Origin of the sequence: Nonlabens sp., assembly GCF_965660805.1 — a bacterium.
Taxonomy (GTDB): Bacteria; Bacteroidota; Bacteroidia; order Flavobacteriales; family Flavobacteriaceae; genus Nonlabens.
In genome coordinates, this window is record NZ_CBFIBE010000018.1 from 1 (window position 1) to 48212 (window position 48212).

Here is a 48212-nt window from a genome sequence, read left to right on the forward strand (position 1 = left end):
TTTTCCTAGTCGGAAAGAATGGCGAAAAACTAACACGCGAAGCAGATTTAATTGATGTATGGTTTGACAGTGGATCGATGCCGTATTCACAATGGCACTACCCTTTTGAAAATAAAGAACTAGTAGAAAATCAATTGCGTAAAGCAGATTTCATTGCCGAAGGTGTAGACCAAACTCGTGGATGGTTCTATACATTGCATGCGATCGCAACCATGATCAGTGATGATGTGGCGTATAAAAATGTGGTTTCTAATGGACTGGTACTGGACAAAAACGGACAAAAAATGTCCAAACGTCTAGGAAACGCCGTTGATCCATTTGACACCTTAGGAAAATACGGTGCAGATGCTACGCGCTGGTATATGGTGAGTAACGCAAATCCTTGGGACAACCTACGATTTGATACCGATGGAATTCAGGAAGTACAGCGCAAATTTTTTGGCACCTTGTACAATACGTACTCGTTCTTTAGTTTGTATGCAAATGTTGATGGATTCTGCTTTCGCGAAAGCGAAATACCATTAACCGATCGCCCAGAAATAGACCGCTGGATTTTATCAGAATTGAATACTCTGATAAAAGACACCACTGCTTTTTATGAAGATTATGAACCTACTAAAGCAGCTCGTGCCATCACCACTTTTGTGACTGAAAATTTAAGTAACTGGTACGTGCGATTATGTAGAAGACGTTTCTGGAAAGGAACTTATGAGCATGATAAAATAGCCGCTTATCAAACCTTATATACTTGTTTAAAAACAGTCGCTCAATTAGGTGCGCCTATCGCTCCATTCTTTATGGATCAATTGTACCGAGACTTAACCAGTGTATGTGAAAGTGATGCCAGCGAAAGTGTTCACCTAGCTTTATTCCCTACGGCAGATGAAACTATAATAGACAGCGCGCTAGAAGAGAAAATGCATAAAGCTCAGGTTATATCGAGCCTTACGCTATCCTTACGTAAAAAAGAAAGCATAAAAGTACGCCAACCGTTACAGCGCATAATGATCCCAGTACTCGATGCTGGAGATAAAGCACAGATCGAAGCGATTGCTGACCTAGTTAAAAGTGAAGTAAACGTAAAAGAGATTGAAATTATAGATGATGCGAGTGGTATTCTAGTAAAAGGAATCAAGCCTAATTTTAAAGTTTTGGGACCTAGATTCGGTAAGGATATGGGGCAAATCGCTGGTAAGATTAAAAGTTTTCAACAGGACGACATCGCATTGTTAGAAAAAAATGGTGAAATTAACATAAACATTAACGGTTCTGATATTATCTTAACCGCTGAAGATGTGGAAATAACATCATCAGACATAGAAGGATGGCTGGTAGCAAATCAATCTGGAATAACCGTTGCACTCGATGTAACGATATCACCTGAGCTTAAAAAGGAAGGGATTTCAAGAGAGCTTGTAAATCGTATTCAAAACATAAGAAAAGACTCAGGACTCGAGGTAACAGATCGTATCCATATTACGATACAATCGCATGAGGAGATTGACGAAGCCGTTGCATCAAATGAGCAATACATTAAAGATGAAACGCTGGCCGATGATTTAACAGTAACACAAACTGTAGATAATGGTACGATTGTTGAATTTGACGATATTGTAACCAGTATACAGATTAAAAAATTATAGAACATGAGTAACACCTCAGAAAAAGAAAGATATAGCGATGCTGACCTCGCTTATTTTAAGAATATAGTACAAGAAAAGCTAGACGAAGCAACCAAGCAGCTGGAACTTATTAAAAGTGCTTACATGAATGATGCAAATAATGGAACAGATGATACCGCTCCACAATTTAAAGCATTTGATGAAGGTAGTGAAGTAATGAGTAAGGAGACCAGTTCACAGCTGGCTATAAGACAAGAAAAATTCATAAGAGATTTGAAAAATGCTCAAATACGTATTGAAAACAAGACTTATGGAATATGCCGTGTCACTGGTAAAAAAATTAAAAAAGCACGCCTGGAATTAGTTCCTCACGCAACATTGAGCATAGAAGCAAAAAATATGCAGTCTTAAACTAAGGCGGCATTTCTTTATAAAACTCCTTTTTATTATGGCTACATTACGACAGTATTCCATAATGAACAGGAGTTTTTTTATGGCAATTATTATGGTGATATTCGCTTTTGCGAAAGCGTATTCTCAACGCAATTCCAGCGATATTATCTTTGAAAACTCTAAGATTACGACTGTAAATATCAACTTAGAATCTACCATAGAACTTGAAATAGTTACTACAGATTCACAATCCATAAGAATTACCGATAGTCAAGGTGGAGAATACAAAAACGCCTTAACCTTAAATTCAAGTATTATAAATGACACGCTACAGATAAGCGATCCATTTCATGCTAGCTTTAAATTCCCTCAAGATAAGCTAAGTGCTCATAAAATTATAGATGATCAAGCTAAGCTCTATCTTCCTGAAGGTCTAGATGTTCAACTTACAGCGAGATCTTGTTTTTTAAAAGTAACCGGTAATTATAAAAACCTGTTTATCAATATAGAATCTGGAGATTGCGAGCTGAGTACTGTTAGATCTCCATTTCATATCATAACGGTTTATGCAGATGTCAATATTATTAATCCAGAAACAACGGTACAAATAAACTCTAAGAACGGAACGATTAAACCTGCCCAACTGAAGAATATGAAGAGTAACTCACATAAGATAGAAACCATACACGGTTCTATTACTATTAAGGATTAAGTAGTATTTTTGTCTCAACACAAAAGCAACTAATGAAGTTATCAAAAGCTATTCTAATTATACTCATAGTGCTATTCATAGATCAAATTAGTAAGATCTATATAAAGCTCAATTACACTCTTACTACAGATTCTAATAACCCTATTTATGACCTCAATAAGTTCAAGCTCATGTTTTATGAGAATGCTGGAGCGGCATGGGGCGCAGAGATCCCAGGTGAATATGGCAAATTAATCCTAGTCGTTTTTAGAATTTTTGCAGTTTTTGGTATCGGGTATTGGCTTTGGAACAGTATTAAAAAGAATGGCCATAAAATATTAATCATATCTATAGCCCTTATTTTTGCTGGAGCTTTGGGAAATATAATCGATTCCATTTTCTACGGTGTGATTTTTTCAGGAAGCTACCACGGCTCTGTAGCAACAGCCTTTCCAGAAACTGGTGGTTATGCTGCTCTAGGATATGGCCATGTAGTGGACATGCTTTATTTTCCACTATTTGACGGGACCTGGCCAGAATGGATGCCATGGGTAGGTGGAAAAACTTTTTCTTTTTTCAATGCCATTTTTAATATAGCTGACTCTGCAATTACTGTAGGTGTTGCTTTACTAATCTTATTTAGTAAAAAGGCGTTTCCTGATACTCAATCAAAAGTATCTGAATAGCATCTTTACAGTTTTAGTGTTGATACTTAGTTGTTCCAGATACGCCATTTTTTAACTTTAACAAACTAATATTCAAACCTTTATACCTTTTCAAAAAAACCGATGGAATACCACACTTTAATACGTGTAACACCGATTTGCTTTTAAAGGACCAAAAATCTAATACCTATTTGTGTTTATAATGTCGTTCAAATAAATTGAATCTGATATTAATTGTTATTATTGGTATCAACAGCACTATCAAAAAAGAAAACCTGATCAGGACAGACCATTATGTTCAGTGGAACATCATCTTTATGTGGTGTGATAGTGGTGGTAAGTGGATGATAAAATGACAAACCTATTTTTAAAGTGTTAGGTCTACATTTTTTTAAAAACCGGTCGTAAAAGCCTTTTCCGTATCCTATTCTATTTCCATTAGTATCACCAGCTAGCAATGGAATAAAAACCACATCCAGTAGATCTTCTGAAATTAATATACCATTATCACTAGGCTCAGGTATTCCCCATTTATTAGTTTTAAGAACGGTATTATCAGTAAGCAAATAATGTTTCATGCTATAGTCTTCAAAGTTACTTCTAGATACTATAACATTTTTATCCTTTCCTTGAAGGATGTGTAAGATAAAATCTGTTTGAACCTCTTTTTGTTGTTCTATAGATAAAAACAGGTGATACATATTATGATCCCAAATATCTAATGATAGCAATTGATTTGCTATGTCTAAACTGTAATCTTCTACTTGTTTAGGAGATAGTTGAGAACGCAACTTCTTGAATTTATTTCTTAGTTCGTTTTTTAACATCTTGAGAAGTGATATGGAAAATCGCATCACCTTGATAAACCATAGGGCTTTGGTTTACATTAATGATGTATCCCGTTTGATTAGATTTCACCTTGTGTCTAAAAGATCCATAAGGATCAGTAATAGTAGCGATATATTCTCCTTTATCTACATATTTCCCATAAGGTACTTTAGGATGAAAGAGTCCAGAGTAAGAGGCTCTTAACCATTTAGTTTGCTTAACAACAATACTATCAGGCACCTCTGGAGAAGTCTCAAAAGAATCTTCTAACATTCCTAAATGATGTAACACTCGTTTTGCACCTTGCACACCTACTTTTACAATCTCTTTATCACTTTCAAAAGATTTGCCTCCTTCATATAATAAATAAGCCTTACCTAATTCCATACAGGTATTTCTTAAAGTTCCCTTTAATTTACCGCTGTGTATTAAGAAAGGAGCTTTAAAAACTTTGGCTAACTCTAGAGATTTTTCAAAGTTAGGATCTACTCTCATTTGTGGCGCATTAAAACGCTGTGCACCACCAGTGTGAAAGTCCATGATAATTTCTACATGTGGTAAAATCTCATGCACAAACTGATAAGCAAACCTACCAGCAAGTGAACCCGATTTATAACCAGGAAAACTCCTGTTCAAATCACGCCCATCAGGAAACTCGCGTTTCATGTTAAGGAATCCAAAAATATTAAGAACAGGCATACAAATAATGGTACCAGTAAGTGGTTTATTATAGCCTTTGGCTATCATTTGACGCACGACTTCAATACCGTTAATTTCATCACCATGCAAACCACCAGTGAGTAAAACTACAGGACCAGCTTTTTTTGCTCGTCTTATAATCACAGGAACCTCTATGGTCGTAGATGTATAAAGCTTTGCAATATTAAAATTGAGCTTATAACTATGACCAGGCTTGATCTCAGTGTCTAAAATATTTATGGACTTCAAGGACATTAAACGCTTTCCTCTATAAATTTAATAATTTCCCGAGCTACGTTATATTGAGTAGCTCCTTCTATTCCTTCTAGTCCAGGAGAAGAATTTACTTCTAGCACTAAAGGACCTCGTGCACTTTGTAACAAATCTACTCCACAAACTCCTAGCCCTAGCGACTTAGCAGCAGCTATAGCTGTTAACTCTTCTTCTCTGGATAGTTTAATCTTTTGAGCCGTTCCACCACGATGTAAGTTAGATCTAAACTCTCCTTCCATAGCCTGTCGCTTCATGGCTCCTACCACTTTATCACCTACTACAAAGACTCTTAAATCTGCTCCACCAGCTTCTTTAATAAACTCTTGCACAATCACACGAGACTCCATGGTATTATAAGCCTCCAGAATAGTTTGTGCACTTTCAAAATCTTCGGCAAGGTTTACTCCTATTCCCTGAGTTCCTTCCAGCACTTTAATAACCACCGGAGGACCATCTACCATTTGAATAATGGAATCTGTATGCTTACCAAAGTTTGTAAAAACGGTTTTAGGCATACCTACACCAGCGCTAGAAAGTCGTTGTAAACTCTGTAATTTATCTCTACTGCGCACTAGCGCTTGAGAACTTACCGTAGTAAAAGAATTCATAGCCTCAAACTGGCGTACAATCGCAGTGCCATAAAAGGTTATAGAAGCTCCTATGCGTGGTATAATGGCATCAGGCTTTTCTAATCGTTCTCCTTTGTAATAAACCGTAGGCTTTTGCTTTTCTAGTTTGATATCACATTTTAAGGGATCGATTACTTTTACTTGATGACCAGCGGCTTGCGCCTCTTCCACCATTCTTTTTGTGCTGTATAGCGTTTTACCGCGTGATAGTATATTAATTTTCATGTAGGCCTTGAAGATAAGAAACATCCTGTAATTCAGGATCAACAATAAATTTAGATGATAAAAACTTGCGTCCTATAAGAACAGGATATCGCATTTCTTCACGATTACTAAGTGTTAAAGAGATTTTCCACAGCTTATTAAATAGCCTAATATTTGCTTGCACTTCATAACGCAACTCAGACTTCCCATTACTACTGCGCACACTGGTAATTTCATATTCCTCAAATCGCATTTGTTTCCCATGATACTGTTCATGGGCCTCATCGAGTAAGGTGGCAAGAAGAACACCATTATCTTCTTGGATATCTTTACAGTGAATACTAGAAGTATAAGCACCTGTATCTATTTTAATATCAAGCCCTTCGATCTCCAGCTTTGGGAAATCGGCACGATCAGTGCGGCCTATTGTGAGTTTCTTTTTAGACACAATTTTAATATATTAAGCGGGCAAATATGCATGTAATTTATGAGAATGTAACTTTAAGTAATTGTTAAATGAATTGTTTTTAATTGCGCTTTCGCGAAAGCGTACATTTTACAACATCTAGTCCATAATTAACTATAAGTTTATACAGACTATGTAATTTTTTTAGATCTTTAAAAAATTAAAAATCCACTATGAAAAAGATACTTCTTCTTTTACTTTTTATCTCAAGTCTTTCCATCGCACAAGAATCTTTACTACAGGCTGGACCTATGGTGGGCTACTCTGGTTTTAGAGAAGCGCTTATATGGGTACAAACTAAAGCTCCTGCACAGGTAAAAATAGGATACTTTACTGGTGATGAAGACATGCGATTTACTGAAACGGTAACTACTCAAGCCAGCGAAGACTTTATCGCAAAACTATATCCGCGAGAGGTTATTTATGGCGCAACTTACACTTATAAAGTTTACATTAATGATATATACGTTCCTAAAGATTATAAATTAGAATTCCAGACACAGACTTTATGGCAATACCGTACCAATCCACCCGATTTTAAAATAGCCATAGGTTCTTGCACCTTTATTAATGATCAAAAAGACGATAGACCATCTCCATATGGTGGACATTATGAAATTTTCAACAGTATTCTATCTAAAGATCCTGACCTGATGTTATGGTCTGGTGATAACATTTATTTAAGAACACCAGATTTTTTAACAGAGACAGGTATTAGATACCGACATAAAAACACACGTTCCTTACCAGAATTACAGGCACTGCTAGGTAGTGTGCACCATTATGCCACATGGGATGATCATGATTATGGACCTAATGATTCTGACCGCAGTTATATACATAAAAAAATTACTGAAAACGCTTTTAATAACTACTGGGGTAATTTAAACACTAACGCTGCTGGTAATGGCGGTGTGACTCAACATTTCCCTTTTAACGATGTTGAGTTTTTCTTTCTTGATAATCGCTACCATCGAGCACCTAATAAAGGTATAGATAAGGATAAGGACTATTTCGGTAAAGAACAGCTAGACTGGTTGATCGACGCATTAACAGCTAGTAAGGCTTCTTTTAAAGTGGTCGTTACTGGTGGCCAGATCATAAGCGATGCTGCAGTGTATGAAAATTATGCTACCTATCCAGGTGAAAGGGAACGCCTTTTAAATCGATTACATGAAGAACGTATAGAGCGCGTTCTATTTATAAGCGGTGATAGACATCATACTGAAATATCTAGATTAGAACGCAAAGATGCTTACCCTTTAATAGATATCACGTGTTCACCATTAACCGCAGGAACTCATCAAGCGAGAGATGAAGGTAACACTTTACAAGTAAAAGGTTTAACGTTTTATGAGCATAACTTTGGTATCATAGAGGTTACTGGGCCTTATGGAAGTAGATCTTTAAAACTGACTATATATGATGCTCAAGGAAGTCCTGCATTTAATTATTTGATCCAGCAAAAAGAATTGCAGTATCCTAAAAATTAAGCACATAAAAAAACCGTTTCTTTTAAGAAAACGGCCTTGTTTTTAATAGTTGTTTTAATGTGGAGTGTCACCGTAGGGCACTGTAAGAAACAATTACTTCTTAGGAGCTTGTTTCTTAGCCTTAGGCGTTGCCGCTGCTGGCTTTGAAGAAGGCTTATCGAAGTTTTCCGGAGCCTTTGCTGGTTTATTTGCCATGGTATATGACTTTAAAGTTACAAGGTAAATGTATTCTAGTTTTCAATATTGCGATGCGCAGCTACACAGTTTTTAAAAACAGGTCACAGACGTTTTCCTGTTACCGATAATGGGAAATTAATAGGTCAAATCTCAAGGATGGATGTGATTATTGCTGCTAAAAAACTCAAAAGTGACGACTGGAAAAAGTAACCTTATTTTACTTGATACTTCTTTAAAAGCTCTAGTGTGGTGTACTTAAGTGCAGCACTATCTGTGGATGAAAGATTTATAAGTGGTGCCACTCCAGCTTTCTCAGCCTCGAGCCATCTTAAAATACATAAACACCATTTATCGCCAGGTTGTAGTCCAGGAAAACGGTATGCAGGATTAGGTGTAGAAAGATCATTTCCTCGTGACTTTGTATAATCTAGAAATTCCTGAGTCATTACTGCACAAACCACATGTGTACCACGATCTTCACTAGCTGTGCGGCAGTAACCATCGCGCCAGTAACCCGTCATAGGATCATTACAGCAAGATTCTAGCGCAGTTCCTAGAACATTAAGCGGTTGAGTAGAAATGGTACTTTGAGCCATGGTAGTAAAGGATATAAGAAAAAATAACACAAAATAATGCATACTTAATTAGTCAGTATTACCAGACTTTAATTACAATCATTAGTGTCCGATTAATGTTTTATCGATACTATAAAACTGATAAAGCACTAAAATTCAAACTCCTTAATAAAGTCTTTAGTCTATCAGTGACAGCGGTCTTTTATCTTAGTCGGACAGGATTAAATTACAATTATGCTTTAACAACTTGTTCCTTCAAGACATGCAGCGGCTGTACTCCACTACCTTTCCAGATTTGTTTCCCATTTTTATAAATCATAAAAGCAGGAACGCCGCGCACATTCATTTGTGTGGCAAGCGCTTGGTTTTTATCTACGTCTATCTTTAATATTTTCACACGATCACCTAGCTCGTCTTTTAGTTTTTCCAGCACTGGCATCATAGTTTGACATGGTCCACACCAGGTAGCAAAAAAGTCTATAAGTACTGGGGTATCTGTTGCAATAATTTCTTTAAAACTAGCCATTTTTTTATTTTCAAAATTAAAGTAATTCAGACTTTAGAACCGTTATAGAAATGATAAGAAATTAGATTGATTTTAATACGCTTTCGCAAAAGCGTGGACTAGAAAATTCCTAACTTTACATCGCTATGGAATTATCTCCTCTTGAGGTTCAAATAAGAATACTACCTTCTACACCTGGTGTTTATCAATACTATGATAAAGACCATAAATTACTCTATGTAGGTAAGGCAAAGAACTTGAAAAAACGAGTTTCTTCTTATTTTACAAAAAACCATGACAGCTACCGCATTACTTCTATGGTTAAGAAGATTGTGACTATTGAACACATCGTCGTAGAAACAGAGATGGATGCGCTGCTACTGGAGAACTCACTTATTAAGAATAGGAATCCGCGATATAATATTATGTTACGGGATGATAAGACATATCCATGGCTGTGTATTAAAAAAGAGCGGTTCCCAAGGGTGTTTTTAACACGTAGAATGATTAAAGACGGCAGCGAATATTACGGTCCTTTTTCTAGTATAAAAACGGTGCGCACTTTACTGGATTTAATTAAAGGATTATATCCGTTGCGTACCTGTAAATATGATCTCAGCGCACATAAGATTAATGCCGGCAAATATAAAGTATGCCTGGAGTACCACATAGGTAATTGTGCAGGTCCTTGTGATAATTTAATGAGTGAAACGGCTTATGCCCGTAATATAGATAACGTGCGCAACATCGTTAAAGGAGATTATAAAAATGCCGCTAAGCATTTTGAATCCCAAATGATGGAACATGCTGCAAACATGGAGTTTGAAGACGCGCAACGCATTAAAGAGAAACTAGAAATTTTAGAAAAATATCAATCTAAATCCACCGTAGTAAATTCTAAAATTACTGATGTAGATGTCTTTACCTTAATCAGTGACGAGACACATGCTTATGTAAATTATCTACAACTATCTCATGGTGCGATTGTGCGCTCACATACCCTAGAAATCAAAAAGAAACTCGAAGAAACAGATCAAGAATTACTCGAGATAGCGATTATAGAATTGCGGCAGCGATTTAACTCGCAGTGTAAAGAAATTTATGTACCGTTCCAAGTAGATCTAGGTAATGAAATTAAAGTAACTATACCACAACTGGGCGATAAGAAAAAGATCGTAGACCTTTCTTTGCGCAATGCAAAATTCTACCGCCAGGAGCAGTTTAAAACCATAAAAATTGTGGATCCAGACCGTCATGTCAAACGATTAATGGCTCAAATGAAGGCAGATTTAAGACTTGATAAAGAACCTATTCATATAGAATGTTTTGATAACTCAAATATTCAGGGAACTAATCCAGTAGCAGCATGTGTGGTTTTTAAGAATGGAAAACCAAGTAAAAAAGATTATCGTAATTTTAATATCAAGACTGTAGAAGGTCCTGATGATTTTGCGAGTATGGAAGAAGTGGTTTATAGAAGGTACCGCAGGCTGGTAGAAGAAGATCAACCTTTACCTCAACTCGTAGTTGTGGATGGAGGAAAAGGTCAACTGTCTAGCGGTTTAAAAGCACTGGACCGACTAGGACTGAGAGGAAAGATTACGATTATAGGAATTGCAAAACGACTGGAAGAGCTTTTTTACCCTAATGATCCTGTACCCTTATACCTCGATAAACGTTCTGAAACCTTAAAAGTGATCCAGCAAATGAGGAATGAGGCGCACCGTTTTGGGATAACCCATCACCGTAACAAACGCAGTAAGCAAGCTATAGAAACAGAACTGGATAATATTCCAGGAATAGGAGAAAAAACAGCAGTAGAATTATTGAGACATTTTAGATCTATTAAAAGAATTAAAGCGGCATCAAAAAAAGAGATTATAGAGATCATAGGTGTTTCACGAGCACAAAAAATTATAGACTTTTACAGTAATGAAGAAGAGTAGTATTATATGGATCATTTTTATACTAATTAATGCGCAAGCGTTCTACTCTACTGCACAAAAAAGTGAACCTGTTACAGAACAAAAAATAGGGCTAGTACTATCTGGTGGTGGTGCCAAAGGACTTGCTCATATAGGAACCTTAAAAGTGATCGATTCTCTAGGAATTAAGGTAGATTATGTAGCAGGAACCAGTATGGGCGCAATTGTAGGTTCTTTATATGCCTCTGGTTACACAGGAAAGCAGCTAGATTCTATTTTTGAAACCATCAACTTTGATGAGATTATAAGTGATGATATCCCACGAAAATCTAAAACCTATTTTGAACGTAAAGATAATGAACGCTATGCGGTAACGTTACCTTTTAAAGACTTTAAAGTACAGGTTCCTAGCTCTCTAAGTAAAGGACAAAACATTTACAACTTACTATCTAGACTACTATCTCACGTTAAGGATATCGATGATTTCAGCAAGTTACCCATTCCCTTTTTCTGTATTGCTACAGACGTAGAAACCGGAGAAGATGTGATACTGGATAGCGGTTATTTACCACGTGCTGTAAATGCCAGTGGAGCCTTGCCATCAATATTTGCTCCAGTAGAAATAGAGAACAGACTTTTTATAGATGGCGGCGTTACAGATAATTATCCAGTTGAAAAGCTACGTGCTCTAGGTATGGAGGTTATTATAGGAGTAGATGTTCAAGATGGTTTAAAAAAAAGAGAAAACCTCGATGGAGCCTTTGACATTCTTACTCAAATAAATAACTACCGCACTATAACGGCTATGAAAGATAAAGCGCCTTTAACAGACGTTTACATCCATCCCGATATCGAGAAATACACCGTAATTTCTTTTGATTCTGGTAGAAAAATTATAGATGAAGGAGAAATAGCCGCGCTCAAAAAAATAGATCAACTTAAAAAAGTGGCAATAAAAAATTATAAAAAACCACCATTATCAGCCATTACGTCAGATAGTATTTATGTAGCACAAGTTTACATAAAAGGGAATAAGAATTATTCTCGAGCTTTTATTAATGGAAGGTTTAAAATAAAAACTCCAGGAAAGGTAGCTTATACTGACATAAGAAACGGTATTAATAATCTACAAGCCACTAGCAACTTCTCAAAAATCAACTATGAAATCATTAACTCTGCAAATGGTCCTGTACTTGAAATAGAGGTTATAGAAAGTAAAGTGCGTAATTACTTGAGATTAGGTGCTCATTATGATGAATTACTGCGCAGTGCTGCACTGGTAAACCTTACTAGAAAAAATGTCCTCTTTAGTAACGATGTAGTGTCTGCAGACGTGATTCTAGGTGATAATGTGAGGTATAATTTTAATTACTACATAGATAAAGGGAAATACTGGTCCATAGGACTTCATAGTGAATTTATTCAATTTGAAAAACAAATACCTGGGCGGTTTGCAGAACAGGTTGCCGGTATAAATACAAATGTAAATTCCATAGAATTAGATTATAACGACTGGACACAACAGCTGTATTTACAAACTAAAATAGGAAACGGCTTTAACTTTACTGTAGGCGCTGAGTATAAATCCTTAAGACTCTTTACAGAAACGCTGAATACTGGTTTAGAGAATGAGCAGCGCACTATTTTTGAAAACAGCAACTACACGAGTCTTTACTCAAGCATTCTCTATGATACTTATGATAACCTCTTTTTCCCATCCAGTGGATGGAAAATAAATGGTGATTTACACCTTTATTTATATGGTGCTGGCAGTGATAATTTTCAAGAATTCTCGATGGCTCAGGTCTCTATAGGACATGCGCACCGTTTTGGTAAATGGAGTTTGCGCGGTAATGTATTACTAGGGCTACCCATAGGAGATCCTGGTAATAGCTCTTTTGACTTTTTCTTAGGCGGTTATGGGGCGCGACGCATTAATAATATCTTACCTTTTTATGGATATGACTTTATTAGCTTAAGTGGTAATACCGTAATGAGTAGCCTGATTGAATTAGACTATAAAATCTTCAAAAAGAACCACATTATTTTGAGTATGAATTCTGTTAAAATAGAAGACTATCTATTTGAAAAATCAGACTGGTATAGCACAGAAGGCTTTACAGGCTATGCTTTAGGTTATGGACTCGAGACATTTTTAGGACCTATAGAGTTAAAGTACAGTTTTAGCCCACAGCAAAAACAAGGAGAATTCTATGTAAACCTAGGATTTCAGTTTTAGTACGCTTTCGCGAAAGCGTATTTTAAACAACTGTACAGAAATAATTACCTCATTCTATGGAATCATCTCAAGAATTTTCCGAAATTGCTAGACACAAAATAAAAGTCTATGCCTTTTTATCACAAACTAGGGAAAATCCCACCTAAAAGACACACTATTTTTAGAAAACCTGATGGTGAACTGTATTCAGAGCAGCTCTTTGGCACCATAGGTTTTGACGGCATGTCCACAAACTCTTACCATGTTCACAGACCTACTATGGTTAAAGAAATAAAAGGACAATACTCTGTAAAACCAGAAATCGCACTAGAAAACCATATCAAGTCATACCGGTTTAGAGGTTTTCAAGTAAAACCAAAGGCTGACTATCTAGAAAGCCGCACCGTGGTTCTTACTAATAGTGATGTTAACACCATACTGGCAGCACCACAGCACTCCATGAAGGATTACTTCTATAAAAACGCAGATGCTGATGAGTTGCTATTTATTCATAAAGGATCTGGAACATTACGTACCCATTTAGGAAATCTAGATTTTAAATATGGAGACTATTTATTAATTCCACGAGGTATTATTTACCAGTTAAGATTTAATGATGAGGACAACCGGCTTTTCATAACAGAATCCAGAAGACCTATCTACACTCCTAAACGCTATCGCAACTGGTTCGGTCAGTTATTAGAACATTCTCCTTTTTGTGAACGTGATTTAAGAAGACCTGAGACCTTAGAAACACATGACGAGTTAGGTGACTTTTTAATAAAAGTAAAAAAACAGGATGAAATTTTTGACATGGTTTATGCCTCACATCCATTTGATGTAGTAGGATATGATGGTTACAATTTCCCTTATGCACTATCCATTCATGATTTTGAACCCATCACAGGACGCATACACCAGCCGCCACCAGTACATCAAACTTTTGAGACCGATGCTTTTGTAGTATGTAGTTTTGTGCCTAGACTCTATGACTACCATCCAGACAGTATTCCAGCACCTTATAATCATAGTAATATAGACAGCGATGAAGTCCTTTACTATGTAGATGGTGATTTTATGAGCCGTAATGATATAGATGCTGGACATATAAGTTTACATCCTGCTGGGATTCCTCATGGACCACATCCAGGTGCTGCAGAGCGTAGTATAGGAAAAACAGAAACAGAAGAACTCGCCGTGATGGTAGACACTTTTAAACCTTTAAAAGTCACAAAAGCTGCACTAGAAATAGCAGACGAAGATTACCATAAAAGCTGGTTAGAATAACCTACTATATTTGTAAAATAAAACTATAGAAACCACAAACTCCATTGGAAAATAATTCAAACGACAATACGTCTAACCAAAATAGATCCTGGGAAGATAACAGCTATTCAAATCAATCAGAATACGATAGCACTAGCAGGCCGCAACAAAACCCAGAATCACAAAACTGGAATAATGAACCTTATCGTTCTAAATTACCAGCAGACCCAAGTGCTCTCGTGCTCGCAATTATCGCGACTGTATTATGTGTACTATGCTGTTGTTTTTTAGGATATTACCCAGCACTTGTATTAAGTATCATAGGGTTTGTACTTGCTCAAAATAGTATTTCAAAATTTGAGCAAAACCCACAACAGTATGATCCTAGTAGTCTTAAAAGAGTAAATAGCTCAAAAATATTCAACCTAGTGGTAGGAATCGTAAGTTTATTATTTGTCATTTTAAGCTTCTTTAGTTTCTTCTCTGATTCCACCTATTATTATAACGATTTTGATGACATTTTCAATCCCGATAATGATGAGTACTATGAAGACGAAAATATCTATGACGATACTGAAGATAACTGGTACGAATATGAAGAAGAAATAGACAGTATGAATCTGGAAACAGATTCTTTAGAGTTAGAAATAGAAGAAGTCATAGAAGAGTAGCTTTTTTACACAAACCTTTATATAGTTAATAACACCACAGTGGAAGAAACTTTCTATAACAATCCTGACAACCAGCCACAGTTTCAAAACGACCGCAGGCACGATTACTATAAAGAGATGTTACCTAACGCCTCTACCGTACTTACTTTAGGTATCATAGGCATTGTACTATTCATGATGCTATGCTGGTGTTATGGTCTTATAGCCATAGTAACACTCATTATAGGAATCATAGGACTAGTTATGGCAAACAGGAGTATTTCTACCTATAGAAAAAATCCTGAAAATTATAGCCGTAGTTCTTATAAGAATGTAAGCATAGGTCGTGTGCTTAGTATTATAAATGTGATTTTATCGGGTATAGTTTGCTTTGCTTTCTTAATTCTTCTCATCATTTTTGGCAGCTTGATTTTTGAAAACATGGATGAAGTCATAGAAGAAGTAAAAAACAATAAGACTTATAATGAATCTCACGAGGACCATGACTATTATGAAAATGAGCAGTATGAATATCTAGAAGAAGTGGACAGTCTATATCAAGAACAGGACGCGATTCCAGTAGAAAAACACGTAGAGACCGTCATTGAAGAAGCTCCTGAAGGATAAATCTAAAAAGTAAAAGAAAATGAGTTTTGGAACGGGTTTTGTAATCTCTAGTTTAAACCGCATGAAAGTGCTGTTAAATAAGAGCATTATGAAAAAGACCATCCTTATATTATCCACCATATTCATTTTTACAACATCATTTACCTCTACAACTACTCCACCAGAAATAGCTTTTAAAAAAGGTGAATGGTTCCGTTTTAGAATCCATTATGGGGTTTTTAACGCCAGTTATGCCACCTTACATGTAAAAGAAGGCAGACTGGATGGTAAAGAAGTATACCACATTAAAGGAAGAGGAAAATCTACAGGGTTACTACATCTATTCTTTAAAGTAGATGACCGCTATGAAACCTACATAGATCGCACTACGGTAAAACCCTATAGATTTATACGTGATATAGATGAAGGCGGACACACTAAAGATATTCAAATAGATTTTAACCACGTCGCAGGAACAGCCGTGATTAATGATAAAAAGCGCAACAAGGTAGAAACTATGAATATAGAGCCTTCTACCCAAGACATGATGAGTGCCTTTTATCACCTGAGATCTATTGTGGACATCACTACATTAAAAGAAGGAGATGAGTTTAAATTACCTATGTTCTTTGATAAAGAAAATTTTGATTTTAAATTAAAATTTTTAGGTCGCGATACGATCAGAACTAAATTTGGTAAAATACCAGCACTAGAGTTTAGGCCTTATGTGCAATCAGGTCGCGTCTTTAAAGAAGAAGAAAGTCTTACCGTATGGATCAGTGATGATGAGAATAAAATACCACTTAAAATTAAAGCAAAACTAGCCGTAGGATCACTTACAGCAGACCTAGATGCTTTTAAAGGATTAAAATATCAATTTAAGACTATCGCTAAGTAATACCTTTTTGTATTTGCAATGTCGCTGTAATAAATGGAGTTATTTTTCACTTCATAGAAGCTTAAAATTCTTTGCATAACCATATCTAAATAATCAGCAAAAAATATTTTTCATTCATACAGTATAAATTCTACTTGGCATTAATTTAAAATAAGCGTTTTAAGGTTTCTACAGTATCATTACCTTTGTAAAACCCTTAAAACGTTTCATGTCACAAGAAGTCAGTCCCGAGATCGCAGAAAGAATCCAGTTACTGGAAAAAAAATTTAAAAATTCTGGGCAAGACATGCTCTCTTACCTAGATGGGTTGCTTTATGACCAGTACATTACCTACTGGGATTACATAAGACTAGACACTTTACTAAGTCTACAAGTTCCCTCTACACATTTTCCAGATGAGATGATTTTCATAGGATATCATCAAATTACAGAGCTCTATTTTAAATTAATTATTCACGAGCAATTACAGATTATAGAAAATGAGAACTTAACCGGTAGCTTCTTTGCAGAAAAGATGCGCCGTATTAATCGTTATTTTGGAATATTAATAAGTTCTTTTGAGGTAATGATTAAAGGAATGGAACGTGAACAATTCTTAAAATTCCGCATGTCATTATTACCGGCGAGTGGATTCCAGAGTGCCCAGTTCCGCATGATAGAGTTTTATAGTAGTGACTTAATTAATGTCGTGCATCCAGATGTTAGAGAACGCTTCCGCGAAAGCGAAAACAAAGACCTCACAGAACTTTATAATCACTGTTACTGGAAACAAGGTGGTATAGATATGCATACTGGTGAAAAAACGCTTACACTAAAACAGTTTGAAGAACGTTACACACCTAGATTCTTGCGCATAGTAAATGAGGTAAAAGACACAAATATTTATCGCCGTTATTTACAACTGCCTGAAGAAGAAAAAACTCAAGAATTAAAAGACGCCATGCGCGCTCACGATCAAAATGCAAATATCAACTGGAAACTCATGCACATGGGTAGTGCTCATCGCTATTTAAGAAAAGAAGATGACCCTATAAAAGCAACTGGAGGCACTAACTGGAAGAAATTCTTGCCGCCTAGTTTTCAAAAAATCATTTTTTATCCAGAGTTATGGAATCAAGAAGATCTAGACAACTGGGGAAAACAATGGGTAGAACACATTTTTAATACAAAATAATTCAATGAAAAAATTTCTAGTAGTTGCCCTAACACTGGGAATAACGCTTACCTCGTGTAAAGAAAAAGAAGTATATCAAGAACCAGAAGTTGCTGAAGTGATCCTACCAGTAATGCAATACGGTTATGACCTTAATAATTATGAGGTAGTTACAGATACCGTAAAGAGTGGTGACACCTTTGGGAACATTATAGATCCTCACTTAGTAGATGGACAGAGCGTTTACACTGCTGCACAAGCCCTAGACTCTATTTATGATGTGCGCCGTATTCAAGTAGGAAAGCCTTATAAAATTCTAAAAAGAAAAGACAGTTTAGGAACTCCAGAGGCTTTTATCTACGAACCTAATAAAATAGACTACGTAGTACTCAACTTTGCTGATAGTTTAATAGCTTACAAGGATAAACACCCTATCACGTACCTAAAAAAAACAGCAAGTGGTGTGATCAACTCTACACTTTCTGAGGCTATGGAAGAAGAAGGATTAGGGATGAGCGCCATTTATGAATTATCTGATATTTATCGCTGGTCCATAGACTTTTTTAGACTTCAAAAAGGTGATCGTTTTAAAATGATTTATACAGAACGTTACATTAATGACAGCATTTATGCAGGTTTAGAAAGTATAGAAGCTGCAGTTTTTGAAACAGATAAAACACCATTTTACGCCTTTGATTACCAAGTTAATTCCCATGCAGGCATCAGTGATTACTATGATGAAAACGGTAAAACACTGCGTAGCTTTTTCTTAAAAGCACCTGTGAATTATTCAAGAATATCGAGCCGTTTTACAAAACGTAGATTCCATCCTGTACAAAAACGCTGGAAAGCTCATAAAGGAACAGACTATGCCGCAGCTTATGGTACACCTATCGTATCCACAGCAAATGGTGTGGTCGTAAAATCTGGTTATACTCGAGGAAATGGTAATTATGTAAAAGTAAAACATAACGGCACCTACTCCACTCAGTATTTACACATGACTAAACGTAAAGTAAAAGTAGGCCAGCGCGTAAAGCAAGGACAGGTAATAGGAACTGTAGGATCTACAGGACTAGCTACAGGACCACATGTATGTTACCGCTTTTGGGTAAATGGTAGACAAGTAGATCCATACAAGCAAAACTTACCTAGCGCAGATCCTTTACCAAAAGAAAAAATGGAAGATTACTTACAGTTTATACAACCTCTTAAGGAAAAAATAGACTTACTACCCTTTAAAAACGATCAAGACCAAACTATTCTATGAGAAATATAAACCCTACAGAAACGGAAGCCTGGCTTCAATTAGAAAAACATTTTGAAGACTTTGATCATTTTAGCCTTAGAGAACAGTTTAAAACAGATCCATCTAGAGCTGAAAAACTCACCCTAATCGATAAAGATTTCTTTGTAGATTTCTCAAAGAACCTTGTAACTGAAAGTACAGTAAAACACCTTACAGCACTAGCCCATGATTGTGATCTTAAAGGTGCGATAGACTCTTATTTTAACGGCGCCACTATAAACGCAACAGAGCAGCGCGCTGTATTGCATACCGCTTTAAGAACGCCTCAAAACGCAACAACAGACAGCATTAAAGACCATGTAACAGCAGCTCTAGAAAGTAAACAAAAGATGTTTACCTATGTAGATAACGTTTTAAATGGCAAGACATTAACCGCAAGCGGTAAAAAGTTTGATACAGTGGTTAATATAGGGATAGGTGGTAGCGATTTAGGACCTGTAATGATTTATGAATCATTACAAGCTTATAAAAATGACATGAACTTACATTTTGTATCAAATGTAGAAGGTGATCACGTAGAAGAGATTCTTAAAAAAATAAATCCAGAGACCACCCTATTTGTGATCGTTTCTAAATCCTTTGGAACTCAAGAAACACTTACTAACGCGACAACCATAAGAAACTGGTTTAAAGAAAAAGTAAGCACTGAGGCTGTTTCACAACACTTTATTGCTGTAAGTAGTAATGTAGATAAAGCAGTAAACTTTGGAATAGATGCAACAAATATCTTCCCGATGTTTGACTGGGTAGGTGGTCGTTTCTCTTTATGGAGCACCGTAGGAATGTCTGTTGCACTAGGGATAGGAACACAGAACTTTCAAGCCCTACTAGATGGCGCTCACGAGATGGATAATCATTTTAAGAACACCTCATTTGATAAAAACATACCAGTACAACTGGCACTAATGTCCATCTGGTATAATAATTTTTACATGGCACAAAGTGAGGCCATTATCCCATACACGCAGTATTTACATAGATTACCTGCTTATTTACAACAAGCCATTATGGAAAGTAATGGTAAAAGCGTAGACCGTAATGGACATCAAGTCACTTATGATACTGGGAACATTATTTGGGGAGAACCAGGTACAAACTCACAACATGCCTTTTTTCAGTTAATTCATCAAGGTACTAAGTTGATTCCTGCTCATTTTATCGCTTTCGCGAAAGCGAAATACAACCAACCTGACCACCATAATAAGCTCATGGCAAATTTCATAGCCCAGACCGAAGCTTTAATGAATGGAAAAACAGCTAAAGAAGCTCGCCAAGATTTAGAAAAATCTGGAAAAAACACTGAAGAAATAGAGCAACTCTTACCCTACAAAGTATTTGCGGGAGATCAACCTACCACCACTATTTTAATAAATGAATTAACACCACAAAGTATAGGTAAACTAGTGGCTATGTATGAACACAAAATTTTTACCGAAGGTGTGATCTGGAATATTTACAGCTATGATCAATGGGGTGTAGAATTAGGAAAAGTTCTTGCTGATACCATCCTTAATGATATTGAAAATCATAAATATGACGGCCATGATGGCTCAACTACCGCTTTATTAAAACGTTTTTCACAATTTAAAAAATAACTCTTTGATAATCAAGTATTTATTTTTTAAATATTTTTAACATCCTTAATGTTAAGTTAATATTAGAACCTCATTTCATGAGTATTTTTGCAACTCAAACTAAACTAATTGAAAATGAAAAAAACATTACAATTTCTTTTTGCAATTGGGCTTTTCTTAAGCTCTATGGCTGTAAGTGCTCAGGTAACTACCTCGAGTATTAACGGTCGTATTCTCGAAGCAGAGAATGAACCTCTTCTAGGAGCTACTGTTGTTGCAGTGCACACTCCTACTAATACAAAGTATGGATCATCTACAGATATAGATGGTTACTACCGTATTAACAACATGCGTGTAGGTGGACCTTACACCATTACTATTTCTTACATAGGTAAGAATGAAATCACTTTAAGTGACATTTATTTACAATTAGGAGAATCTGAAAAGATAGATGCTACTCTTGAGGATAGCACAAACGCTCTAGATGCGATTGTAATAGATGCTGTAAGAGATGGTGTTTTTGATTCAGGAAAAACGGGACCAGAAACTAACATTTCTACTCGTGAAATTGAAACTCTACCTACGGTAACTCGTGATATTCAAGATCTATTAAGAAAAACTCCTCAAGCTCAAGTGGCTGAAGGTGGTGGAATAAGCTTAGGTGGTCAGAACAATCGTTACAATTCGTTCTACATTGATGGAGCCGTAAGTAATGATGTTTTTGGACTTGCTTCTACAGGAACTAATGGTGGTCAAATAGGTGTAAACCCTATCTCACTAGACGCTATTGAATCATTCTCTGTTAACCTTGCACCATTTGATGTTCGTCAGTCTGGTTTTGCAGGTGGAGCTATTAATGCAATTACTCGTTCTGGAACTAATAAATGGGCAGGATCTGCTTATGGATACTACAGAAGCGAAGACTTAGCTGGTAAAACTCCAGGTGGATTTGAAGCAGATGATAGAGAAAAATTAGATGAATTCACTGCCTCTCGTATAGGGATGAGAATAGGTGGTCCTATTATTAAGGATAAGTTATTCTTCTTCTTAAACTATGAAAGACAAGATGAAGAAACTCCACGTTTCTTTGACGCAAGTGCTTATAATGGTGACTCATCACTAGCAGATATCCAGGGATTACGCGATAACTTAATCAACGCTTTTGGGTACAATCCAGGAAACTTTGAAGATGGAACACAGTCTTTAACTTCAGATACGTTTACTTTACGTTTAGACTATAACCTAAACGATAAAAACACATTTACCTTCAAGCATAACTATGTAAGTGGAGCTTCTAATTCACCTAGTTTAAGTAACGCAAATAACATTAATTTTGCTAATGCAGGTATCCTATTCACATCTGAGACTAACAGTTCTACATTTGAGTGGAGAACGACTAATGGGTCTAACCTATCTAACAACTTAGTGATAGGTTACTCTACCGTAAATGACGATAGAGACCCGATTGGTAATAATTTCCCTAGAGTAAGAATTAATGATGGAGCAAATGGTCGTATTACCTTTGGTTCTGAGGCTTTCTCAACAGGTAATATCTTAAACCAAAAGCTGTTTAATGTAACTAACAACTTTGAGATTCAATCTGGTGCGCACAACTTTACTATAGGTGGTAGTTTTGAGCACTTTGATGTAAGAAACGTTTTTGTAAGACAAAACTTTGGACAATATCAATTCTTAAGTCTTAGCGATTTTAACACTTATTTTGATAACGATCCTACCAATGATGTAACTCCAGATGCATATGACTACAGCTACTCTCTTCTTGATCCAGCAGGAACAACTGGAGATGACATTACAGCTGCTGCTGCTGCATTCAAATACTCTATGTTAGGTTTTTATCTACAAGACGCTTGGAACGTTACAGATAACTTCCGTTTAACATATGGTTTACGTCTAGACATGCCATTCTTTGAAGACGGAACTGTTAATGAAGACTTTAATACTCGTACTGTAGCTTTACTAGAAGCTGCTGGGAAGGACTTAGAAGGCGCAAGAGTAGGAACGCCTATTAAGAGTCAACTACATTTTGCACCTAGATTAGGTTTTAACTGGGATGTTAAAGGAGATAACTCTACACAAGTACGTGGTGGTATAGGAGTATTTACTTCTAGAATTCCTCTAGTATGGCCAGGTGGTGCATATAATAACAATGGTGTTTCTATAGGTTCAGTAGATGAAAGAGATTTTGATCCAGGACAATTATTGTTTGATCCTAATCCAGGAAATCAACCTATCGGTAATGGAGCTGCTCCAGGTAGTGGTCAGTTAGGTGGACAAATTGACTTATTCTCTCCTGACTTTAGATTACCACAACGTTTGAAGATGAACATAGGTATCGATCAAAAAACTAACATTTGGGGATTAATCGCATCTGCTGATTTCCTTTACAATGAAGTTTTAAGTGATGTAACTTATCAAAACCTAAACTCTACAGGTCCTGTAGGAACTTTAAACGGAGCTGATAACCGTCCATACTATGATAGAAGTAGAATAGATAACACTTACAGTAACATCTACTTAGGATCTAACACAGATGAAGGTTATTCTTATAACGCAACATTCACTTTAACTAAGCCTGTTACAAATGGTTTTGGAGGTCAAGTAGCTTATACTTATGGTGATGGTAAAATGATTTTTGAAGGAACTTCTTCTCAAAACAGTAGCCAGTGGAGAAATGTACTATCTGTTAACGGTAAGAATAACGCACAAGTACAGAACTCTCAATTTGCAACAGGTCACCAGATCATAGCAAATGCGACTTATAGAAAAGACTGGAACGAGAACATGGCAACTACATTTGGTGTTTTCTATACAGGACAGAATGGTGGTAGAGTATCTTACATCTATAATGAAGGAAGAGACCTATTAGGAGATGATTCTCGTGATAACGCTTTAATCTATGTACCTGCAAGCGCAAGTGATATTAACCTAGTAGATTTCACAAGAGGAGATGGTACACTGGTAACAGCTGCTGAGCAGTATGCTGCATTAGACAGATTCATTGAAAATGATGATTACTTGAGCACACGTCGTGGTAAATATGCAGAAGCAAACGCAAGTCGTGCGTCTTGGAACCACAGTATAGACCTTAAGTTCTTACAAGATTTCTCTATCTATACAGGAGCAAATAAGGAGAACAAGAATACGTTACAGATCTCTTTAGACATCTTTAACTTTGCTAACTTACTAAATAAGGACTGGGGAGAAAGAACCTTTGTACCTAACTTCGGTGAAGTAGGATTAATTACTACTGAGCAAGGTGGTCCAAACCCAGAATTCACATTTGATCCTAATTTCACAAATGATGATATCGAGGTAATCGATGATGGTGGAACACGTTCTTCTAGATGGCAAATGCAAGTAGGTTTAAGATATATCTTTAACTAAGAAGTATTTTAAACATACCTTTCATAAAGAAACCCTACTCACCTGAGTAGGGTTTCTAGTTTATAGTTATTTTTGTACTTCAAAATAATTCTATGGAAATTTTAAAACACGCACATTCTGGATGGGCATACATCGTTGTATTAGTACTAGGTATAGCTACTGTTAATTCACTAATCGGCTTTTTTACTAAAAAAGAATTTGGCAATCGTGATTTCAGTCTAGCGCTAGGTGGCCTTATTGTAACACATATTCAATTATTGATAGGTCTAGTGCTCTACTTCACATCTTCGTGGTTTAACGCTTGGTCTGGTGGTATGAAAGAAGTTATGGGTAACCCAGATGCTCGATTAATGCTCGTGGAACATCCTTTAACCATGATTATAGCGATCACGTTACTTACAATAGGTTACTCTAAACACAAGAAAAAAATTATAAGTCACGGTAAGTTTAAAATGCTCGCAATTTTCTACTCGCTCACTTTCATTCTAGTTCTTTCTAGAATACCATGGAGCCAGTGGTTCTAAATTAGAGTTCTTATACCAAATTGAATTTACAAACACAAATTGGTATTATTAAGACTGTGAAAATAAGTTCACGCTTTCGCGAAAGCGTCATCCTAAAACGCCTTATTCTAAAAAGAACAAGGCGTTTTTTAATGTCACATACCATTTTGATATTAATCAGTAACAGAACTTACTTTTTCTGGAACAGGTATAATCGCTTCTAAGATTTTATATGCTCTATCTACCGTTTTTACATTTTCTACACTTAGGAGCAGTCTCAATCCTGCGCGCGTTTGTTTCTCTTTCATGCGCAATACCTTAGGCTGTTGCTGCACGGCTTGTAGAACTTTTGAAAAGGCATCGCTCTGGTAAAATTTACTTTGCTGGTCTGCTATAAAATAGCCTATGAGCTTATCCTGCTTCATGATCACTTTTTCAAGTCCCATTCTAGCCGCTACCCATTTTAATTGAATACTAGTAAGTAAATCCTCAGCCTGTTCAGGTAATTCACCAAAACGATCTACCAGTTCTTTCTTATAAACGGCAAGTTCCTTTTCATCCTTTACTTCATTGAGTTTAGAATAAAGCGCTAAACGCTCGGTAATGGAGTTGATATAATCATCTGGGTAAAGCAATTCAAACTCCGTATCTATAGTCACATCGCTTACGTGAATTTTATCAGTAGTAACCTGCTCATCATATAGATCTTTGAACTCATTTTCTTTAAGTTCTTCTATGGCCTCGTTGAGAATTTTTTGATAGGTATCAAAACCTATTTCATTCATGAAACCACTTTGCTCTCCACCTAAAATATCTCCTGCACCTCTTATTTCTAGGTCTTTCATAGCAATATTAAAACCGCTACCTAGTTCAGAGAATGTTTCTACAGCTTGGATTCTCTTGCGGGCATCATCAGTCATCATATCATAAGGTGGCGTGATGAAGTAACAAAATGCTTTTTTATTACTACGTCCTACCCTTCCACGCATTTGATGCAAGTCTGATAGTCCAAAGTTGTTGGCATTATTAATGAAAATCGTGTTAGCATTAGGCACATCTAGACCACTTTCTATAATAGTAGTCGCTACTAGTACATCAAACTCGCCATTCATAAAAGCCAGCATTAAGCTTTCCAGTTTTTTACCATCCATTTGTCCATGACCTATCCCTATACGAGCATCAGGCACGGAGCGCTGGATCATTCCTGCAACTTCTTTAATATTTTCGATACGATTATGAACAAAGAATACCTGACCACCACGAGATAATTCATAACTCACAGCATCTCGTATCACCTCTTCAGAAAATCGCACGACTCTGGATTCTATAGGGTGCCTGTTAGGCGGAGCGGTTTTAATCACACTTAAATCACGTGCCGCCATTAATGAGAACTGTAAGGTTCTAGGAATAGGCGTAGCCGTTAAAGTAAGTGTGTCTATATTTTCTTTAATCGTTTTAAGTTTATCCTTTACTCCTACACCAAATTTTTGTTCCTCATCTATAATCAATAATCCTAAGTCTTTAAATTGCACCGATTTACTCACGAGTTGATGCGTTCCTATGACTATATCTACTTGACCGTTTGCCAGTCCTTCTAGAACTCCTTTGCGTTCTTTGGCAGTTCTAAATCTGTTGAGATACTCTACGTTAACTGGTAAATTACCGAGTCGTTCTTTAAAAGATTTAGCATGTTGAAAAGCAAGTATGGTGGTAGGAACAAGTACTGCGACTTGTTTACCATTAACAGCTGCCTTAAAAGCGGCACGTATCGCCACCTCAGTCTTCCCAAAACCTACGTCTCCACAAACTAATCGGTCCATAGGTCGATCGCTTTCCATGTCTGCTTTTACATCAGCCGTGGCGGTGGACTGGTCTGGTGTATCTTCATAAATAAAACTAGCTTCGAGCTCGTTTTGCAAGTAGCCATCGGGTTCAAATTGAAACCCTTTTTTAGCACGTCTCTTTGCATATAACTGGATTAAGTCAAAGGCGATTTGTTTTACCTTAGTCTTTGTCTTAGCCTTTAATTTTTTCCAAGCTGGACTACCCAGTTTATAGACCTTAGGCGCTTTTCCATCTTTACTGGAATATTTAGTGATTTTATGGAGCGAGTGAATGGAAACATAAAGAATATCGCGCTCACCATAGACCAGTTTAATCGCTTCTTGTTTGGTACCGTTTACATCAATCTTTTGAAGCCCACCAAATTTTCCTATTCCATGATCGATGTGTGTTACATAATCACCTATCTCTAAAGTATTTAACTCTTTGAGCGTAATGGCCTGTTTTTTTGCATAGCCATTCTTCAACTGGAATTTATGATAACGGTCAAATATTTGGTGATCTGTATAACAGGCTATGCGCAAGTCATGGTCTATAAAACCTTGAAACAAGGTCATCACCACGGTTTCATACGGCACCTGTGCGCCCATATCGTTAAAGATGTCTTTAAACCTTTTTGCCTGTTGTGCGGTTCCACAAAACAGGTACGTTTTATAACCATTTGCCTCATTTTCTTTGAGGTTTTCTACTAGTAAATCAAACTGTTTATTAAAGGCTGGTTGTGGTGCCGTGCGGTACTGAACCGTTCCCGACTGAGTTGTTAATTCTATTAAGTTATAAGCAGCCAGTTGCTTTTTAACAAGTGTGGCATCACAGAATATCTCCTCTGGTGTGAGCTGTCTGATCTCGCCTTGCAGTTCAGTATATGCTTGTTCCGCTTTCGCGAAAAGCGCATCTAAACGACCATAGAGCAACTCCACATTCTCTGCAAAAATGACGGTCTTACTCGATATATATTTTAAAAAAGATTCTCTGTTTTCCTCTAACTTTTTATGCTCAACATTAGGAATAATAGAGATTTTTTTAATCTGTTCTTTAGAAAGTTGGGTTTCTACATCAAAGACCCGTATGGTATCGATCTCATTTCCAAAAAACTCTATACGATACGGCTCATCATGAGAAAAGCTGAACACATCTAATATTCCACCACGTACAGAAAACTCTCCAGGTTCTGTTACAAAATCTACCCGTTTGAACTGGTATTCAAAGAGCACTTCATTTGCAAAATCTATAGAGATCTGGTCGCCTACCGTAATCTTGAGCGTGTTTTTTTCTAGCTCCTTGCGTGTGACTACTTTTTCAAAAAGAGCCTCAGGATAAGTAACGATAACCGCAGGTTTCTTGCGAGAGTTGATGCGATTGAGCACCTCAGCTCGTAATAACACATTTGCATTATCTGTTTTTTCTATTTGATACGGCCTTCTGTAACTACCTGGGTAGAAGAGCACACGATCATCACCCAGCATTTTTTCAAAATCGTTGAGTAGGTATGCGGCTTGCTCTTTCTCATTTGCAATAATTAAAAAAGGTTTCTCTACTTCTTTAAAAACACTACTTGCAGCTATGGTAAAAGAACTACCATTAAGACCACTTAAATGAGCGTGACCTTGAGAACCAGACGCAACTTCCCGCAAACTTTGTGTTTGTGAGGCTTTTTGGTACTGTTCTAGAATTTTATTAAAACTCAAATCCACCACTTTTAATAGATTGCAAATATAAGAGATGGATATAGCAATTAATCCATTTATAGACGGTTAAGTTGGTTACGCAAAGTTTCTTTTTATAGCATTCATTACTATAAAAACTACACGAACACTACTAAAACCTTTTATTTAATAATTACCCACAAAATATTAAGGCGTTTAAACCATGAAATAAGCTTTTCATCTAATACGACTTTAGGACTTCATAAAAATCCAGTAAAAGTTTAATACCTATTAACTTTGCAACCGGTTTATTAAATCTAATTGTTTAAAACCCCAATAAAAAAGAAATAATTACTGGTTTTTTAACTAATTCTGATCTAAATTTTCTTAAGGTAAGATAAGTTATTTCGGTAACCTGAATATTAAAATAAAATAAATAACACCATAAAAAGTGGGTTTTTCGAAAATTATTAAAATAATAACATCAATGAAAAATATTTTTTTCAACTCTTCTGCACCTAAAAGTTTTGTATTCATTCTTTTTGGTATTTTAATGCTATTCAGTTTTAAAATGAATGCACAAATATGTTTAGACCTACCAGATATACAAGGAACTCCGTGTATGGGTACTGAGACAACATGTGATGCTACTCCTACAGGTTGGACTCCTTATGTAGGAACTCCTGATCTGACTGAGACTAACGCCGCTCCTACAGGTGCAGCTATCACAAATTATATTGGTATGCCTGTGTCTTCTGGAACTGTGGGTTTATTTATTTCAAGTCCAGGAAACATTACATCAGTAAATTCTTTTCAAGAATCTTGGTTTACAACCTTGACGGGATTAACTGTAGGGCAGCAATACACCATACCAGTGGAATGGCAAAGAATAGCTGTATCAACTTTCTCTAATGGAGGTAATCTACGTATGGGTGTTGGCACCACTTTTCAAACTTATACCGTGGATCCTACTGCTGGTGGTGGCTGGCAAACTGATCAGTTCACTTTCACAGCTACAGCGACATCTATGACTTTTGTCATGGGAATGGCAGCTCAAGGATCTAACGCTGCAATCCTTATAGACGCAGGAAATATTTGCTCTACCATACCACCAGCTTGTAATGCAAGTGTTACTGCTCCAGCCCTTAGTGCGTCTACATTAAATAATGTATGTCCTGCCACTACAGCTGATCTAACAAGTATAACAGCTAGCAATACACCAGCTGGAACCAGTGTAACATGGCACAATGCTACACCAGCAAGCAATGCTAATAAAATAGCAAATGCAAACAGCGTGAATGCAGGTACTTTTTATGCTGCTTTTTATGATGGTGTTAATGATTGCTACAGTGGTGTAAGCGGTAATGGTACGACGGCAGTTACAGTAACTATTAACACACCTTGTTGTGGAGCTGGTGATACGCCTCCTGCTTTTAATTAATATGTTAATGAAATAAAAAAGCTTATTAGATGAGTATAGACAGTGGCTCTTTCTAATACTTTAAGATCGTTGTTTAGGAGTAGTGTTCCAAATATAGACTCTATACACCGTAGTTACACAAGGATGACTGCACATGAAATTTACTCACATGTGCAGTCACAACACTAGGTCGTAACTTAGCTTAAAATAAGGTGGAGTTCAATCGCATAAACCCGCCTATTTTAGATGCAACAAATTTCAAAGTATTTTCATTCATGACCCTTTAGAAACTCTCCACTCTACAAATTTCTTAAAAGGATTCGTCTTCATATTTCTAGAGCCATGCATGGCGATCACTATAGTTAACACACAGGCTAAAGTAATGGCCAAATAAGCTATTTGATTAGTTGCTAACTTACTCAACCCATCCATAGGTGTTCTGAAACGCATAAATATAGCAACCAGTGCCCAAACGCCTACCAGTGCAAACTCGCGCATATTACGATAAATCACCATTAACAAATTGACTATAAACGCAATTGTAATCATTGCTAGCGTAGCATAAACTTGCATTTCTACTGCTATATCAAACGTTCCGTTCAAATATGCTGCTATGTTTGCTATAGTCGCTACACTGATCCATCCACTATATAAACATAATGGCCACCATACAAAAGCGATGATAGGAAATGGCGCGTCCCATATTTCCATATCTAGTTTCTTTACGCACATCAATAAACTTACCAGTATTCCTAGCATACAGATTACAGAAACCCCAACCATCTCATCTAACCAAAATACCACCCAAGCCGAACAAAAGATATTGGCAACTAAAAACCAAGGTGCTGTTGTTTTTATAAAATCTGTGTTTTTATCAAGAGGTTTGTTTTGATTTGCTTTTGCAAAAGCGTGATACACTCCATAAATACCAAATACTAAAAGCATTAAAAAAATAATACCCCAAATGGAAAAAGCATAACTCGCAGGCGTAAAAAGATTGTTATACTCAGCACTCAACTCGCCTACCGTTTTACCATTATAGTTTCCCGTGTTTGCATAACCGTTCCAAGCGATTAGAAATATAATACTGATCAAATTGAGGATGGAGAATATTTTTTTCATACCCTAAATATAGTGGAGATTGATCTATTTTAATTCAATGACTTCATCTTCTACGATAGCAAAAACTCGATTTCCTTTCTTAGGTTGCAAGGTGTAAGTTCCTGTAAAATCGCCAAAAGCGGCGAGAATGAATCCATGTTCATTTTTAAAAAAGCAGGATAATTTAATGCGCTGCCTTCCTACTCCTTTCATTTTTATAGAAGGATGCACGTGTCCCGCAATATTAAACTTACCATCTATTTCTTGAGGATGATGTGTTAACACAATAGTTCCCATAGTGAGCTGCTCATAGGTTTTTATACCTAATTGCTCAAAAGAAGACTTACCTATCACATCGTGGTTTCCCATTATGAGTGCCAGTTCTATGGACTGCATGCTCACCCATTGTTCAAAAAAATGCCACTCAGCATTTTTATAAGAGTGAAATAAATCTCCTAAAAACCATAACCTAGATGGGTTAAAAAGCGTAATAATCTCATTAAGTTTATCGTATTCCTTATCATCAGCACTGGCAGGAACAGCCATACCGTTTCTTCTAAAGTGTGCACTTTTACCCAAATGAACATCGGCAAGGAGAATGGTGTCTTGTTCTACCCAATAAGCGGCTCCACTAGCATGGAGTTGAAAAGTTTGTTGAGCAAGTGAGATGGTTAAGTACACAAGGATAAATATGGAACTTTAAAATTGATATCGAGCCCCTAAAATAAAATTTCTTCCAGCAGCACTTACTCCAGAGGAATAAGTTCTATACCGCTGGTCTGTCATATTTTCTAGAGTCACATGAAATGATAACGCCTCATTAAGACTATAACGTGACCTCACATTAAGCGTGTACCACGATGGTGAGTAAGGATTTCCATTATGATCAAGGGCAAATAGTGCCGCACGATCTTGTAAAACTGGAGCAATATCTTCATTATTCAGTTGCCCGTTAAATTGAGTAAAAACTCCTAGTTGCCACTGACCTTTTTGATAATTTATATGTAAATCTCCAAAAGCCGGAGCAACATGGCGCACGGGAATAACAGTTCCGTCCACTCTAGCTTGTTCACCTTTAGTAAGGTTATAATGTCCTAATAGGGTTAAATGATCAGATATTTTATAATTAAGACCTATTTCTAGTCCGTAGATATGAGCGCTTTCGCCATTTTGTATGGCTTGTACTCTACTCAATTCTCCTTGATAATCAATAAAATCCTGACCATCCAGTTCATAATCTTGTGCAACTAGAGCATCTTTTAAATAAGTATAATAAGCATCTATATCAATGGTGAATTTATTATTCCATGTTTTTCTAATTCCTAACTCAGCATTATATGAGTACTCTGATTCTAGATCTGGATTAGGTACGATAACTGTTCCAGGACTAGGGTCAAATATCTTTCCTTTATCATCTATATTAGGTGCTCTAAATGCCGTACTTAAATTTGCTCTGAGTTCCCATTTATGATCCGTAACATAAGTAGCCCCTATTCCTCCTGTTAATGCTCCAGTGTTAATATTTGCAGCTGTAAAAGGGAAGTTGAAAAACCTGTTATTTTCTGTAAAATCAGAATCGATCCATACATGGTTATAACGCAATCCACTATTAACGATCATTTGAGAAGAAACTTTCCACTGGTAACTCGCATAAGCGGCAAGTGAGCGCCATGTAGAACCATCTGGATAACGAGTTGCGGTAGCTGCAAAGGTGTTAGTATCTATATTTTGAACCGTTCCCGTAGAGCTTACTCGGTTATGGATAAACTCTCCACCATAAAACAGTGCATTAGACTCACGATCTCTCCTGGTAAAGTCTATGGATGTAGAAATAGCGTCCACTTGCTCTGCATTTTCAAAACGCTCAGGATCTTGAAAATTTCGAGTAATTCTGCTTTCCTCAAAGCGTTGATATGCGGTGGTTAAAACTGCCTTATCGTACCATTTTCCATTACCTCGATGGGTGATATTAAAATTAGTCATGAGCCATGTTTGTGGCCCATAAAACCATTCTGAGTTTCTAGGCTCTCCGCTTTCGCGAAAGCGATCTAAAGAATCATATCGAGGAAAATCACTGGTTGCAGAATAAATAAGCCCTAAACCAAATTCAAAATCTTGAGTAGGTTGATACCTGAATTTTTGTAACAGATTAAGTTGATCATAACCTGTAGGACGTTGAACTAATGGATCATCGTTTGTAACTAAAAGGTCCTGACCATCACGTCGTACCACATAACTTTCTCTCAAATATTCATCTGGACCATGCGATCCCATGCGCATATCATCAAAGAAATTTGCTGTTATGCTAGTTACTGCTGCCCATTTTTTACTTCCTATGTTAAAATCGAGATGTCCCGTATTTTCATTATTTGCGCTAGCATATCTCAACAAACCATTTCCACTAACTTGCAAAGAGTCTTGATGATACTGAGGTTTAAGAGTAAAAAAGTTCATCACACCTCCTATAGCGTCACTTCCATAAACTACACTTCCAGGTCCCAGGATAACTTCACTGCGCTCTACACTTAATGGATCTATAGAAATAACGTTTTGTAAATTCCCGCTTCTAAAAATGGCAGAGTTCATGCGTACTCCATCTACTGTGAGCAAGAGTCTGTTTGTAGAAAAACCTCTTATCATAGGGCTACCACCACCTTGCTGGGATTTTTGAACAAACACCTGGCCAGATTGTTGTAACAAATCTGCACTGGTTTGCGGATTGTTAAAGGCAATTTCATCCTTATGAATCGCAAATATTTTTTGGGGAATATCCTGCGCACGCTGTTCAAACTTAGAAGCCGATATAATGATAGGATTAAAAAAGTCAGACTGCTGCTGTAGCTTTACAACATTGTTTACTGGTAATCTAGATTTAGATGTTTTTAAAGTAGCATAAGAAATACTCTGGAAATAAATAATTTCTTCATTTGTAAAGTCTTTTAAATCTACTTTCCCTTCAATATTAGAAACAGCCGATTCAGATTTAGACTTATTATAAACAGCTACATTAACTAATGGTTCATTAGATTCCTGATCCACCACCGTAACCACCTGTCCTGCAACAGGTAATACAGACATAACTAAAAATACAAGAAATAGCTTTTTCACGAATCGAACAGCTGTTTGAGAATAGTTAATGATGTAGGTTTTTTAAAAACGTGCAAATGTATCTTAAAATAATCAATGACCAAGTTTAACAGGCTATTGCGCTCTTCACGATTCATTTTTATCTGACTTATTTCATCAAATTTCGTGCCTATAAATTGTTTTATCAAGTTAGTTTCTTCTAAAGTGGCATGGTGTGGTAACATTCCATTATCATCAAAGCTACCATCGAGTAAATTAAAGTATGAATAATTTAAAGTGGTTATATCTGGTTGAAACCCCATGAACGTGGTAAGATCTAGCAAGGTTTTAATAGAAAAGTTTGCTACAGCACTGGACTGATCTAAAAACTGGAAGATACTGGATAAATAGTCGTATAAATCTGGATCGGATTGTTGTTCTGTGAGGACTTGAGTAAGCACCTCAGAAAAAAACATGACCACACTACTCTTTACGATGTCTGTATGAATGGTATCATAAGCAGGAGTGACCTGTGCTTCTTTAATGTATTCTAAAGAACCTTTTCCTTTATGGTTAGTCTCGATTTCTAATTGAACCAGTGGCTGGAAATAAGAAGCTCTTAATTTACCTTTACGGGATTTGCGCACTCCTTTAAGCATGTAGGACTGTGTTCCTAACTCTCTTGTATATAAACGAGCTATTAAGTCTGCTTCACTATATTTTACCGTAGATAATACGATTGCTGGTGTGCGTGTGAGCATATTACCTGATGATCATTAACTTAGAAACTGTAGTTTCTATATTATCATCTGTAGAGATAAATAGCATGTAGACTCCACTTGCTACTTTATTACCACTAAAACTACGCGTGTCCCATAGAATGCTTCCTCCTTGAGAAATAGCTTCATAGACTAGATTACCTTCTATATCTGTAATTTTTACTCGTGCTCGATTAGTAAGCCCATCTATAGTCACATTCCCATCATAACCTGGTCGTACTGGATTAGGAAATGCGTATACATTTTTTAAGTTATCTTGAGGCGCACTTGCTCGATCACCTTTAAAAGCTACTAATCCATTTTTAGTAGCAAAGTAGATCAAGCCGCTCGTTTCATCTATGGCTATATCACGCACTTCATTATCAGGTAATGGTGAGTTATCCTTAGTAAATTGAAAAATAGTTTCGCGACCACTAGGATTGAACAAAAAAGCACCTGAACTTCCTGTAGCAACCCATTTATTATTATTCCCATCCACTTCTATATCCAGAACGGCTTCATCTGCGAGGAGTTCTCTAGGAATTCCATTAATATCTTCTATAATTATGGGTCTAGTATCTGGAATATTATCTGTGAAAAGGCTGTTTGCACTGGAAAGAACTCTTAAACCCAGGTTAGAGCCTATCCATAACTGACCGCGCTGGTCGATCTTTAAAGAACTGACATAATTATTAATAAGATCACCTTCTTGAATACCTTCTGTAATTCTTGAAAACTGATCTATAGCTGGATCAAACCCTACCACTCCACCGCCGGTTGAGCCAAAGATTACCTTATCATTACTAGTAATTTCTATCTTTGTCGTACTACCAGAGCTTGTTACCTCATCATAAATATTACCTACATCATAAGCGGTCCACTGATTAGATGGATTTCTTTTATGTAAAGCCTCATCTACTTGAGACTGTATGACCCATAAATTACCTTGAGAATCATAAGCTCCATCTGGTATTCTAACAAAAAAATCTGATGGTGGTAATATACTGAGTAGCGTACTATTATTTATACCATATTGTATTCCAGCTACACCATTTTCAAAGTCTAACAAACCATTATTCATAGAGTGAACGACTATATCATTAGGATCAACAGGATTAATAGTTATATTAGGAATACTACGCAATCCACTTACCTCATCACTGGTATAGTTGATCCATCCTTCTTCTACCAGATGACTTATTCCCAGAAGTGCATTATCTGGCGTATAAAAAACGGAATGAGCACCGTAAGTTACCCATAGTTCATTAGGCAAGGTTTGTACAGAAAAAATAGAATTTCGGGAAGGCCCATCAGCAACAATAAATTCAAAATCTGTTGGGTCTAGGATATTTTGCCGTATCATTCCAGCAGTTTCAGTACCTATGTAAAGGTCGTTATCTAATAAAATAGCGCTGGTATAATTAAAGCTTTCTCCATCCAGATCAGCCAGGCGATAGACTTCATTAAATAAGGTGTCATAAATAAGTATAAAATCTCTAGTTACATAAGTAACCCTATCTACAGTAGTATGAACATCTCTAGCTCTAGAAGGCAACTGCAACCCTATTCCAGCAAAAACCCCATTAGTTCCAGGAGTAGCTATAAAACGACTTGCAGACACACCATATATCTCATTATTAAAACTGTTCATTTCATCCCAATCTGTAGTATTGAGTTGCGACCAGTTCATAAAATCTAGCAAAAACGGATTTGCAATACTGGCTCTTCTTATACCACCGCCAGTAGTTGCAGCATAAATGAATCCTCCAGAAATATCTAAGGAATTAATTTGCAACTGAGTTCCATTATCTCCTATAAAATAAGTATTATCAAATTCTAGCAAGGCTAAATTATATAATGCGATACCAAAATCTGTTGCCATATACAACAAATCGCCACTTTCAAGAAACTCATTAATTCTTTTATCTGCCGGTGCTATACTTTGTTTATCTCTTATAGACACTATATTGATAACATCACCTGTTTCTGGTAAAATTTGAATCAATCCATTTTCATAGGCTACGACTAGTAAACTTTTATTTTCACTATAATGGATTTGTGAAATAGAATCACCACTTAAACCATTTACAGTTGTAATAGTTTCAAAAGTGTTTAAAGTGGTATTATAAACAAAGATGGAATTATCACTAGCAGCATATATCAAGTTTCCAGACTGATCTAAGTCCACAATGTTTGAATAGGAGAAAAAAGCTTCCCAATTATTTGAGAAATCTTGCGCCACAGACCATTGTGAAATAAATAAAATAAGTAAGAGTAATCGCTTCATAAAAAGCAAACGTTTTTATTTTTTAAAATGATACATCTACAGCAAAAATAAGATAATAAAGCGGTTACTATGAGACATAAAAAAACCTCTGAAAATAATTCAGAGGTTTTTGGTACTTAGGTAACGCTTTTGCGCAAGTTAGATTATACAATCCCTTGTGCCAGCATAGCATCAGCAACTTTTACAAATCCAGCAATGTTTGCTCCTTTTACATAATCTACAAAACCATCACTATCTTTACCATACTCCACACATGCCTCATGAATATCGTTCATGATGCCTTGTAGTTTATCATCTACTTCTTGAGCAGTCCAGCTGTAGCGCATAGAGTTTTGAGACATCTCAAGACCAGAAGTTGCTACTCCACCAGCGTTAGACGCCTTTCCTGGAGAGAATAATATCTTTGTTTCTAAGAAGTGTTCAATAGCTTCTGGAGTACATGGCATGTTTGCTCCTTCACCTACACACATGCAACCGTTAGAGACTAATATCTTTGCCTCTTCACCATTTAACTCGTTTTGAGTAGCACATGGTAACGCGATATCACAGGCTACAGACCATGGACGTTCACCTTCATGATAGGTAGCGCCAGGATATTGATCTACATATTCTGAAATACGACCACGTTTATTATTTTTTAAATCCATAATAAACGCAAGCTTATCTGTATCTATCCCATCCTTATCGTGAATGTAACCACCAGAATCTGACATAGTCACTACTTTTCCACCTAGTTGCAAAATTTTCTCTGCGGCAAATTGTGCTACATTTCCAGAACCAGATATCACTGTAGTTTTTCCTTCTATAGATGCTCCACGAGTCTTTAACATATTTTGAGTAAAGTAAACATTACCATATCCAGTAGCCTCTGGACGGATTAAAGAACCACCATAAGAGCGACCTTTACCTGTAAGAATACCAGTAAACTCATTTCTCAACTTCTTATAGTACCCAAAAAGATACCCAATCTCACGACCACCTACTCCTATATCTCCAGCAGGAACATCAGTATCTGCTCCTATAACTCGCTGTAGTTCAACCATAAATGACTGACAAAAACGCATCACCTCACGGTCTGATTTACCTTTAGGATTAAAGTCAGATCCACCTTTACCACCACCCATAGGTAGCGTGGTTAAACTATTTTTAAACACTTGCTCAAAAGCAAGAAATTTAAGAATACTCAGGTTAACAGATGGGTGAAATCTCAATCCACCTTTATAAGGACCTATAGCGCTATTCATCTGAATACGGTAACCACGGTTCACATGAACCTCACCACTATCATCTGTCCATGGCACACGGAACATAGTAACGCGCTCTGGCTCTGCCATGCGTTCTAGCAACTTATCGCTAGCATATTTTGGATTATTTTTGATAAAAGGTATTACTGCTTCTGCAACCTCAGTAACGGCCTGAATAAACTCTGGCTCATTAGGATTTTTACTTTTTATCAAATCGATAAAACTCTGAATGTCTTTTTCCATTTTTAGTAATAATTGCGTTTTAAGAAAACTTTTTCGTTAATGGTGCAAATATAATTTAATGAACATAAGTGATGTAAATTTTGTCATTTATTTAAGGACTTTAGAAACGATATCTTCAGCATTCATCTTTCACAAAAATATGATCTACATAAAACTCATAACCTAACAGCGTTAAACAGTCCTTTCTATTAAAAGAAAAGAAGATCTGAATATCGTTTTTTATTCTTCAAAAAAAGAATGGAACCTTTTTAAACCCGCACTATAAAACCTATTTAATTATTCCTTTTGGTTTTATACCAAATTGAATCTATAAAGTCTTAACAAATAGCTTCTTTTTCACTTACTTTTCACTTATTCTTAGAATTAAAATAATTTTGGCGGTTGTCAATTTTTAGATTTCTTATTTTCGTGGCTGTTTTGAAAACGATTTCGTAGCATGAATGTTTTGTGTTTACGCTTTCGCGAAAGCGAGATAATTACCATATCATATGATTCTAGAAAGTTACATTAACGGCCAGTGGATCGCCGGAGAAGAAAAAGCAACACGTAATATGTACGACGCTATCACAGGAGAAGTGATAGGTCTAACCAGTACAGAAGGTTTAGATATTGCCAGCGCACTGCAATACGGTCGCGATCATGGTAAGGTGTTGCGAGACATGACCTTCCAGCAACGTGGTAACATGATTAAGAAACTAGCGCTGTATCTCAATAAACGTAAGGCAAAATTCTACGACATCAGTTATAAAACAGGTGCTACACGAGCAGATAGCTGGGTAGATATAGAAGGTGGTTTTGGTAATTTGTTTGCAAATGCAAGTCTGCGTAAACTCTTTCCTGATCAGAGCTATGCTGTAGAAGGCGATCCTATCGATTTATCTCGTGGTGGTCGTTTTATGGCGCACCACATTCTAGTACCACGTAAAGGAGTTGCCGTTCATATTAATGCGTTCAACTTCCCAGTTTGGGGAATGTTAGAAAAATGTGCGGTAAACTGGATGGCAGGTATGCCAGCAGTAGTGTTGCCAGCACCGCAAACAGCCTTTCTTACAGAAGCTGTCGTGCGCGAGATCATAGATTCAGGCATCTTGCCAGAAGGCGCTTTGCAATTATTAAGCGGACTTACCACCAGTATTCTAGATACCGTAAATTCCCAAGATGTCGTGACCTTTACGGGTAGCGCACATACAGGAAGAAAATTAAAAGCACATTCACGATTGCTCGAGGAATCGGTACCATTTAATATGGAGGCAGATTCTTTAAATTCATCAGTTTTAGGACCAGATGCGGTTCCTGGAACAGCCGAGTTTGATATTTTTATTAAAGAAGTACGCAAGGAAATGACTAGTAAAGCTGGTCAAAAATGTACCGCAATACGCCGTATTCTAGTTCCTGAAAACCTGATGGAAGATGTGCAAATCGCACTAGGGAAACAGCTTTCTAGAACCGTGATAGGTGATCCTTTATTGAAAGAAACACGTATGGGCGCATTGATTAACAATGATCAGAAAGCAACATTAAAAGACCAAATCAATAAAATAGCTCAAACCGCAAACCTGGTTTATGGAAACTTAAATGAAGTAGAGATTCATGGTGATCGCGCACAGCAAGGTGCATTTATGTCGCCTATCTTGATGCGAGAAGATCAGCCATTTAAAAACACTGCTGTTCACGAGATCGAGTGTTTTGGTCCGGTGAGTACCTTGATGCCATATAAAAATATAGATGAAGCTATAGAACTTGCTCACATGGGTAAAGGTTCCTTAGTTAGCAGTGTAGTTACTAGTGATGACGCTTTCGCGAAAGCATACACCATAAACGCCGCATCGTCACACGGTAGGATATTGACCTTAAATAAAGATAGTGCACCACAATCTACCGGTCACGGATCGCCATTACCGCTGTTGATTCACGGTGGACCAGGACGTGCTGGTGGTAGCGAAGAAATGGGTGGACTACGAGGCATTAAGCACTACATGCAACGATGCGCCGTGCAAGGAAGTCCGACATCGCTCACAGAAATCACCGGAATTTACCAGCCTAATTCTGATTATAAAAAGACAGAAAACCATCCGTTCTCATACCATTACGAGGACATAAAACCTGGAATGAGTCTGGAAACGCACAAACGCACACTAACCGATACTGATATACAGAATTTTGCAAATCTTACTTGGGATCATTTCTATGCGCATACAGATATTACCAGTCTAGACGGAAGCATTTTTAAGAAACGTACCGCACACGGTTATTTTATCATCAGCGCGGCCGCAGGATTATTTGTGTATCCTAATAAAGGTCCAGTGAGTGCAAATTATGGATTAGAAGACATCCGTTTTTTACGACCGCTGTATCATAATGACACGATTTATGTGCGATTGACCTGTAAAGAAAAACGCGAGCGTGACGTCGCTGGTCGTGAGCATCCATCTGGAATTGTAAAATGGTATGTAGAAGTTTTTGATGCAGAGCCTGTAGATTATGAAAACGGAAAGACCGATGAAGAAGCAACATCACTAGTTGCCGTTGCCACCATTCTTACCATGGTAGAAAAGAAACAAACTGTTTTTCCAGAAATCACTGAAGATTATATCCGTTCCGCCTTCGCGAAATTAAACGCTGACGCGACACCTCAATGGGGAACGATGACACCACAACACATGGTAGAACATTTAGAAATGAGTTACCGCATTGCTGCTGGACAAAGACAAGATTTTGAAGTCGCTACACCAGAGAAATACTTGGAAAAAGTAGCTGCTACCTTGTGGAATTATGATAAAATGCCACAAAACCATAAAATGCCACTCATGAAAGATGGTGAGCTAGAAGATTTAAACCACGACGACTTAGAAACTGCCAAAGCTAAAATGCTAGAAGCCCGTGAGGAATATTTAGATTATTTCAAACGCAATCCTAAAGCAACTACAAAAAATGCTGTTTTTGGGGAATTGACTAAGTATGAGTGGACTTTGCTGGAGCGAAAGCATTTAAGTCACCATTTTGAGCAATTCGATATTTCCGCGTAGGCTATTTTAAAAGACAATACTAGGCGAAACAAATGATTGTTTTTTTGTCAAGCCGTCGCAGGACGGCTTCGCTCAATATTAAACGAGAAGATTATGAAAACAATGTACACCTACATCATGGCTCATATTAAAAATAAGCTGTTCTATGTAGGCGTAACAAATGATATTAAGCAACGTACTTTTGACCATAAAAACGCGACTTTTGAAACCCATGTAGGGAAATATAATATTAAGCAATTAGTATGGTTTGAAGTTCATGACAATCCTACTGTTGCAATCAGGAGAGAAAAATTGATCAAAAAGTGGAAAAGAGAATATAAAATTAACTTGATAGAAAGTATTAATCCCGATTGGAATGATCTAGCCGATGACTGGGATTTCACTGGATTTGTGACAAGTAAAGAATGATTTAAGAAAGATTGAAATAAATAATAAGCGAAGCCGCTATGCAGCGGCTTGACAGTTCAAGAGTCAAGCCTTAGCAGCACGACTTCGCTGAATACAAACACAAAAGCATATTAAAATGAGTGATCCCTACGTAAAAACAAACACAGAAAACCAAATACAAACCATAGAATTCTTTCATCCAGCGCACAACTCGTTGCCAGGTGATATTCTAGCACAACTCGCACAAGCTATTACTGATGCTGGAAATGATGAAGCTACCAAAGTCATTATCCTTAAATCTGGTGGTGAGCGTACTTTTTGTGCAGGAGCAAGCTTTAAAGAATTGATTGCGATTGACGATGAGAAAACTGGCGAAATATTCTTCTCAGGTTTTGCAAATGTCATTAACGCAATGCGCAAGTGTCCTAAATTCATTATAGGTCGTGTACAAGGTAAAACCGTAGGTGGTGGCGTAGGCGTTGCCGCAGCGACAGACTATTGTTTTGCCACAAAATTTGCATCCATAAAATTAAGCGAACTCAACATAGGAATAGGTCCATTTGTGGTAGGTCCAGCCGTAGAGCGCAAACTAGGTCTTACAGGAATGAGCCAGATAGCCATAAACGCAAACGAGTTCTACTCACCAGAATGGGCAAAAAACCAAGGCTTATTTGCCGAAGTTTACGAGTCTACAGAAGCAATGGATGAAGCCGTTCAAAAATTTGCTGAGAACTTATGCACCTACAATCCAGACGCTATGGCCGAAATGAAAAAGATGTTCTGGACCGGTTGTGAAGATTGGGATAACTTACTTTTTGAAAGAGCAAAAATTTCGGGAAGATTAGTGTTGAGTGAATTTACTAAGGAGACGTTGAAGCGCTTTCGCTAGGATCTAGGTATGTGGTATGTGGGATGAGGCTTTCTAAATAGAGGATTATGAAAAGTGATTATCATTTTAAATTTGAAGACTTATTAGTTTATCAAAAGGCTATGGACTTTGGAGAAGTTGTAGATACTTTAGTTCAATCTTTTCCTCAACGAGAGCTTTATGCGCTGAGTTCGCAATACAGGAGAGGAGCAGACTCTATAGCATTGAATATTGCAGAAGGTTATCCAGGAAGTGATGCCCAATTTGTTAAGCATATCAATCATGCTTTACACAGTTCTAATGAATGTGTTTCGGCAAATGAAAAAGCAGTTAGAAGAGGTTATATTACTCATGAACAACGCGAAGAGGTTAGAAAGTTGATAACTGTAATGCAAAAAATGTTGACAAGTTTACGCAGCAAAATTAAACAGAGAAACCCATAAAAATATTTTACCACATACCACATGGCAATTTACAGTTTCAAATCCCACATCCCAGTAATTCACGAAAACTCCTATATCCATCCTCAAGCAACGGTAATAGGTAATGTAATCATCGGTAAAAATTGCTATGTAGGTCCTAGTGCGGTAATCCGCGGTGATTGGGGCGAGATTATTCTGGAAGATGGCGTTAATGTTCAAGAGAATTGTACGGTACACATGTTTCCAGGGAAAAGTATCACGCTTAAAACTGGAGCTCACGTAGGTCATGGTGCCATTATACACGGCGCAAATCTAGGTCGCAATTGTATGATAGGAATGAACAGCGTCATTATGGATGATGCGGTTATAGGAGATGAATGCATAGTAGGCGCGATGGCATTTGTAAAAGCCGAAGCTGTTTTTGAACCACGTTCCTTAATCGTAGGCAATCCAGCTAAAAAAATCAAAAACATCTCTGATCAAATGATCAACTGGAAAACCGCAGGAACTAAGCTCTACCAGCAATTACCAGCAGATTGTCACGAGAGCATGAGAGAAGTAAAGCCTTTAAGAGAAATACCGCAAAATCGTCCTGTTCAAGAAGATTTTTATAAAACCTTGAAAGAATTTAAAGGTAGTTAAGCCATGAATTTATCTATTCGTCTAATAAAACCATCTGTCTTATTAAATATCAACTAATTATTTAATCCACATTACCTTTAGTAAGTTGAAAATTGAACAATGATCATTTTCATACATTTTACTCAACTTAATATAATTAAATAATGAAAAAACTTTTAGCAGAATTTATTGGAACTTTTTGGCTCGTCCTAGGTGGATGTGGTAGTGCAGTACTAGCAGCAGGCGTTGCAGATATAGGAATAGGACTCGTAGGAGTTTCACTAGCCTTTGGTCTTACCGTATTAACAGGTGCTTATGCCTTGGGACATATTTCTGGTGGCCATTTTAATCCTGCCGTTTCCATAGGATTATTTATGGGTGGTAGATTTGAAGGTAAAAACCTTTTAGGTTATATAGTGTCACAAGTTTTAGGTGGTGCGGCAGGTGCAGCGATATTGTATCTAATCATAATTAGCTCTGCAGATTTTACAGGACTAGGATCTAATCCAGGTGCCTTTGCCACTAATTTTTATGATGCAAATGTGTACGGAGTAAACTTTGGAATGATAGGCGCATTAGTGATAGAAGTTGTGATGACCTTTATGTTTTTAATCGTTATTCTAGGAGCAACTCATAAAAACGCCTCGCCAGGTTTTGATGGTATGGCTATAGGTCTAGCCTTAACCTTAATACATTTAATCAGTATTCCCGTAACTAATACTTCAGTAAATCCTGCACGTAGTACTGCCGTAGCGTTATTTGTTCCAGAATCTATGGGGCAATTATGGTTATTCTGGGTAGCGCCTATTGTAGGAGCTGTTCTTGCAGGAATTGTATATAAATTTATGGCACCTCAAAAAGCAGATTAATTCTCATTTTTTCAATCCATAATCTAAAGCCAGAGCAGTAATGTTCTGGCTTTTTTTATTGCGCTTTCGCGAAAGCGTAATTACAACAAAAATTTCACTACTAACAAGCGTTAGTTTTCTTATTTTTATACCATGGCAAAAACTATGGAATTTATACTCCCAAAAATGGGAGAATCAATAACAGAAGGAACCATTCTTAACTGGCTCGTGCAAGAAGGAGAAGGATTTGAAGAAGGCGATATTATCGTAGAAGTAGGAACTGATAAGGTAGATAATGAAGTACCAGCGTCTACTGCTGGAGTGATGTCGCAACATCTTGCAGCGGCTGGAGATGTGGTAGAAATAGGAAGCGCTATTGCGACTTTTGAAGAAACTGATGGAGCGACAGTCACTAGTAAAAACACTAGCGATAACAAACAGCCGATTCCGCAACAAGCTCAAAATGACAAAACAATCAAACAACCGAAGGTTGTAAATTTAAGTTCAAGTTCTCCCAAAGCTTCAACTTCAAGTTCATTCATAAGCAAAGACCTTTTCGTAAGTCCATTAATTGATTCAATCGCTCGCGAGCATCATATTTCTTATGAAGAATTAGCACGTATTCCAGCGACTGGAAACAAAGGAAGATTGCGCAAAAGCGATGTGGTAAACTACTTAAATGATGGTCGTCCCTACCAATTTGCACAAGCAGTTTCAAACGAACCAGATCCTACAGCCTATCGCATACCACAGTTAAACCTAGATAAAGGAACTGGTAAGATTATAGAAATGGATCGCATGCGCAGTATGATTGCAGATCATATGGTGTACAGCAAGCATACCAGTCCACACGTGACTGCTTATGTGGAGGCAGATCTAACCGATTTAGTGAACTGGCGTAATAAAAACAAAGGATCATTCCTAGAAAAATATGGAGAGCGATTAACCTTTACACCATTATTTGTTGATGCAGTAGCACGAGCGATCAAGGAATATCCTAATATCAATGCGAGTGTAGACGGCAAAAACATTATCGTAAAAGAAAATATCAATGTAGGAATGGCAACGGCTTTACCATCAGGAAATTTAATTGTTCCCGTAGTAAAAAATGCAGACCAGAAATCCCTACCAGAAATTGCAGCAGATGTCAATCGTATGGCAAACCTTGCACGCGAAAATAAACTAGGTGGTGACGATATAAAAGGTGGAACGTTTACGATATCAAATGTTGGGACATTTGGTTCCTTAATGGGAACACCTATTATCAATCAGCCAGAAGTTGCTATTCTAGCTACAGGAATTATTAAAAAACGTGCTGAGGTGATCACACGAAATGGAGAAGATAGCATAGAAATACGTAGTATGATGATGTTGAGTTTATCTTTTGATCATCGTGTTGTAGATGGATTTTTAGGTGGCTCGTTTTTGAGAAAAGTTGCAGACAACCTAGAGGTTGCACCTAGTAAAGATTATTAATTTGATGAATTTCCGCACTCGATGCGGAAACTTTTGTAGTCACTAAAATGCCTGTTGTAAGCAACAAAAAATACCATGTGTATCTTCTTGCAAATCGTAAGAATGGAACTATTTATTTGGGAATGACTGGTGAACTAAAACATAGAATTAAGGCTCACAAGGAAGAAAAATATAAAAAAGCCTTTTCAAAAAGATATTAGACCAAACGATTGGTGTATTTTGAAGAATATCAATGGGTACAAGAAGCTCAAGCAAGAGAGAAAAAATTGAAGAAATGGAGGCGTAAATGGAAGATAGATCTCATTGAAAAGGATAATCCAGAGTGGATAGACCTAGCAGAGAGTTGGTGATTCCGTATCAAGTGCGGAAAATGATTTGCATCAATGGTGGAATATAGATTTTAAAAAACATTAAGATTAGTACAATCAGATTCCGCATCAAGTGCGGAAATTCAGTTAGAATAGAAATATGAGTAAGAATCAAGCAGATTCCCCTTTTCGTGGGAAGTTGGAGAAAGCATACCGTAACCTCACCACTGCCAAAGCAATGGCAGAACTCTACGAAGAAAATTTTAAATTAGTTTCTAAGTATGTACACGCGACCAGTCGTGGTCATGAGGTGATACAAACTGCGGTAGGAATGCAGTTGCTACCACAGGATTATGCATTTCCATATTACCGTGATGATGCGATGTTGCTAGCCATAGGAATGAAGCCCTATGATTTAATGTTGCAATTACTAGCTAAAAAAGATGATCCTTTTTCTGGTGGACGTACCTATTACTCGCATCCATCGTTGAATGATATCGATAAGCCTAAAATTCCACATCAGTCCAGTGCCACAGGCATGCAGGCGATTCCTGCTACTGGAGTCGCTTTGGGTTTTCATTACCGTGAGAGTTTAACTAGCAAGCAACGTGAGGCAATCGATTCAAGTTCAAGTTCAGATTCAATAGTCGTTTGTTCCCTAGGAGACGCATCAGTTACTGAAGGAGAAATTGCCGAGGCGTTTCAAATGGCAGCCTTAAAACAACTGCCTATTTTATATCTAGTACAAGATAATGGTTGGGATATTAGTGCCAATGAAGCAGAGACTCGTGCCCAAAACGCTGCAGAATATGCCGCAGGTTTTCATGGAATAGAAGCCATTTCCATAGACGGAACTGACTTTGAGGAAAGTTACAACACCATAAATACGGTTATAGAAAAGATCAGGACAGAACGCAGACCGTTTTTGGTTCACTCTACGGTTCCTTTATTGAACCACCATACCAGCGGTGTGCGCATGGAGTTTTACCGTGATGATTTGGATGAGGCACGCAGCCGTGATCCTTACCCTAAAATGAGAAAATTATTACTCGATAATGGTTTTAGTGAGCAAGATGTGGATGGTTATGACGCTTTCGCGAAAGCGGAAGTAGCACAAGCACTAAATGACGCTATGAACATGCCAGATCCAGATCCAGCAGATTTGTTCACGCACGATTTTGCACCGACACCGATTACCGAAGAAAAAGGAGAACGATCGCCAGATGGCGCAGAGAAAGTCGTGATGGTAGATTGTGCACTATTTGCGATCGAGGAATTGATGCGTAAACATCCAGAATGCTTGCTATACGGGCAAGACGTAGGAGGAAGATTAGGTGGAGTTTTTAGAGAAGCGGCAACACTGGCGCAGAAATTTGGCGATAATAGAGTATTCAACACACCTATTCAAGAAGCATTTATCGTAGGAAGTACGGTAGGAATGAGCGTAGTAGGCTTAAAACCCATCGTAGAAGTACAGTTTGCAGACTACATCTGGCCAGGTTTGAATCAGTTATTTACCGAGGTGTCACGTTCCTGTTATTTAAGTAATGGTAAATGGCCGGTTTCCATGATTTTGCGCGTGCCTATAGGTGCTTATGGCAGCGGTGGACCTTACCATTCCAGCTCTATGGAAAGTGTGGTTTCTAATATCAGAGGTTTAAAAATCGCTTACCCATCTAATGGTGCCGATTTAAAAGGACTCATGAAAGCGGCCTACTATGACCCAAATCCTGTGGTGATTTTTGAGCATAAAGGATTGTACTGGAGTAAAGTCAAAGGAACCAAAGGAGCAACAAGCATAGAACCTAGAGAGGATTATGTGTTGCCTTTTGGAAAAGCTTGGGTACTTCAAGAAATCTGGAAAAAAGAAGAAGAGGAAACGCTTTCCATCATCACTTATGGAATGGGCGTACACTGGGCTA

41 protein-coding genes are annotated in these 48212 nt (G+C 37.1%); 28 read left to right on the forward strand and 13 right to left on the reverse strand.

The genetic code is table 11. From position 1 onward, the window contains the following. From ACTF48_RS06150 to ACTF48_RS06165, 4 genes are all read left to right on the forward strand, one after another. On the forward strand, positions 1-1643 hold a 1643-nt coding region (locus ACTF48_RS06150), incomplete at its 5' end, for a DUF5915 domain-containing protein (protein ID WP_438962270.1). A 3-nt stretch (positions 1644-1646) separates the two neighbouring features. Beyond that, complete coding sequence (locus ACTF48_RS06155) at positions 1647-2033, forward strand: TraR/DksA family transcriptional regulator (RefSeq protein ID WP_438962271.1); 387 nt, start codon at positions 1647-1649, stop codon at positions 2031-2033. Between the two features lie 37 nt (positions 2034-2070). Beyond that, positions 2071-2727 (forward strand): hypothetical protein, encoded by a 657-nt coding sequence (locus ACTF48_RS06160; protein WP_438962272.1) that lies wholly within the window; start codon positions 2071-2073, stop codon positions 2725-2727. A gap of 32 nt (positions 2728-2759) precedes the next feature. Then, entirely contained in the window at positions 2760-3392 is a 633-nt protein-coding gene (locus ACTF48_RS06165; protein WP_438962273.1) for a lipoprotein signal peptidase, read from the forward strand. A 209-nt stretch (positions 3393-3601) separates the two neighbouring features. Here the strand turns inward: ACTF48_RS06165 and ACTF48_RS06170 are convergent, their stop codons facing one another. Genes ACTF48_RS06170 through ACTF48_RS06185 form a run of 4 tightly spaced genes read right to left on the reverse strand, consistent with a single transcriptional unit; the run spans position 3602 to position 6452 of the window. Continuing rightward, the gene (locus ACTF48_RS06170; protein ID WP_438962274.1) at positions 3602-4198 is read right to left on the reverse strand and encodes a 5-formyltetrahydrofolate cyclo-ligase; all 597 of its coding nucleotides are present in this window, start codon (positions 4196-4198) and stop codon (positions 3602-3604) included. Continuing rightward, a complete protein-coding gene (locus ACTF48_RS06175) occupies positions 4173-5153 on the reverse strand; it encodes a succinylglutamate desuccinylase/aspartoacylase family protein (RefSeq protein WP_438962275.1) in 981 nt (326 codons plus the stop codon). The genes ACTF48_RS06170 and ACTF48_RS06175 overlap by 26 nt, the downstream gene beginning before the upstream one ends. Then, positions 5153-6025: a 30S ribosomal protein S6--L-glutamate ligase gene (gene rimK, locus ACTF48_RS06180; protein ID WP_438962276.1), complete on the reverse strand. Its 873-nt coding sequence runs from the start codon at positions 6023-6025 to the stop codon at positions 5153-5155. The genes ACTF48_RS06175 and rimK overlap by 1 nt, the downstream gene beginning before the upstream one ends. Continuing rightward, positions 6015-6452, reverse strand: a complete 438-nt coding sequence (locus ACTF48_RS06185) for an ATP-dependent zinc protease family protein (protein ID WP_438962277.1) — start codon at positions 6450-6452, stop codon at positions 6015-6017. The genes rimK and ACTF48_RS06185 overlap by 11 nt, the downstream gene beginning before the upstream one ends. A 191-nt stretch (positions 6453-6643) precedes the next feature. Between ACTF48_RS06185 and ACTF48_RS06190 the strand changes: the two genes are divergently transcribed. Together ACTF48_RS06190 and ACTF48_RS06195 are read left to right on the forward strand one after the other, a co-directional pair. After that, positions 6644-7963 (forward strand): alkaline phosphatase D family protein, encoded by a 1320-nt coding sequence (locus tag ACTF48_RS06190; RefSeq protein ID WP_438962278.1) that lies wholly within the window; start codon positions 6644-6646, stop codon positions 7961-7963. 243 nt (positions 7964-8206) lie between these two features. Next, complete coding sequence (locus ACTF48_RS06195) at positions 8207-8350, forward strand: CBS domain-containing protein (protein WP_438962279.1); 144 nt, start codon at positions 8207-8209, stop codon at positions 8348-8350. 2 nt (positions 8351-8352) lie between these two features. On the opposite strand, the gene ACTF48_RS06200 is transcribed toward ACTF48_RS06195, so the two are convergent. Then, positions 8353-8736 (reverse strand): DUF2237 family protein, encoded by a 384-nt coding sequence (locus ACTF48_RS06200; protein ID WP_438962280.1) that lies wholly within the window; start codon positions 8734-8736, stop codon positions 8353-8355. A 211-nt stretch (positions 8737-8947) separates the two neighbouring features. Then, complete coding sequence (trxA, locus tag ACTF48_RS06205) at positions 8948-9241, reverse strand: thioredoxin (RefSeq protein ID WP_438962281.1); 294 nt, start codon at positions 9239-9241, stop codon at positions 8948-8950. A gap of 125 nt (positions 9242-9366) precedes the next feature. On the opposite strand from trxA, the gene uvrC reads away from it, so the two are divergent. The 11 genes from uvrC (at position 9367) to ACTF48_RS06260 (ending at position 24748) form a co-directional block, all read left to right on the forward strand. Continuing rightward, entirely contained in the window at positions 9367-11166 is a 1800-nt protein-coding gene (gene uvrC, locus ACTF48_RS06210) for an excinuclease ABC subunit UvrC (protein WP_438962282.1), read from the forward strand. Continuing rightward, entirely contained in the window at positions 11153-13384 is a 2232-nt protein-coding gene (locus tag ACTF48_RS06215; RefSeq protein WP_438962283.1) for a patatin-like phospholipase family protein, read from the forward strand. Before uvrC ends, ACTF48_RS06215 begins: the two co-directional genes overlap by 14 nt. A 108-nt stretch (positions 13385-13492) precedes the next feature. Next, positions 13493-14650, forward strand: coding sequence for a homogentisate 1,2-dioxygenase (locus ACTF48_RS06220; protein ID WP_438962284.1), 1158 nt, complete (start codon positions 13493-13495; stop codon positions 14648-14650). Positions 14651-14694: 44 nt separating this feature from the next. Continuing rightward, on the forward strand, positions 14695-15300 hold the full coding sequence (locus tag ACTF48_RS06225) for a hypothetical protein (RefSeq protein WP_438962285.1): 606 nt from the start codon (positions 14695-14697) through the stop codon (positions 15298-15300). 39 nt (positions 15301-15339) lie between these two features. Beyond that, positions 15340-15906: a CCC motif membrane protein gene (locus ACTF48_RS06230; RefSeq protein ID WP_438962286.1), complete on the forward strand. Its 567-nt coding sequence runs from the start codon at positions 15340-15342 to the stop codon at positions 15904-15906. 88 nt (positions 15907-15994) lie between these two features. Continuing rightward, positions 15995-16783 (forward strand): DUF3108 domain-containing protein, encoded by a 789-nt coding sequence (locus ACTF48_RS06235; RefSeq protein WP_438962287.1) that lies wholly within the window; start codon positions 15995-15997, stop codon positions 16781-16783. A gap of 208 nt (positions 16784-16991) precedes the next feature. Beyond that, a complete protein-coding gene (locus ACTF48_RS06240; protein WP_438962288.1) occupies positions 16992-17957 on the forward strand; it encodes a tryptophan 2,3-dioxygenase family protein in 966 nt (321 codons plus the stop codon). Positions 17958-17961: 4 nt separating this feature from the next. After that, a complete protein-coding gene (locus ACTF48_RS06245; RefSeq protein ID WP_438962289.1) occupies positions 17962-19206 on the forward strand; it encodes a M23 family metallopeptidase in 1245 nt (414 codons plus the stop codon). Then, a complete protein-coding gene (gene pgi / locus ACTF48_RS06250; protein WP_438962290.1) occupies positions 19203-20840 on the forward strand; it encodes a glucose-6-phosphate isomerase in 1638 nt (545 codons plus the stop codon). The genes ACTF48_RS06245 and pgi overlap by 4 nt, the downstream gene beginning before the upstream one ends. Before the next feature lie 114 nt (positions 20841-20954). Continuing rightward, positions 20955-24224 (forward strand): TonB-dependent receptor, encoded by a 3270-nt coding sequence (locus ACTF48_RS06255; RefSeq protein ID WP_438962291.1) that lies wholly within the window; start codon positions 20955-20957, stop codon positions 24222-24224. 92 nt (positions 24225-24316) lie between these two features. Then, positions 24317-24748, forward strand: coding sequence for a hypothetical protein (locus tag ACTF48_RS06260; protein WP_438962292.1), 432 nt, complete (start codon positions 24317-24319; stop codon positions 24746-24748). A 152-nt stretch (positions 24749-24900) separates the two neighbouring features. Here the strand turns inward: ACTF48_RS06260 and mfd are convergent, their stop codons facing one another. Continuing rightward, positions 24901-28257, reverse strand: coding sequence for a transcription-repair coupling factor (gene mfd / locus ACTF48_RS06265; RefSeq protein WP_438962293.1), 3357 nt, complete (start codon positions 28255-28257; stop codon positions 24901-24903). Positions 28258-28702: 445 nt separating this feature from the next. On the opposite strand from mfd, the gene ACTF48_RS06270 reads away from it, so the two are divergent. Continuing rightward, positions 28703-29656, forward strand: coding sequence for a hypothetical protein (locus ACTF48_RS06270; RefSeq protein ID WP_438962294.1), 954 nt, complete (start codon positions 28703-28705; stop codon positions 29654-29656). 252 nt (positions 29657-29908) lie between these two features. Here the strand turns inward: ACTF48_RS06270 and ACTF48_RS06275 are convergent, their stop codons facing one another. The 6 genes from ACTF48_RS06275 to gdhA all read right to left on the reverse strand — a co-directional run bounded on the left by ACTF48_RS06275 (position 29909) and on the right by gdhA (position 38334). Then, positions 29909-30757, reverse strand: a complete 849-nt coding sequence (locus ACTF48_RS06275) for a hypothetical protein (RefSeq protein WP_438962295.1) — start codon at positions 30755-30757, stop codon at positions 29909-29911. Positions 30758-30781: 24 nt separating this feature from the next. Next, positions 30782-31417, reverse strand: a complete 636-nt coding sequence (gene pdeM / locus ACTF48_RS06280) for a ligase-associated DNA damage response endonuclease PdeM (protein ID WP_438962296.1) — start codon at positions 31415-31417, stop codon at positions 30782-30784. 18 nt (positions 31418-31435) lie between these two features. Continuing rightward, positions 31436-33844: a TonB-dependent receptor gene (locus ACTF48_RS06285; protein WP_438962297.1), complete on the reverse strand. Its 2409-nt coding sequence runs from the start codon at positions 33842-33844 to the stop codon at positions 31436-31438. Then, positions 33841-34563, reverse strand: coding sequence for a DNA repair protein RecO (gene recO / locus ACTF48_RS06290; protein WP_438962298.1), 723 nt, complete (start codon positions 34561-34563; stop codon positions 33841-33843). The genes ACTF48_RS06285 and recO overlap by 4 nt, the downstream gene beginning before the upstream one ends. Before the next feature lies 1 nt (position 34564). Continuing rightward, positions 34565-36847: a type IX secretion system anionic LPS delivery protein PorZ gene (gene porZ / locus ACTF48_RS06295; RefSeq protein ID WP_438962299.1), complete on the reverse strand. Its 2283-nt coding sequence runs from the start codon at positions 36845-36847 to the stop codon at positions 34565-34567. 143 nt (positions 36848-36990) lie between these two features. Then, on the reverse strand, positions 36991-38334 hold the full coding sequence (gdhA, locus tag ACTF48_RS06300) for an NADP-specific glutamate dehydrogenase (protein ID WP_438962300.1): 1344 nt from the start codon (positions 38332-38334) through the stop codon (positions 36991-36993). Between the two features lie 488 nt (positions 38335-38822). Here gdhA and paaZ point away from each other — a divergent pair, with 488 nt between their 5' ends. From paaZ to ACTF48_RS06350, 10 genes are all read left to right on the forward strand, one after another. Continuing rightward, entirely contained in the window at positions 38823-41360 is a 2538-nt protein-coding gene (gene paaZ / locus ACTF48_RS06305) for a phenylacetic acid degradation bifunctional protein PaaZ (protein ID WP_438962301.1), read from the forward strand. A gap of 93 nt (positions 41361-41453) precedes the next feature. Continuing rightward, the gene (locus tag ACTF48_RS06310) at positions 41454-41768 is read left to right on the forward strand and encodes a GIY-YIG nuclease family protein (protein ID WP_438962302.1); all 315 of its coding nucleotides are present in this window, start codon (positions 41454-41456) and stop codon (positions 41766-41768) included. A gap of 115 nt (positions 41769-41883) precedes the next feature. After that, a complete protein-coding gene (locus ACTF48_RS06315; protein ID WP_438962303.1) occupies positions 41884-42636 on the forward strand; it encodes an enoyl-CoA hydratase/isomerase family protein in 753 nt (250 codons plus the stop codon). A gap of 47 nt (positions 42637-42683) precedes the next feature. Continuing rightward, positions 42684-43058, forward strand: coding sequence for a four helix bundle protein (locus tag ACTF48_RS06320; protein ID WP_438962304.1), 375 nt, complete (start codon positions 42684-42686; stop codon positions 43056-43058). A 21-nt stretch (positions 43059-43079) separates the two neighbouring features. Next, positions 43080-43679, forward strand: a complete 600-nt coding sequence (locus tag ACTF48_RS06325) for a transferase hexapeptide repeat family protein (protein WP_438962305.1) — start codon at positions 43080-43082, stop codon at positions 43677-43679. A gap of 143 nt (positions 43680-43822) precedes the next feature. Next, entirely contained in the window at positions 43823-44527 is a 705-nt protein-coding gene (gene aqpZ, locus ACTF48_RS06330) for an aquaporin Z (protein WP_438962306.1), read from the forward strand. A gap of 165 nt (positions 44528-44692) precedes the next feature. Then, positions 44693-45982, forward strand: a complete 1290-nt coding sequence (locus tag ACTF48_RS06335; protein ID WP_438962307.1) for a dihydrolipoamide acetyltransferase family protein — start codon at positions 44693-44695, stop codon at positions 45980-45982. A gap of 47 nt (positions 45983-46029) precedes the next feature. Further along, entirely contained in the window at positions 46030-46182 is a 153-nt protein-coding gene (locus ACTF48_RS06340) for a GIY-YIG nuclease family protein (RefSeq protein WP_438962308.1), read from the forward strand. Between the two features lie 9 nt (positions 46183-46191). Then, on the forward strand, positions 46192-46332 hold the full coding sequence (locus tag ACTF48_RS06345) for a hypothetical protein (protein WP_438962309.1): 141 nt from the start codon (positions 46192-46194) through the stop codon (positions 46330-46332). Positions 46333-46450: 118 nt separating this feature from the next. Then, positions 46451-48212, forward strand: a 1762-nt coding sequence (locus ACTF48_RS06350; RefSeq protein ID WP_438962310.1) for an alpha-ketoacid dehydrogenase subunit alpha/beta, incomplete at its 3' end; no start/stop codon positions are given.

Bases quoted from the DNA above. Each gene is read 5' to 3' on its own strand.
- ACTF48_RS06255 (WP_438962291.1), top strand. From the start codon at position 20,955: ATGAAAAAAACATTACAATTTCTTTTTGCAATTGGGCTTTTCTTAAGC.
- ACTF48_RS06245 (WP_438962289.1), top strand. From the start codon at position 17,962: ATGAAAAAATTTCTAGTAGTTGCCCTAACACTGGGAATAACGCTTACC.
- ACTF48_RS06220 (WP_438962284.1), top strand. From the start codon at position 13,493: ATGCCTTTTTATCACAAACTAGGGAAAATCCCACCTAAAAGACACACT.
- ACTF48_RS06155 (WP_438962271.1), top strand. From the start codon at position 1,647: ATGAGTAACACCTCAGAAAAAGAAAGATATAGCGATGCTGACCTCGCT.
- rimK (WP_438962276.1), bottom strand. From the start codon at position 6,025: ATGAAAATTAATATACTATCACGCGGTAAAACGCTATACAGCACAAAA.
- ACTF48_RS06165 (WP_438962273.1), top strand. From the start codon at position 2,760: ATGAAGTTATCAAAAGCTATTCTAATTATACTCATAGTGCTATTCATA.
- ACTF48_RS06335 (WP_438962307.1), top strand. From the start codon at position 44,693: ATGGGAGAATCAATAACAGAAGGAACCATTCTTAACTGGCTCGTGCAA.
- ACTF48_RS06160 (WP_438962272.1), top strand. From the start codon at position 2,071: ATGGCTACATTACGACAGTATTCCATAATGAACAGGAGTTTTTTTATG.
- ACTF48_RS06270 (WP_438962294.1), top strand. From the start codon at position 28,703: ATGAAAAATATTTTTTTCAACTCTTCTGCACCTAAAAGTTTTGTATTC.
- recO (WP_438962298.1), bottom strand. From the start codon at position 34,563: ATGCTCACACGCACACCAGCAATCGTATTATCTACGGTAAAATATAGT.
- ACTF48_RS06260 (WP_438962292.1), top strand. From the start codon at position 24,317: ATGGAAATTTTAAAACACGCACATTCTGGATGGGCATACATCGTTGTA.
- ACTF48_RS06190 (WP_438962278.1), top strand. From the start codon at position 6,644: ATGAAAAAGATACTTCTTCTTTTACTTTTTATCTCAAGTCTTTCCATC.
- trxA (WP_438962281.1), bottom strand. From the start codon at position 9,241: ATGGCTAGTTTTAAAGAAATTATTGCAACAGATACCCCAGTACTTATA.
- ACTF48_RS06275 (WP_438962295.1), bottom strand. From the start codon at position 30,757: ATGAAAAAAATATTCTCCATCCTCAATTTGATCAGTATTATATTTCTA.
- ACTF48_RS06310 (WP_438962302.1), top strand. From the start codon at position 41,454: ATGAAAACAATGTACACCTACATCATGGCTCATATTAAAAATAAGCTG.
- ACTF48_RS06340 (WP_438962308.1), top strand. From the start codon at position 46,030: ATGCCTGTTGTAAGCAACAAAAAATACCATGTGTATCTTCTTGCAAAT.
- ACTF48_RS06200 (WP_438962280.1), bottom strand. From the start codon at position 8,736: ATGGCTCAAAGTACCATTTCTACTCAACCGCTTAATGTTCTAGGAACT.
- ACTF48_RS06175 (WP_438962275.1), bottom strand. From the start codon at position 5,153: ATGTCCTTGAAGTCCATAAATATTTTAGACACTGAGATCAAGCCTGGT.
- gdhA (WP_438962300.1), bottom strand. From the start codon at position 38,334: ATGGAAAAAGACATTCAGAGTTTTATCGATTTGATAAAAAGTAAAAAT.
- pgi (WP_438962290.1), top strand. From the start codon at position 19,203: ATGAGAAATATAAACCCTACAGAAACGGAAGCCTGGCTTCAATTAGAA.
- ACTF48_RS06235 (WP_438962287.1), top strand. From the start codon at position 15,995: ATGAAAAAGACCATCCTTATATTATCCACCATATTCATTTTTACAACA.
- ACTF48_RS06315 (WP_438962303.1), top strand. From the start codon at position 41,884: ATGAGTGATCCCTACGTAAAAACAAACACAGAAAACCAAATACAAACC.
- ACTF48_RS06320 (WP_438962304.1), top strand. From the start codon at position 42,684: ATGAAAAGTGATTATCATTTTAAATTTGAAGACTTATTAGTTTATCAA.
- ACTF48_RS06215 (WP_438962283.1), top strand. From the start codon at position 11,153: ATGAAGAAGAGTAGTATTATATGGATCATTTTTATACTAATTAATGCG.
- ACTF48_RS06170 (WP_438962274.1), bottom strand. From the start codon at position 4,198: ATGTTAAAAAACGAACTAAGAAATAAATTCAAGAAGTTGCGTTCTCAA.
- paaZ (WP_438962301.1), top strand. From the start codon at position 38,823: ATGATTCTAGAAAGTTACATTAACGGCCAGTGGATCGCCGGAGAAGAA.
- ACTF48_RS06240 (WP_438962288.1), top strand. From the start codon at position 16,992: ATGTCACAAGAAGTCAGTCCCGAGATCGCAGAAAGAATCCAGTTACTG.
- porZ (WP_438962299.1), bottom strand. From the start codon at position 36,847: ATGAAGCGATTACTCTTACTTATTTTATTTATTTCACAATGGTCTGTG.
- aqpZ (WP_438962306.1), top strand. From the start codon at position 43,823: ATGAAAAAACTTTTAGCAGAATTTATTGGAACTTTTTGGCTCGTCCTA.
- ACTF48_RS06325 (WP_438962305.1), top strand. From the start codon at position 43,080: ATGGCAATTTACAGTTTCAAATCCCACATCCCAGTAATTCACGAAAAC.
- uvrC (WP_438962282.1), top strand. From the start codon at position 9,367: ATGGAATTATCTCCTCTTGAGGTTCAAATAAGAATACTACCTTCTACA.